The sequence below is a fragment of the Methanosaeta sp. UBA356 genome, from assembly GCF_002496465.1.
GTDB classification, from domain to species: domain Archaea; phylum Halobacteriota; class Methanosarcinia; order Methanotrichales; family Methanotrichaceae; genus Methanothrix; species Methanothrix soehngenii.
Genome location: NZ_DAKC01000029.1, coordinates 6178 through 62277 on the forward strand (window position 1 = coordinate 6178; position 56100 = coordinate 62277).

Annotated in this window: 63 protein-coding genes and 1 pseudogene (1 of these 64 only partly in view); 30 read left to right on the top strand and 34 right to left on the bottom strand. The window is 51.7% G+C overall.

Annotated features, from left to right (window positions below; translation table 11 throughout):
- Positions 1-329: 329 nt before the first annotated feature.
- Positions 330-1391 carry an Lrp/AsnC family transcriptional regulator gene (locus BP727_RS01765; RefSeq protein ID WP_276619864.1) on the bottom strand — a complete coding sequence of 354 codons (1062 nt, stop codon included), beginning with the start codon at positions 1389-1391 and terminating at the stop codon, positions 330-332.
- Positions 1392-1640: 249 nt separating this feature from the next.
- Positions 1641-2276, bottom strand: a complete 636-nt coding sequence (locus BP727_RS01770; protein ID WP_286857179.1) for a carbonic anhydrase — start codon at positions 2274-2276, stop codon at positions 1641-1643.
- 311 nt (positions 2277-2587) lie between these two features.
- Here BP727_RS01770 and thsA point away from each other — a divergent pair, with 311 nt between their 5' ends.
- Positions 2588-4243 (top strand): thermosome subunit alpha, encoded by a 1656-nt coding sequence (gene thsA, locus BP727_RS01775; protein WP_286857105.1) that lies wholly within the window; start codon positions 2588-2590, stop codon positions 4241-4243.
- 169 nt (positions 4244-4412) lie between these two features.
- Here the strand turns inward: thsA and BP727_RS01780 are convergent, their stop codons facing one another.
- The 3 genes from BP727_RS01780 to eno all read right to left on the bottom strand — a co-directional run bounded on the left by BP727_RS01780 (position 4413) and on the right by eno (position 7429).
- Positions 4413-5648, bottom strand: coding sequence for a proteasome-activating nucleotidase (locus tag BP727_RS01780; RefSeq protein ID WP_013718120.1), 1236 nt, complete (start codon positions 5646-5648; stop codon positions 4413-4415).
- An 81-nt stretch (positions 5649-5729) separates the two neighbouring features.
- Positions 5730-6050, bottom strand: a complete 321-nt coding sequence (locus BP727_RS01785; protein ID WP_013718121.1) for a DUF5611 family protein — start codon at positions 6048-6050, stop codon at positions 5730-5732.
- Positions 6051-6178: 128 nt separating this feature from the next.
- Positions 6179-7429 (bottom strand): phosphopyruvate hydratase, encoded by a 1251-nt coding sequence (gene eno, locus BP727_RS01790; RefSeq protein WP_273271600.1) that lies wholly within the window; start codon positions 7427-7429, stop codon positions 6179-6181.
- A 203-nt stretch (positions 7430-7632) separates the two neighbouring features.
- Between eno and BP727_RS01795 the strand changes: the two genes are divergently transcribed.
- From BP727_RS01795 to BP727_RS01820, 6 genes and pseudogenes are all read left to right on the top strand, one after another.
- Positions 7633-8661: a cation diffusion facilitator family transporter gene (locus BP727_RS01795; protein WP_286857108.1), complete on the top strand. Its 1029-nt coding sequence runs from the start codon at positions 7633-7635 to the stop codon at positions 8659-8661.
- 39 nt (positions 8662-8700) lie between these two features.
- Entirely contained in the window at positions 8701-9150 is a 450-nt protein-coding gene (locus BP727_RS01800; RefSeq protein ID WP_013718124.1) for a universal stress protein, read from the top strand.
- Positions 9151-9197: 47 nt separating this feature from the next.
- Positions 9198-10014: pseudogene (locus BP727_RS01805) on the top strand (RNA-guided endonuclease InsQ/TnpB family protein); the annotation flags it as partial.
- A gap of 243 nt (positions 10015-10257) precedes the next feature.
- On the top strand, positions 10258-11727 hold the full coding sequence (locus tag BP727_RS01810; protein WP_273278780.1) for a catalase: 1470 nt from the start codon (positions 10258-10260) through the stop codon (positions 11725-11727).
- A 47-nt stretch (positions 11728-11774) separates the two neighbouring features.
- Complete coding sequence (gene rbr / locus BP727_RS01815; RefSeq protein WP_013718127.1) at positions 11775-12350, top strand: rubrerythrin; 576 nt, start codon at positions 11775-11777, stop codon at positions 12348-12350.
- Positions 12351-12519: 169 nt separating this feature from the next.
- Positions 12520-12822, top strand: coding sequence for an amphi-Trp domain-containing protein (locus tag BP727_RS01820; protein WP_273278781.1), 303 nt, complete (start codon positions 12520-12522; stop codon positions 12820-12822).
- A 25-nt stretch (positions 12823-12847) separates the two neighbouring features.
- Here BP727_RS01820 and BP727_RS01825 read toward each other — a convergent pair whose 3' ends face one another.
- The 9 genes from BP727_RS01825 to BP727_RS01865 all read right to left on the bottom strand — a co-directional run bounded on the left by BP727_RS01825 (position 12848) and on the right by BP727_RS01865 (position 21473).
- Positions 12848-13570: a hypothetical protein gene (locus BP727_RS01825; protein ID WP_286857110.1), complete on the bottom strand. Its 723-nt coding sequence runs from the start codon at positions 13568-13570 to the stop codon at positions 12848-12850.
- Between the two features lie 361 nt (positions 13571-13931).
- Positions 13932-14663, bottom strand: coding sequence for a tetratricopeptide repeat protein (locus BP727_RS01830; protein ID WP_286857111.1), 732 nt, complete (start codon positions 14661-14663; stop codon positions 13932-13934).
- A 138-nt stretch (positions 14664-14801) separates the two neighbouring features.
- On the bottom strand, positions 14802-15491 hold the full coding sequence (locus tag BP727_RS01835) for a class II glutamine amidotransferase (protein WP_273278786.1): 690 nt from the start codon (positions 15489-15491) through the stop codon (positions 14802-14804).
- A 506-nt stretch (positions 15492-15997) separates the two neighbouring features.
- Entirely contained in the window at positions 15998-16405 is a 408-nt protein-coding gene (locus tag BP727_RS01840) for a DUF1699 family protein (protein WP_013718131.1), read from the bottom strand.
- A gap of 250 nt (positions 16406-16655) precedes the next feature.
- Positions 16656-17627: a 5-methyltetrahydropteroyltriglutamate--homocysteine methyltransferase gene (locus BP727_RS01845; RefSeq protein WP_273278787.1), complete on the bottom strand. Its 972-nt coding sequence runs from the start codon at positions 17625-17627 to the stop codon at positions 16656-16658.
- A gap of 21 nt (positions 17628-17648) precedes the next feature.
- On the bottom strand, positions 17649-18998 hold the full coding sequence (gene thrC / locus BP727_RS01850; protein WP_273278788.1) for a threonine synthase: 1350 nt from the start codon (positions 18996-18998) through the stop codon (positions 17649-17651).
- 58 nt (positions 18999-19056) lie between these two features.
- Complete coding sequence (locus BP727_RS01855; protein WP_013718134.1) at positions 19057-19917, bottom strand: CBS domain-containing protein; 861 nt, start codon at positions 19915-19917, stop codon at positions 19057-19059.
- Complete coding sequence (locus BP727_RS01860; RefSeq protein ID WP_013718135.1) at positions 19914-20351, bottom strand: universal stress protein; 438 nt, start codon at positions 20349-20351, stop codon at positions 19914-19916. Before BP727_RS01860 ends, BP727_RS01855 begins: the two co-directional genes overlap by 4 nt.
- Positions 20352-20372: 21 nt before the next feature.
- The gene (locus BP727_RS01865; RefSeq protein WP_273278789.1) at positions 20373-21473 is read right to left on the bottom strand and encodes an amidohydrolase family protein; all 1101 of its coding nucleotides are present in this window, start codon (positions 21471-21473) and stop codon (positions 20373-20375) included.
- A gap of 97 nt (positions 21474-21570) precedes the next feature.
- Here BP727_RS01865 and BP727_RS01870 point away from each other — a divergent pair, with 97 nt between their 5' ends.
- Positions 21571-22233 (top strand): 2,5-diamino-6-(ribosylamino)-4(3H)-pyrimidinone 5'-phosphate reductase, encoded by a 663-nt coding sequence (locus BP727_RS01870; RefSeq protein WP_273278791.1) that lies wholly within the window; start codon positions 21571-21573, stop codon positions 22231-22233.
- 389 nt (positions 22234-22622) lie between these two features.
- Here BP727_RS01870 and BP727_RS01875 read toward each other — a convergent pair whose 3' ends face one another.
- Together BP727_RS01875 and BP727_RS01880 are read right to left on the bottom strand one after the other, a co-directional pair.
- Positions 22623-23078, bottom strand: coding sequence for a PIN domain-containing protein (locus BP727_RS01875; RefSeq protein ID WP_273278793.1), 456 nt, complete (start codon positions 23076-23078; stop codon positions 22623-22625).
- Positions 23075-23266 carry an antitoxin family protein gene (locus BP727_RS01880; RefSeq protein ID WP_273278794.1) on the bottom strand — a complete coding sequence of 64 codons (192 nt, stop codon included), beginning with the start codon at positions 23264-23266 and terminating at the stop codon, positions 23075-23077. Before BP727_RS01880 ends, BP727_RS01875 begins: the two co-directional genes overlap by 4 nt.
- A gap of 507 nt (positions 23267-23773) precedes the next feature.
- On the opposite strand from BP727_RS01880, the gene BP727_RS01885 reads away from it, so the two are divergent.
- Both BP727_RS01885 and glpQ read left to right on the top strand, forming a co-directional pair.
- A complete protein-coding gene (locus BP727_RS01885; RefSeq protein WP_286857116.1) occupies positions 23774-24361 on the top strand; it encodes a metallophosphoesterase family protein in 588 nt (195 codons plus the stop codon).
- 86 nt (positions 24362-24447) lie between these two features.
- The gene (gene glpQ, locus BP727_RS01890) at positions 24448-25674 is read left to right on the top strand and encodes a glycerophosphodiester phosphodiesterase (RefSeq protein ID WP_286857119.1); all 1227 of its coding nucleotides are present in this window, start codon (positions 24448-24450) and stop codon (positions 25672-25674) included.
- Positions 25675-25794: 120 nt separating this feature from the next.
- On the opposite strand, the gene BP727_RS01895 is transcribed toward glpQ, so the two are convergent.
- Entirely contained in the window at positions 25795-26394 is a 600-nt protein-coding gene (locus BP727_RS01895) for a hypothetical protein (protein WP_286857121.1), read from the bottom strand.
- A gap of 16 nt (positions 26395-26410) precedes the next feature.
- Positions 26411-26926, bottom strand: coding sequence for a helix-turn-helix domain-containing protein (locus BP727_RS01900; RefSeq protein ID WP_286857123.1), 516 nt, complete (start codon positions 26924-26926; stop codon positions 26411-26413).
- 141 nt (positions 26927-27067) lie between these two features.
- Between BP727_RS01900 and BP727_RS01905 the strand changes: the two genes are divergently transcribed.
- From BP727_RS01905 to BP727_RS01935, 7 genes are all read left to right on the top strand, one after another.
- The gene (locus BP727_RS01905) at positions 27068-28291 is read left to right on the top strand and encodes a cysteate synthase (protein WP_013718157.1); all 1224 of its coding nucleotides are present in this window, start codon (positions 27068-27070) and stop codon (positions 28289-28291) included.
- Positions 28292-28380: 89 nt separating this feature from the next.
- Positions 28381-29166, top strand: coding sequence for an ATP-binding cassette domain-containing protein (locus tag BP727_RS01910; protein WP_048132734.1), 786 nt, complete (start codon positions 28381-28383; stop codon positions 29164-29166).
- A complete protein-coding gene (locus BP727_RS01915; RefSeq protein WP_013718159.1) occupies positions 29163-29861 on the top strand; it encodes a GTP-binding protein in 699 nt (232 codons plus the stop codon). Before BP727_RS01910 ends, BP727_RS01915 begins: the two co-directional genes overlap by 4 nt.
- Positions 29833-30513: a (Fe-S)-binding protein gene (locus BP727_RS01920; RefSeq protein WP_013718160.1), complete on the top strand. Its 681-nt coding sequence runs from the start codon at positions 29833-29835 to the stop codon at positions 30511-30513. Before BP727_RS01915 ends, BP727_RS01920 begins: the two co-directional genes overlap by 29 nt.
- 217 nt (positions 30514-30730) lie before the next feature.
- A complete protein-coding gene (locus BP727_RS01925) occupies positions 30731-31798 on the top strand; it encodes a hypothetical protein (protein ID WP_013718161.1) in 1068 nt (355 codons plus the stop codon).
- A gap of 124 nt (positions 31799-31922) precedes the next feature.
- Positions 31923-32087 (top strand): hypothetical protein, encoded by a 165-nt coding sequence (locus BP727_RS01930; protein ID WP_013718162.1) that lies wholly within the window; start codon positions 31923-31925, stop codon positions 32085-32087.
- Between the two features lie 100 nt (positions 32088-32187).
- Entirely contained in the window at positions 32188-33552 is a 1365-nt protein-coding gene (locus tag BP727_RS01935) for an NAD(P)/FAD-dependent oxidoreductase (RefSeq protein WP_286857129.1), read from the top strand.
- A 40-nt stretch (positions 33553-33592) separates the two neighbouring features.
- Here the strand turns inward: BP727_RS01935 and BP727_RS01940 are convergent, their stop codons facing one another.
- Positions 33593-34111 (bottom strand): tetratricopeptide repeat protein, encoded by a 519-nt coding sequence (locus BP727_RS01940; protein WP_013718164.1) that lies wholly within the window; start codon positions 34109-34111, stop codon positions 33593-33595.
- A gap of 137 nt (positions 34112-34248) precedes the next feature.
- Here BP727_RS01940 and BP727_RS01945 point away from each other — a divergent pair, with 137 nt between their 5' ends.
- Positions 34249-34404 carry a hypothetical protein gene (locus BP727_RS01945; RefSeq protein WP_157863604.1) on the top strand — a complete coding sequence of 52 codons (156 nt, stop codon included), beginning with the start codon at positions 34249-34251 and terminating at the stop codon, positions 34402-34404.
- Positions 34405-34516: 112 nt separating this feature from the next.
- On the opposite strand, the gene BP727_RS01950 is transcribed toward BP727_RS01945, so the two are convergent.
- Positions 34517-34771 carry a hypothetical protein gene (locus BP727_RS01950; RefSeq protein WP_048131610.1) on the bottom strand — a complete coding sequence of 85 codons (255 nt, stop codon included), beginning with the start codon at positions 34769-34771 and terminating at the stop codon, positions 34517-34519.
- 101 nt (positions 34772-34872) lie between these two features.
- Here BP727_RS01950 and BP727_RS01955 point away from each other — a divergent pair, with 101 nt between their 5' ends.
- Positions 34873-35805 (top strand): ribose 1,5-bisphosphate isomerase, encoded by a 933-nt coding sequence (locus BP727_RS01955; RefSeq protein WP_013718165.1) that lies wholly within the window; start codon positions 34873-34875, stop codon positions 35803-35805.
- 99 nt (positions 35806-35904) lie between these two features.
- On the opposite strand, the gene BP727_RS01960 is transcribed toward BP727_RS01955, so the two are convergent.
- The 5 genes from BP727_RS01960 to BP727_RS01980 form a co-directional block, all read right to left on the bottom strand.
- Positions 35905-36378: a phosphoribosylformylglycinamidine synthase subunit PurS gene (locus tag BP727_RS01960; RefSeq protein WP_013718166.1), complete on the bottom strand. Its 474-nt coding sequence runs from the start codon at positions 36376-36378 to the stop codon at positions 35905-35907.
- Positions 36372-37181, bottom strand: a complete 810-nt coding sequence (purQ, locus tag BP727_RS01965) for a phosphoribosylformylglycinamidine synthase I (protein ID WP_286857134.1) — start codon at positions 37179-37181, stop codon at positions 36372-36374. Before purQ ends, BP727_RS01960 begins: the two co-directional genes overlap by 7 nt.
- On the bottom strand, positions 37178-39511 hold the full coding sequence (purL, locus tag BP727_RS01970) for a phosphoribosylformylglycinamidine synthase subunit PurL (protein ID WP_286857136.1): 2334 nt from the start codon (positions 39509-39511) through the stop codon (positions 37178-37180). Before purL ends, purQ begins: the two co-directional genes overlap by 4 nt.
- Positions 39512-39667: 156 nt before the next feature.
- A complete protein-coding gene (locus BP727_RS01975; RefSeq protein WP_276620291.1) occupies positions 39668-39949 on the bottom strand; it encodes a 2TM domain-containing protein in 282 nt (93 codons plus the stop codon).
- Between the two features lie 123 nt (positions 39950-40072).
- Positions 40073-40711: a methyltransferase family protein gene (locus BP727_RS01980; RefSeq protein ID WP_273271005.1), complete on the bottom strand. Its 639-nt coding sequence runs from the start codon at positions 40709-40711 to the stop codon at positions 40073-40075.
- A gap of 249 nt (positions 40712-40960) precedes the next feature.
- On the opposite strand from BP727_RS01980, the gene BP727_RS01985 reads away from it, so the two are divergent.
- Complete coding sequence (locus tag BP727_RS01985) at positions 40961-41431, top strand: pyridoxamine 5'-phosphate oxidase family protein (RefSeq protein ID WP_232844310.1); 471 nt, start codon at positions 40961-40963, stop codon at positions 41429-41431.
- Here the strand turns inward: BP727_RS01985 and BP727_RS01990 are convergent.
- On the bottom strand, positions 41423-42760 hold the full coding sequence (locus BP727_RS01990) for a deoxyribodipyrimidine photo-lyase (RefSeq protein WP_013718172.1): 1338 nt from the start codon (positions 42758-42760) through the stop codon (positions 41423-41425). The genes BP727_RS01985 and BP727_RS01990 overlap by 9 nt on opposite strands.
- Before the next feature lie 283 nt (positions 42761-43043).
- Here BP727_RS01990 and BP727_RS01995 point away from each other — a divergent pair, with 283 nt between their 5' ends.
- Complete coding sequence (locus BP727_RS01995) at positions 43044-44063, top strand: Acg family FMN-binding oxidoreductase (RefSeq protein ID WP_013718174.1); 1020 nt, start codon at positions 43044-43046, stop codon at positions 44061-44063.
- Positions 44064-44288: 225 nt separating this feature from the next.
- On the opposite strand, the gene BP727_RS02000 is transcribed toward BP727_RS01995, so the two are convergent.
- Both BP727_RS02000 and BP727_RS02005 read right to left on the bottom strand, forming a co-directional pair.
- Positions 44289-44435: a hypothetical protein gene (locus tag BP727_RS02000; RefSeq protein WP_013718176.1), complete on the bottom strand. Its 147-nt coding sequence runs from the start codon at positions 44433-44435 to the stop codon at positions 44289-44291.
- The gene (locus tag BP727_RS02005; RefSeq protein ID WP_013718177.1) at positions 44432-44656 is read right to left on the bottom strand and encodes a hypothetical protein; all 225 of its coding nucleotides are present in this window, start codon (positions 44654-44656) and stop codon (positions 44432-44434) included. Before BP727_RS02005 ends, BP727_RS02000 begins: the two co-directional genes overlap by 4 nt.
- A 439-nt stretch (positions 44657-45095) precedes the next feature.
- Between BP727_RS02005 and BP727_RS02010 the strand changes: the two genes are divergently transcribed.
- Together BP727_RS02010 and BP727_RS02015 are read left to right on the top strand one after the other, a co-directional pair.
- Positions 45096-45512 (top strand): nitroreductase/quinone reductase family protein, encoded by a 417-nt coding sequence (locus tag BP727_RS02010; RefSeq protein WP_162144978.1) that lies wholly within the window; start codon positions 45096-45098, stop codon positions 45510-45512.
- A 143-nt stretch (positions 45513-45655) separates the two neighbouring features.
- Positions 45656-46054 carry a hypothetical protein gene (locus tag BP727_RS02015; RefSeq protein ID WP_286857144.1) on the top strand — a complete coding sequence of 133 codons (399 nt, stop codon included), beginning with the start codon at positions 45656-45658 and terminating at the stop codon, positions 46052-46054.
- Between the two features lie 3 nt (positions 46055-46057).
- Here BP727_RS02015 and BP727_RS02020 read toward each other — a convergent pair whose 3' ends face one another.
- On the bottom strand, positions 46058-46510 hold the full coding sequence (locus BP727_RS02020; RefSeq protein WP_013718180.1) for a PUA domain-containing protein: 453 nt from the start codon (positions 46508-46510) through the stop codon (positions 46058-46060).
- Positions 46511-46648: 138 nt separating this feature from the next.
- On the opposite strand from BP727_RS02020, the gene glyA reads away from it, so the two are divergent.
- The 4 genes from glyA to mobA are packed head-to-tail and all read left to right on the top strand — an operon-like array spanning position 46649 to position 50062.
- Positions 46649-47893: a serine hydroxymethyltransferase gene (gene glyA / locus BP727_RS02025; protein ID WP_286857146.1), complete on the top strand. Its 1245-nt coding sequence runs from the start codon at positions 46649-46651 to the stop codon at positions 47891-47893.
- Positions 47890-48753, top strand: a complete 864-nt coding sequence (locus BP727_RS02030) for a tetrahydrofolate dehydrogenase/cyclohydrolase catalytic domain-containing protein (RefSeq protein WP_286857148.1) — start codon at positions 47890-47892, stop codon at positions 48751-48753. The genes glyA and BP727_RS02030 overlap by 4 nt, the downstream gene beginning before the upstream one ends.
- Positions 48754-48809: 56 nt before the next feature.
- Complete coding sequence (locus BP727_RS02035; protein ID WP_286857150.1) at positions 48810-49406, top strand: DUF2121 domain-containing protein; 597 nt, start codon at positions 48810-48812, stop codon at positions 49404-49406.
- On the top strand, positions 49391-50062 hold the full coding sequence (mobA, locus tag BP727_RS02040; RefSeq protein ID WP_273271901.1) for a molybdenum cofactor guanylyltransferase: 672 nt from the start codon (positions 49391-49393) through the stop codon (positions 50060-50062). The genes BP727_RS02035 and mobA overlap by 16 nt, the downstream gene beginning before the upstream one ends.
- A gap of 1 nt (position 50063) precedes the next feature.
- Here mobA and BP727_RS02045 read toward each other — a convergent pair whose 3' ends face one another.
- On the bottom strand, positions 50064-50210 hold the full coding sequence (locus BP727_RS02045; RefSeq protein WP_273466592.1) for a hypothetical protein: 147 nt from the start codon (positions 50208-50210) through the stop codon (positions 50064-50066).
- A gap of 140 nt (positions 50211-50350) precedes the next feature.
- Between BP727_RS02045 and BP727_RS02050 the strand changes: the two genes are divergently transcribed.
- Positions 50351-51310, top strand: a complete 960-nt coding sequence (locus BP727_RS02050) for a tyrosine--tRNA ligase (protein ID WP_286857154.1) — start codon at positions 50351-50353, stop codon at positions 51308-51310.
- Positions 51311-51413: 103 nt separating this feature from the next.
- Entirely contained in the window at positions 51414-53039 is a 1626-nt protein-coding gene (gene pckA / locus BP727_RS02055) for a phosphoenolpyruvate carboxykinase (ATP) (RefSeq protein ID WP_276620259.1), read from the top strand.
- A gap of 139 nt (positions 53040-53178) precedes the next feature.
- Here pckA and aroA read toward each other — a convergent pair whose 3' ends face one another.
- The 4 genes from aroA to BP727_RS02075 form a co-directional block, all read right to left on the bottom strand.
- Complete coding sequence (gene aroA / locus BP727_RS02060; RefSeq protein ID WP_286857156.1) at positions 53179-54450, bottom strand: 3-phosphoshikimate 1-carboxyvinyltransferase; 1272 nt, start codon at positions 54448-54450, stop codon at positions 53179-53181.
- Positions 54447-54575: a hypothetical protein gene (locus BP727_RS02065; RefSeq protein WP_273278872.1), complete on the bottom strand. Its 129-nt coding sequence runs from the start codon at positions 54573-54575 to the stop codon at positions 54447-54449. Before BP727_RS02065 ends, aroA begins: the two co-directional genes overlap by 4 nt.
- 76 nt (positions 54576-54651) lie before the next feature.
- Positions 54652-55035 (bottom strand): type II toxin-antitoxin system VapC family toxin, encoded by a 384-nt coding sequence (locus BP727_RS02070; protein ID WP_013718187.1) that lies wholly within the window; start codon positions 55033-55035, stop codon positions 54652-54654.
- A complete protein-coding gene (locus BP727_RS02075; RefSeq protein WP_013718188.1) occupies positions 55032-55250 on the bottom strand; it encodes an antitoxin VapB family protein in 219 nt (72 codons plus the stop codon). Before BP727_RS02075 ends, BP727_RS02070 begins: the two co-directional genes overlap by 4 nt.
- Before the next feature lie 113 nt (positions 55251-55363).
- Between BP727_RS02075 and BP727_RS02080 the strand changes: the two genes are divergently transcribed.
- A protein-coding gene (locus BP727_RS02080) for an ADP-dependent glucokinase/phosphofructokinase (protein WP_286857158.1) crosses the window boundary here: on the top strand, positions 55364-56100 show its 5' portion. The gene runs 601 nt beyond the window's last position; the window shows 737 of its 1338 coding nt (coding positions 1-737); the start codon lies at positions 55364-55366; its stop codon lies beyond the right edge, outside the window.

A 56100-nucleotide genomic window follows, 5' to 3' on the forward strand; every position in this document is an offset into this window, starting at 1 on the left:
GGGAGCGGCAGCGGAAAGACGGCTCTTGCCCTCTCCCACCTCCAAAATGCCAGTAAAATGCCCTCCGAACCAGGGTAATGCTGCCTTGGCCTCATGCCTGCAGGGGAGAACGATCATATCTGGATAAAGATCCAGATCCGCCAGACGATCGTCCAGACCAATAAGGGCGGTCTGCTTATCATCATGAACCAGGAGACGGAAGTTTCCGCTGGATCGGTATCCTTTGCACTCCTGCCAAGCCTGCAGCTCAAGCAGACGTCCAAAGATATTGAAACTTGCCGGATCTGCCCGAGAGCAGACTACAGCAATCTGACCAGGCTGCTGAATTCTCAGATCTCCCTGCCGATCCCCAGCATGTCCGCTACCATTGGCGCATAGTCTATCTTGGTAGACTTTATCTCATTAAGAGGCATGATGACCACCATCGGCCTTTCAGTGATCAGCCCCTGGGAAGAGAGGTTGCGCAGCTCCTGATCCAGGCGGCTCTTGAGCTCCGGATAGCCAGTGGAGAGGAACGCCCCGAATATCTCGCCAGGCTGCATATAGGTGAAGAGCGGCGCTCCAACCCGGCGGAAGGCCTGATAGACCTTGGCCAGATCTTCCCGGTCATGGCCGTGCCTGATGGGTACGTGATAGAAGGACATCAGCTCGCAGCAGATCTTCTGCCAGTCGATATAGGCTTCCCGGGTCAAGAGGCCGCTCTGAAAGAACTTGGTCCGCTTTCCGGAGATCGTAGGCCTGGATATGCCCGTCCTTCTGGAGAGCTCAAGGTCGGAGAGCATGGGATACTTCACAAAGGCATATAGGGTCAGCTTATCCTTCTCCGTCAGCCGTGAGTCCTCAGTCAGTGCGGGACGGGGAGGAATCATCCCGCTGGGAAGATCAGCTCTTTCCAGATCGAAGAGGCCGTCAACTGCCAGGGCGGCATCAGATGAGTAGCCGGAAACCTGGAAGGGATAGTGATAATAATGAATATCCTCAACGAAATCGTTCCTATAGTACTCATCGATGATTGGATCGAAGTTAACCCGAAAATCCGTCAGGCTCCGGGAGTAAAATGTTGAGACGGAATCGGTGTCTGTTGCAGTATGGGATACGCAGTTAGGATAGTTTATCCATCTCTTGTGGGAATCAGACTCCTTCCTCACTTCGTATGGCGCAGTCGGATTGTACTTGACGAACACTGAGGTCAGGATTTCGGCACCCACAGCTTCTCCGGAAGGCACATTCAATAGCTTAATGAGTTTCCAGTCTCTGAACTTCCTTTTGCTCTTGAATATGGTTGATCGATCCACGCCTATGTTGGAGGCGAGATCAATATCGCTAAATCCCGGATATCTGGCAAGACCGTAAAGAACTAACCTCTCCTTTGATGTTAATTTTAGCTGCATTCGCATATCATATACATTTCATAAGTATTTATAGATTGCTTATTCTTAGAGTATAGAATACATACGTCCTTCATTTTACATGGTATCAGCAGGTCAATTTTGCCATAATTTAATCTGCAGGCTCATGGTCTGCACTTTGATCCATTCGCGGAGCCAGAGCTGGATGATTGATTTGAATCCCTCTAAAAAAAATAGGAATCGATTGCGCCAAGAGCGATCTATTCCATTTCTATCGTTGCAGTCAGAAGACTATCCTATGATACGAACCACTCCCGTATCCATATGATAACGTGCGGCTACAATAGCCAGCTCTCCCTTCTGAATCCCTTCCGACAGGATACAGTTGGTGCCTTCAAGCTCTTTCTTTATGTTCATGATATTGTTGTTGATGGCGTTGTCCAGCAGTTCGCTATCATTTCCCATTTTGATGGCTTCGTCCACCGCCGGCCGAATGCTCTCAACCAGGCACTTCATATGGCAGGGAGCCTCCCCTCCTTCAACAGCGGCAGTTACTGCACCGCAGTCATCATGGCCGAGGACGACCACCAGTGGCACCTCCAGATGTTCAACGGCATATTCTATGCTCCCCAATGAAGCATTATCCAGAACCTGGCCCGCAGTTCTGACCACAAAGATATCGCCCAAACCCTGATCAAAGATGATCTCCGGAGGAATTCGGGAGTCGGAGCATCCTACAACGACTGCAAATGGATGCTGGCCTGCGATGAGCTCAGAACGTCGATCTACCAGGTTCTGACCACTATGGGTGATATTTCCGGAGACATAACGAAGATTGCCCTCCAGGAGTAATCGTAGAGCCTCTTTGCCTGAAATATCCTCGTTCTCATCGGCGGATGCAAATAGTGCTGCCAGTGCAAACATCATTAGTGCCAAGCATAAAAGACCGATAAAGCCTGTTTTCCTCATGTTAAATCCTCCATAAAGAAATTGAGGAAGATATGAATAAAAAGTCTTTCGCCATAAAAATATAAAATATGAATATTATGACAACTCCTGAATCCTGTTGATCGCGATCAGCCATAATCATCAGCTCTCCCTTTGTTTCATAAAAGATCTGCTATCCTGGCATTGATAATTGATTATACTGCTTCTTGCCCAGAGCAATAACCTCATAACATGGTTTATATAGAACCTCAAACAACGCTTAATCAGTAAATCCTTATTGAGGTATTAAATTGGCAGGACAATTCAGCGGGACCCCTATATTCGTCCTTAGGGAAGGCAGCCAGAGGACTGCGGGAAGAGAAGCGCAGAGATCGAACATCATGGCGGCGAAGGCTGTAGCCGGCGCAGTGAGGACCACTCTTGGCCCCAAGGGCATGGACAAGATGATGGTGGACACCATGGGAGATGTGGTCATCACCAATGATGGCGTCACTATCCTCAAGGAAATGGATATCGAGCATCCGGCAGCTAAGATGATGGTGGAGATCGCCAAGACCCAGGACACCGAAGTCGGAGACGGCACAACCACTGCCGTGATCCTGGCAGGAGAGCTTCTCAAGCAGTCTGAGGAGCTACTGGAGCAGGATATCCATCCCACAGTTATCGCAGCAGGCTACAGAGCGGCGGCAGATAAATGCATGGAGATCCTCCAGAGCCTGGCCAAAAATGTCACCGCCAATGACCAGGAGCTTCTAAGAAACATCGCCATCACCGCCATGACCGGCAAAGGCTCTCAGGCCGCCAGGGAGAAGCTGGCCGATATTGCCGTAAGAGCTGTCCAGGCGGTTGTGGATGAGGACGGATCGGTGGACACCGATAACATTACAGTAGAAAAGAAAGTAGGCGGCAGCATATCCGACTCGAAGATCGTGCAGGGTGTGGTCATAGACAAGGATCGTCTCCATCCCAGCATGCCCAAGAAGGTCACAGATGCGAAAATTGCATTGCTGAACGCTGCGGTGGAGATCGAGAAGACTGAGGTCGATGCCAAGATCCAGATAACCTCTCCCGCCCAGTTGCAGTCGTTCTTAGATCAGGAAGAGAGCATGCTAAAGGGCATGGTCGACAGGATCGCCGCCACCGGGGCTAATGTGCTCTTCGTCCAGAAAGGGATTGACGACCTGGCCCAGCATTATCTCGCCAAGGCCGGAATCTACACTGTACGCCGGGTCAAGAAGAGCGACATGGAGAAGCTGGCTCGGGCCACGGGTGGAAGGGTCGTCACCAGCCTCCATGAGATCTCAGCAGATGACCTGGGCAAGGCGGGCCTGGTGGAGGAGAGAAAGGTCAGCGATGAGAAGATGACCTTTGTTGAGGACTGCAACAATCCCAAGTCCGTCTCCATCATCCTTCATGGCGGGACAGAGCACGTGGTCGACGAGCTGGACAGAGCGATGGAGGATGCCCTCCGAGTGGTTGGTGTGGCAATTGAGGATAAAATGCTGGTTGCCGGCGGCGGAGCGCCAGAGGTGGAACTTGCCTCAAGGCTCAGGTCTTATGCCTCTACTGTGGGCGGCCGTGAGCAACTGGCCATAGAGTCCTTTGCCAATGCCATGGAGATCATACCCAAGACCCTGGCCGAGAATGCGGGCCTGGATCAGATCGATACTCTAGTGGCACTGCGCAGCCAGCATGAGAAGGGCGTTATGACCGCAGGCCTGGACATGGATTCCGGCAAGCCGGTGGATATGATGCAGATCGGTGTGGTCGAGCCCCTGAGGGTTAAGAGCCAGGCCATTAGCTCTGCCGCTGAGGCAGCGGTGATGATCCTGAGGATCGATGATGTCATCGCCTCCAAGTCCGGTGGGCAAGGCGGAATGCCTGGCGGAATGCCCGGTGGAATGCCCGGAGGCATGCCGGGCGGTATGGGCGGGGACTTCGATTAAGCCCTCAACCTCTCTCTTTTTTTTATTCTGCAGTCACCTTGAAAAAATCTTAAGGCATACTGGTTTTTCATGCTTTATGAATGAGGTGCTTTGGAAGCTTGCAGCTCCCCCTTCGCGACAGCACCAGAAAAATTTAAAAAAAAGCGGCGAAATGCCGCTCAGTGGTTACCTACGAGAACATGCGCAGAGATTCCTCAGATCCATCGATCTCGTCTCCCAGAACCTTTTTGATCCCTTTATCAAAGTCATCTTTGCTGACGATGGTCGCATTTCTGCGCAGAGCGTTCATGCCTGCCTCTACCGCGATGGATTTAAGGTCTGCGCCGCTCGCCTCATCCGTAACTGTGGCGATCTCGGCCAGGTTGACATCCTCTGCCTTCCTCATCTTCCGGGTATGGATCTCCAGTATCTTGAGGCGGCCCACAAGGGATGGCATGGGTATCTCGATGATCCTGTCGAAGCGTCCCGGTCTGAGCAGGGCAGGGTCAAGGATATCTATCCTGTTCGTGGCGGCAATGATCCTGATATCTCCCCTGGTTCTGAAGCCGTCCATCTCCGCCAGAAGCTGCATCATGGTCCTGTTGACCTCTGCGCTTCCAGTGGTCCCATCATGGGTCCTGATGCTTCCCACCGCATCGATCTCATCGATGAATATGATGCTTGGCGCCTTTTCCCGGGCCATCTGGAATATATCGCGAACCAGCTGTGCACCTTCGCCGATGAACTTATGCACCAGTTCCGATCCGGACATGTGAATGAATGTGGCCTTGGATTCGTGGGCCACGGCCTTGGCAAGCATCGTCTTGCCCGTCCCGGGAAGACCGTAGAGTAGCACTCCTCTTGGAGGTTCAATTCCTATGTCCTGGAAGATCTCGGGATTGGTTAGGGGAAGCTCGACCGTCTCCCTTACCTCCTGGATCTGAGCCTCCAGGCCTCCAACCTGATCATAGGATACATCCGGAAGCTCAACCAGCTCCATTACCTTGGCGCGGACATCAACCGAGCGCTCAAGAATGCGAACTACAGTCAGGGAGTTGTTGATTGCCACCCGGGAGTTGGGCTGGAGTTGTTCCATCATCTCTGGAGCAACCGTTGTGATGAATTCCTGATTGTTTCCGTGCTGTCTCAGCAGGACATAGTCCGGTCCCATCTCAACAACAGTTGCCAGGAACAGAGGCATCCTCTTGAGAAGAAGATTCTCTTTCTTAAGCCGCTCAACCTCACGCAGATACTTTTTGTTGGCGATTAGGGATTCGAAGAGCTTTGCCCTTACCTCTTCCCGCTCCATCCGGGTGGTTTCCAGCTCTTCTGCGAGGCTCTTTGTATCTGATTCCAGAGCGGCTATCCTCTTTAGGAATGATTCCTGTATTGTGTCTTGACCAGAGAATGCTGTTGATTCACTCATATAATCAGGGACTGAGTTTTCAAGGCTTATAAATTCATCTCTGAAGGAGGCTAGGGGATTATTGAAAATCGCTGCGCCTTTTTAAGATCCTTTGCTTTCCTTTGAGACCTCTTTTTTGGCCATCTGCAGCCGCTGTTTTGCAGTATATCCGGTCGCTTTTTCCAAAAAATTTCGGAAGCGCTTGTTGGTGTCCAGGATCTGATCGTCTTTTGCGTCCGAATACGATTCAGTGGTGACATTGAGCTTCTTATTATTGATCGATACCTGGATGCTTTTCAGGGCGCCAAAGGAGAGCGAGAGCATTCCGTCCAACTCTTTTATCTCTGCGGGGAACTCCTCTTCCAGAACCTTTCTGATTCTCTCCATGTCGGGCTTGAATCCGCGCTTGAATGAGTAATCCATGTGAGAAGGTGAATTCTGATCGAGTAATAATGTTTCGAGCCGTTTTGCCCAATGCCCCTTAAAAAAGAGCGCTCATCCTCCCATCTCAGGAGGAAAAGCGGGTGATGTTCTCACTGATGCATCCATATTTAGATGCAAGCGTATCTTGCTGCCTCGCCCAGATCTTCCTGGATTCTGAGGAGCTGGTTGTACTTGGCCGTCCTCTCGGAACGGGCAGGAGCGCCAGTCTTCAGCAGCTCGCAGCCTAAGGCCACTGCCACATCTGCCAGAGCGGAGTCCTCGGTCTCTGCAGAGCGATGGGATGCCATGACCTTCCATCCAGAGCGGAAGGACATCCGAGCAGCGTCAAAGGCCTCGGATACCGTTCCGATCTGGTTAAGCTTGAGAAGCAGTGCATTGCCGGCACACATCTTGATTCCCTTCTCCAGGCGCTTGATGTTGGTGACGTACAGGTCATCTCCCACTATGATCGTTCCCGGAAGCTTGGCAGTGAGGCGGGCGAAGTCATCATAAGCCTCTTCCTCGAAGGGATCCTCCAGCAAAATGATGGGATAGGTATTGACCAGATCCACGTAATAATCTATGAGCTCGCCAGGTGAGAGCCTGTTTCCGTCCACAGAGTAGCCGCCCTCCATATAGAAGCTTGAGGCAGCAGCATCGAGGCCGATCTTGATCTCATCTCCGTAACCTGATACGTCAAAGGCGCTCATGATGGCGTCCAGGGCATCTCGGGTCTTGATGAGAGGTGGTGCATAGCCTCCCTCGTATCCTACGTTCGTCGCCCCCACGCCGTATTTCCCTTGCAGGATCTTTCCCAGAGCATGGTAGGTCTCGGCGGCCATGCGCAGGCCCTCGCTGAAGGTCTTGGCCCCGGTGGGTTGGATCATGAACTCCTGGATGGATAGCTCGTTTCCGGCATGCTTGCCTCCGTTGAGGACGTTGAAAGAGGGGATGGGAAGAGTCACGGTATTCACCCCGCCCAGGTATTTGTAGAGCGGCACCCCAGAGGACATTGCCGCCGCCTTTGCCATAGCTATTGAGACTCCCAAGATGGAATTGGCGCCCAGATTGGCCTTGTTCGCGGTTCCGTCCATATCTATCATGAGATCATCGATCTCCCTTTGGCAGGAGGCATCCATACCCAAAAGCTCAGGAGCGATCACCTCATTCACATTCTTGACCGCCTTCAGGACGCCTTTTCCGTCGTACCTGTCGCCGCCATCCCTGAGCTCCAGGGCCTCGTGAGTGCCTGTAGATGCGCCCGAAGGCACAGCCGCCCGTCCAAAGCCACAGCAGGTGTAGACATCGACCTCGACAGTCGGATTGCCTCGTGAATCAAGTATCTCACGAGCATGAATCTTCTCGATCTCGAATGACATCGTATACCACAACCGGTAGTTTGCAGATCTATTTATTAAAGTTAGCGTGCCCTGAATCAGCAGCCGAGGTTCCTTGCCTGATCGGCTGCCATTTGCTACATTCTCCAGAATTTTCCATAATGAGATACTCATAAAGGCCCACAAGATACTCTTATATAACATCGGAAAGGATGAACGGTCAGCTACAATTCGTGGAAGCAATCATGGGAAACGGTATTGAAGACAGAGACAGACGCAAGAAGAACGTGGCTCTTCTTTCTGTCTTTTCCAACACGAGCTTGGTTTTTCTCAAGATCATCGTCGGGATGATGATCGGCTCCGTTTCCGTCATCTCTGAGGCGGTCCACTCCGGTGTGGACTTGATCGCTGCAGTTATCGCTTTCTTTGCCGTCAAGACATCCGCCAAGCCAGCTGATGAGGATCATCCCTTTGGGCACGGAAAGGTCGAGAATATCTCCGGGACAGTGGAGGCATTGCTGATTCTCATTGCTGCCGGCTGGATAATCTATGAGGCCATTGGCAGGCTGAGAAATCCTGTGCCTCTGGATGAGCCGGCATTGGGGTTGGCAGTGATGCTGGTCTCGGTAGCGGCCAACATATTCGTATCTCGCAAGCTCTTCATTGTTGGCGAGGAGACCGACTCCGTCGCCCTGAAGGCCGACGCCTGGCACTTGAGAACCGATGTCTATACCTCATTAGGAGTACTGACAGGGCTCTTGATTATCGTTCTTGGAGGTTACATCTCACCGAGCACAAATCTGCAATGGGTAGATCCCATAGCAGCGATAGTAGTAGCATTGCACATCGCCCGTACCTCATATCATCTGATCCTCGAATCGGCCCGGGACCTCATAGACTTCGGCCTCCCAAATGATGAGATAGAGGAAGTGAGAAGGCATATAGCTGCCTTTGCCCCAACGGTGAGAGGAGTCCACAGGCTTCGTACGAGAAAGGCAGGCGGAAACCGGTTCGTTGAATTTCATCTGCGGGTGGATTCATCCATGTCCGTAGATGAGTCGCATCGTATTACCGACATGATCGCATGTGCAATCAAGCAGCATTACCCGGGAACCACAGTCACCATCCACATCGAGCCCTGCAATTGCGCCAAAGCGACCGCGGGATCATGTGGCTGTCTGCTCTCAGAAGAGGCAAGGCGAGAGCTCAATTCCAAAGGACTGGTAAAGATAACAGCACCCAAATTGGAGACCAGTGATGCAGATAGAGATTGAATCATCTATGCGGGAGAAAAGCAGCAGAGGGTTCATGGCATGTTCAAGAAGATAATGGTAGCAACTGATGGATCCCAGACCAGCATACGGACCGCTGAGCTTGCGGTTGACCTGGCCAGGCTCTCTGGGGGATCGATCATCGCCATTTATGTGGTGGATATTTATCGTCTGGCCCATCTTCCCGGTTATGCCGCCTTTCCCAGCCTGAGCAGCAGGCTGATGGAGCTTATGCAGAGAGAGGGAGAGCTGGCCATTTCTGAGGTAGAGAATATGGCATGCGATGCAGGCGTGCCTTTCAGCAGTATCATTGCGGAGGGAGATCCCAGCCAGGAGATTGTCAAGAGATCGCATAAGTCCGGCGCAGATCTGCTGGTTTTAGGCAGAATTGGACGGAGCGATCTGGAGAAGATTCTGCTTGGCTGCGTTGCAGAAAAGGTGGTGCGTCATTCTAAAATTCCCGTTCTCATAGTACCGGCAGTCCGCAAGTGATCGAATCGTCAATGTGGGAAGATCGCTTAAGCCATTCAAGGAACTATTTCAAGGGCAGAGGTCGATATGACTCGTTCACCTATCCTCAGAAAGGGTTCAAGGTCGATTCTGGAAAGGATGTATCTTTCCAAGATCGGGGATATCAAGATCAAGCTCCACCGGCCCATTGAAGGCAAGATCAAACGGCTAACTGTTCGCTGGGCAGCAACTGGGAAATGGTATGCGTGTTTCTCAGTAGGCCAGGAAGATCTACCCAAACCACCCTGGAAAGACGGCTCTCTGGTGGGCGTAGATGTCGGTTTAGAGTCCTTTGCCACCCTCTCCAATGGCGAGAAGATAGCTAATCCTCGATTCTTCCGAGAAGAAGAGCACGATTTAGCCAGAGTTCAAAGAATACTATCTAGAGCTCCTAAAGGCACGCCAGAGCGCAAGAAAGCCCTTGAGATTGTTGAGCGAGTCCATGAGCGAATAGCAAATAAGCGATATGAATTTGCTCATCAGATCAGCAACCAGTTAGTCAATCGATATGGCCTAATCGCATTTGAAGATCTCAATATAAAAGGCATGATGCAAAACCACAACCTAGCCAAAAGCATTGGAGATGTGGCTTGGAATATGCTTGTGACTCTGACCTCGTACAAGGCTGCAAGTGCTGGTTCGATGGTAGTCCTGGTAGATCCAAGAAATACGTCAAAGATGTGTTCTAGGTGTGGCATTCTGGTTCAAAAAGATCTATCTGAGCGAGTCCATAATTGTACTCAATGCGGGCTTTCGATAGATGGAGACTGGAACGCGGCGATCAACATACACAGATTGGGACTACAATCTGTCGGTATTCAATCCGTCCAAGCCCGTCCCCTTTAGGGGCGGGAGGAGTCACGATTATTAGGTGATAGCAATTCTTAAATAACCTTCGCACCTTATTTATGGCAATGGTTAGGGAAATCTCATAACCGGGGAAAAAACCGAATAAAAAAGATTGCTAGCTGATTTTCATCAAAATCGCTGATCCCCGGAGCAGATCAATCATGAACTTCTTGGCTGTGGGCCAATGCTTCCTGCTATCTGCTCAGGCGCAAAGGGATTGAACCTCAGGAGAGAATAGTTATGCCAGATAAAAAAAAGGATAAGAAGCTGACCACAAATGTCGGTGCACCAGTGGCCGACAACCAGAATGTATTGACGGCAGGACAACGCGGACCGATGCTTCTTCAGGATGTATGGTACCTGGAAAAGCTCGCCCATTTCGACCGGGAGGTAATTCCTGAGAGAAGGATGCATGCCAAGGGCTCAGGTGCCTATGGAACATTCACTGTTACCCATGACATAACCAGGTTTACCAGAGCTATGATCTTCTCGAAGATCGGCAAGAAGACCGATCTGTTTGCACGCTTTTCCACAGTAGCCGGTGAGAGGGGGGCAGCAGATGCCGAGAGAGACATCCGCGGCTTTGCCGTCAAGTTCTACACCGAGGAGGGCAACTGGGACCTGGTGGGAAATAACACCCCTGTCTTCTTCCTGAGAGATCCTCTCAAGTTCCCTGACCTGAACCACGCCATTAAGCGCGACCCGAAGACGGGCATGCGCAGCGCCAAGAACAACTGGGACTTCTGGACCTCTCTTCCTGAGGCTCTGCACCAGGTGACAATCACCATGAGCGATCGGGGTATCCCTTACTCCTTCCGCCACATGCATGGATTTGGCAGCCATACCTTCAGCATGATCAATACCAAGAACGAGAGGGTCTGGGTGAAGTTCCACTGGGTAACCCAGCAGGGAATCAAGAACCTGACCGATGCCGAGGCGGAGGCGATCATAGCCAAGGATCGGGAGAGCCATCAACGCGATCTATTCGATAGCATTGAGAAGGGAGACTATCCTCGCTGGAAGCTGTTCATCCAGGTAATGCCCGAGAAGGAGGCACAGACCGTTCCCTATCACCCCTTCGACCTGACCAAAGTCTGGTACCATGGAGACTATCCGCTTATCGAGGTGGGGGTAATGGAGCTCAACCGCAATCCCGAGAACTTCTTTGCCGAGGTAGAGCAGGCGGCATTCAATCCGACCAATATAGTTCCCGGCATAGGCTTCTCTCCGGACAGGATGTTGCAGGGCAGGCTGTTCTCCTATGGCGATGCCCAGCGCTACCGCCTGGGTGTGAACCACCATCTGATTCCAGTCAACCGGGCCCGCTGTCCCACCAATATATACCACCGCGATGGGATGATGAGGGTGGATGACAATCAGGGAGGCACCCTGGCTTATGAGCCCAACAGCTATGGAGAGTGGCAGGAGCAGCCGGAGTATCGTGAGCCGCCTTTAGAGCTGAATGGAGTTGCATATCACTGGGATTTCCGGAAAGACGATGACGATTACTACACCCAGCCCGGCAAGCTCTTCCGCCTGATGAAGCCGGAGCAGCAGCAGGCCTTGTTTGAGAACACCGCTCGCGCCATGGGAGATGCTCCTAAAATGATCAAGATCCGCCATATAGGCAATTGCTATAAGGCCGATCCAGCCTACGGCGAAGGCGTGGCCAGGGCTCTTGGCATATCCCTGAGCGAGGTTCATAAGTAGATCGAATTGAATAAAAATTGATATCGAGATAATTCGGAGATGAGAGATTGAAGAGTCTTAAAGGCACACAGACAGAGAAGAATTTGTTGCTCTCCTTTGCAGGAGAATCGCAGGCCAGGAACAGATACTCCTATTTTGGATCCCAGGCCAAGAAGGAAGGCTACGAGCAGATTGCGGCAATATTCCTTGATACGGCAGACAATGAGAAGGAGCACGCCAAGGTCTTCTTCAAGCTGCTGGAAGGAGGTGAGCTGGAGATTAACGGCTCATTCCCGGCTGGCGTGATCGGGGATACCAAGGCCAACCTTATGGAGGCGGCCGAGGGAGAGAAGTTCGAGAACACCAAGATGTATCCCCAGTTTGCCGCCACGGCAGACAAAGAGGGCTTCCCGGAGATAGCTGAGAAGTTCAGAAATGTCTGCAAGGTGGAAAAAGGCCATGAGGACAGATACCGGGCTCTGCTGAAGAATGTAGAAGAGGGCAAGGTCTTCAAGAAGGATACCAAAGTGGCCTGGAGATGCCGAAACTGCGGATACATCCATGAAGGCACCGAGGCTCCAGATGAGTGCCCGGCATGCGCTCATGAGCAGGCTTACTTCGAGCTGATGGCCAAGAACTATTGAGAAATCGAGCTGGACAAGCGGAAATTCTGATGAATGGGCTTGAAACACCGCCCTTTCATCATCACATCTCTTTTGCTGCGAGAATTGCTCAAATCATATCCAGCAAGCCGAAGATCCTTCCAGAACCAAAGCGATTTATAGATCGAGCCCTAAAAGAACAGCGATTGTTATGGCTGAATTAACAGGTGTTCCGGGAAAGATTGAGCTCAAATTCCGCTCAGGCAAAGGGGTTGAGGAGTTCGAGCAGAAGTACGCCCTCACCAACTCCGAGACGGCCTCCTTTCTAAGAGGTCTTGCTGGAGAGATCGAGGCTGGCGGAGAGGTCTCAGTGAAATATGGCTGCATCAATATTTCCATCAATCCCGAGCCTCCAATCAAGGTCGAGGTGGAGTGCGAGAAGGATGAGCTTGAGATTGAGATAAAACTCAAGGCAAAAAAGGATAAATCAGCCCCTGAAGAGGCTGAGGAATAATCTTTTTTTTCTTTTGAGCCTTATCCTAAACCGGCCCTATCTTCACCTCATTCATTCCATATTGAGCAGCCTTAGAACCCCTTCCGGCTTTGGCCTTCATATTCATGCTCTGGCCAAACTGGTTGCCATTCGGATCCATGGCTTGGCCGATGTTGCTTCCCATCTGGTTCACCGGAGCATTGCTCCTCCCCATGAGCACCATTCCAGCAATCTGCTGGTTTGCCTGATTATATGAGCCAGAGATGTAGGCGGTGTTGCTCATCGTCTGATTGGTATCCGCATAGGTCTGAGCAAAAGATAAAAGGCCCTGCATCAGAGTATTGCCGTCTCCAGTGACGGATCCGGTATTCCATCCGTTCTGAAATATGTTCTGTCCGAAAGCGGCCTGGGAGACCTGCTGGCTGGCAGAGTTGTCATCTCCCAAGACCGCCAGGGCATTGGCCCCGCTCTGGGTGATGGATGATCCGCAGGCCTGCTGGGCTACTCCCTGACGGACGACATTGTTGTCCCCGACCACTACCACGGCATTGGCTCCGCTCTGAGTGATCTGGCTGCCGTATGCGCTCTGGCTCACGCCCTGACTGATGTAATTATTATTGCCTTTCACTACAGCGGCATTGGCTGCGCTCTGGCTGATCTGGCCGCCGCTGGATGTCATGCTTATTGCCTGCTTTACAGTGTTTCCTGCAGATGCTGCTGATACCATCAAGAGCAACACCGCGATAGTTGCCACTAGCTTTCTCATCATAGTCTACCCCGCTCATACTTCCTAGCTATCTATCCGGATCAAGCAAAGGCCAAAGAGTTCGGGCCCAAGCCCTATCCATGCGGCATATATCACTCACCTTGCCGCAAAATTCACCTCTCACCGAAAAGATAAAGCTCTATTTTTCATGTTAGCCTGATATCAGATCTATCTAAAACATGCTTTGACATATATGAGGCCAATCTGGCCCTTAAATGAAGCGAAAAGAGAGAATCATAATCCCTTGATCCGGAGATGAACAGGCCCTCTGCATGGATGGGAAGTGCGCAGGGATATAAATGGTGCAACAGATATAAAATATTTAAAAAATAAATATCGGAGCCCGCGAACGCGGGCTTCTGATCTAGATCAACATCCCAAAAGCTTCTCTTGGCTTATTCATTGCCAATAGGGCATGCATCCTGCTGATCTTGGCGTAAGAATAACCGGGATCGATCTCCAGGGCCTTATCATACTCCTGCTGGGCCTCCACAAGCTTTCCATCTGCATGCAGGGCCAATCCCTTGCCCAAATAAGCCTGCTTATAATTGGGATCGACCACCAGTGCCTGATCGAAGAGAGCTTTGGCATCCTCATAATTGCCCAGGGCCATTTGGGTTATTCCCTTCTGGTAGAGGGCCTCTTTGTAATTCGGATCCAGAGCAATGGCACCATCGAATTTTGCCACTGATTCCTCATACATCCCCTGCAGCTGAAGCAAATAGCCCTCCCGATACCAGTAGTTTTTGCTTTGGTTATTCAGCTCTGTAGCCTTTGAGGCAGCGATGGTGGCATTGGAATAGCTCTTTACTGCCATATATGAATCCGCAATGCCTGACCAGGCAGCTGCATTGTTGACATCTATCTGCAGAGCGTTGTAATAGGACTGGATCGATACATTGTAGTCTTTCAGAACCCTCTCTGCATTCCCTTTATGGACCCAGGCATTTACGTAGTTTGGGTCCTGAGCCACTGCCTGATTGAAATAGGCGAGAGCATCAGTATAATTTTTCGCTGCGTAGAGCTGTGACCCCTTCCAGTCGAAGTATTCAGTCTCCTCCGCTGCGCATATGCCGATAAAAATAATTATACACATCAAAATGCCTAACAACTTCATGATTTTGTCCTCCGTGATTCGCCAATTCTGATCATCAGATCGGCGTTGTCCTCTATAGAAGGCTGGCACCATAATAAAAAAGTATTGCGGTTGTAAAGAGAATATTTTTTAACAAGCCTATTCCTCCTCGCCGTCGATAAGATTGCGCAACACCAGCTCCTTTTTGCAGGCTACGGCCACATCGTTGTTCTGCAGATAGATCATCTTGGGAGTCCATTGAAGGAGGACTGATGCATCTGATGCGAATATGATTCCTCCTTCCGCCACGCCGACAACGAGAGGCAGATCCTTTCTGAAGGCCACCAGCCTGCGGGCGTCCGGAGAGATCACCAGCAATGCATAGCAGCCCTGCAGCCTTTTGAATGCATCCATACAGGCAGCGATAAAGCTACGACCTGCCTTTAGGCCCTCTTCTATGAGATGGGCGATCACCTCGGAATCAGTGCTACTGGTGAAGATATGGCCCCGGGAGAGGAGCTCCTCTTTTAGCTCCCTATAGTTATCAATTACGCCATTGTGAACAATGGCTATCCTGTTCTTGCAGTCTGTATGAGGGTGAGCGTTGGCCACGCATATATGCCCGTGTGTGGCTCTTCTGGCATGGGCTATGCCGATGTTTCCCTCAAGCTCCTTTGAAAGCTCATCAAGAACTCCATCCAGTTTCCCTACAGATTTTGCGATAAACAGCCGGTCAGATAAGGTAGCTAAGCCCATAGAATCATAATCCATTGACTCCAGGTTCTTAAGTCCTTGGAGCAAGATGGGCTTGGCCTCTTCCTTTCCGATGTAACCAATGATCCCGACCATTCCCAGCCATCCAAGATTAATAAATTATATTAATATTTTTATATATAATTATTATTAACTTTTCAAGAGGCCATTGACCAGCTATAGAGCGAATCATACCATCACCGAATTTCCTCGCTAGACGAGATTTAATTCCTTCGCCTCAATCATGATATGAATTTAAATTTTTCCTGCGCAGCATATGCCAAGTCGATCTATCTATTTCAATTATTTAATTTTGTTGCTTGTTTCTGACATATATTTGCCGTTGCGCCTTCGCTCGTGCTCATCCGATCCCTGCCATGGTGACTGGGACACACAATTTATCTGCGAACTGCGATGGAGAATATGCCTGAAAACGTGCATGTAGAATGCACGCATCATCCTTTAGGCTCTGCATGAGAAAGCCTGTGCCCTCATATCCCTGTTCTTCCTCGGAGCCTCTGCTTTTTCTGGCAGGCAGAGATAATTGAAAAAGAGTTATGCTTCGAGCTGGGGGTTTTTAGATCCCGTCAGCCTGGATGAGATTAGGCCATCACCTGCTCTTTTAAGATATAGCGAATGAGATCCTCAGAGAGCTTGGTCTCTCTTTGCAGCTTCCTCACAGTTTCTTCAATGCTGTTTCCTTCGGACATGAGGGTGGAGATCCGGTTGACTATCTGCTCTCCAATGGCATAATACTCGTCGATGTCCTTACGGTGGCCCCATACATCTCCCTTCAGGAGCTGAACTCCCTGAATCTCCAGGAACTGCTGAGCGGCCCGGGACATGGTCTCATGGTAAGATGGTGGTATCTGAACGGCGCGCAGACGGGGGCATGACTGCACCAGATTCATCACATCCATGTTAGAGGCCCTGAAAGCCAGATGAACCAACTGCTCATTCCTGTTCAGATCTGTGATCTCCTTTTTTGAACTTACTACCCTCAGCTTCATGATACATACCAATGCTCTTAAAATATTTATAGATAATGGTAATCATAGTACTCCATAATTAGATATACTGAGATCAGAAATTGAATTAGGAAAATATTTATGCTCCGGCCTTTACCATAGCAAAAGCGGTCAAATAAATGTTAAATAATCCCATATGTTTTTATGATAAGAAACAATTTATATTTTCACAACAGCAATTGCCTGGCAAATACTGAAGGTCCAATGCCTCAATCAAAGATTATTTGAATGATCAGGGATGCTCAGAGCGAAAAGAAGCAATAGCTGCTGCGCAGTTGCCCAGAATGCTTCTAGCCAGCTCCTGGCTTGGCCATGACCCCAATCCGCAGTCCGGGCCAGTGGCAATTAGCCTATCGCCAAACTGGGCATAGGCCTGATCCAGCCTGCCCTTCATGATAAGAGGCGATTCCAAGCTGATGATCTCCCTTTCCAGACGGGGCAGATCTTCCCATAGATTTACTTTATATCTATCATTAAGCTGGGCAGACAGAGAGAAGATATCGGTGCGAGCGATTCCCGCCCTCAGATATGTCCCAGTCTCCTCCAGGACCTCCCTCTCGATCAGCTTCAGGTAATCAGGATGAGCCGCTGACTCGACTCCTAAGATATCTATCCCCGAGACGTGCGCGCACAGCTCGGCATAGAGAGGTGAGTGCAGGTGCACCTCGCAGTGCATTCCCCGACAGGGGCGGCTGGCGATCTCCAGAGCCTCCTGAATCTCCTCCTCAGAGAAGATGATATTGGAGTTCAGGCCCAAGCTCGGCTCGTCCAGTGAGGCGACGGCCATCTTTCCCTCATCCTTTGCCCATTGCAGGAACCTGGAAACGCTCTCTGCCAGGGTATAAAGAATATCAGTGTAATGCGTCGCCGCAAAAGCGGATATGTATAACTCAACCGGTCCCGTGACGCAGACCCGCACCTTCTGACCGGGAGGGACGGCCTGTAGCTCCAGTATCTCCGCCTTTTCTCTCCGGATCAGAAAGGGGCTTTCAGTCATATCCGGATCCTTGATGGGGTCCATGAACATGCGAATCATATCCCGGAGCTGAGGATAGGTAGGAATCTCCACCCCGGCACGGATCTTCTCGGCCAGAACCTGGCCTACGAGTTGCAGATACCGATCCCTGGAAAGGCCATCCAGCCTAACTCCCCTGGGCAGGGGATAGCTGCCGATATCATCGAAGAATATTCTCTCCTGCTCCATCCTATTGCCTCCAGTAATCGATCAGAAAAAGCCCTTCAGATAATTCTTCAGTGAAGCGTAGCTGCCATCCATCTCCAGGTAGTGCTCCTCCTTCTCATCAAGACTGGCCATGGCTGGAGGAAGAGAGGGATTCACCCCTGTAAGGCGCACAATCTCATCCGGGAACTTGGCAGGATCTGCCGTCTCCAGGGAGACGGCGGGGCTCCAGTCTCCGAATTCATCCAGATACCTCACCAGCCCCGCCCATCCAACTGCACCGTGGGGCTCGAGGAGGACTTTGTACTGAGAGTAAGCCTCTCTGATGGTCTGGCGGGTCTCCTCATCGCTGATAGATACGGCATAGATCTCCTCGCGCATGGCGGAGAGGTCCGGCTGCCTGGCTACCTGTCCGGTCTCATCCATCTGGCCGCCGTAAAGGGAGAAGAGCCGGGCAAGGTTGCTGGGATGGCCGACGTTCATGGCATTGGAGATGCAGTTCTTGCTCGGCCGGATTGGCTCATAGACGCCGGTCTGCATGAAGCGAGGAAACTCGTCGTTCTCATTGGTGGCCGCCACGAACTTTTTCACAGGAAGCCCCATCTTCAGAGCGATAAGCCCGCCCATCAGGTCGCCGAAGTTTCCGCTGGGAACAGAGAAGACCACCTCCTCTCCTCCGGGTGCAACCCGGGAATGAGCATAGAAGTAATAGACCGCCTGGGGCAGCAGCCGGCCGACATTTATGGAGTTGGCTGAGGAGAGCTCGAGTCCCTTGAGCTCCGGATCGACAAATGCCTGCTTGACCAGGGCCTGACAGTCATCGAACTTGCCGGATACGGCCAGAGGATAGATGTTCTCGCCAAGTGTGGTCATCTGCCGGCGCTGCCTTTCCGTAACCTCACTCTCCGGAAAGAGCACTATCACCTTTATATTCTCCAGGCCATAAAATGCATGCGCTACCGCAGAGCCGGTGTCCCCAGAAGTGGCAGTTAAAATAATCATGCTCCTTCCCTCCTCTTTGAGGAAGTACTGCATCAGCCTGCCCATCAGCCTGGCGGCAAAGTCCTTGAATGAGCAGGTAGGACCCCGATCCAGCCGCAGCAGGTACTTGCCGTCATAGACCCGCTCCAGGGGAACCTCATAGCTGTAGGCGTCTTTTAGCATATCCTCTAGAGCCGATTCTTCCACCAGGTCGCCAAGATATGGCTTGATGACCTGGTATGCGATCTGATGATAGCTCATCTGAGGAAAATTCCGGATGGTTTCCGGGGAGAGAGAAGGGAACATCTCGGGCATATAGAGCCCCTTATCCGGGGCCTGGCCAGCCAGGAGAGCCCCTTTAAAGTCCACCCTATCCAGGTGGCCGTTGGTGCTGAAGAACTTGATTAGAGACATAGTCCTTTGTGGTTGAGATGGCCTGATCTTTAAATCTTCGCCATTTGACCGATTGAATTCAAGCGCTTGATCTTTCGCAATAGTCCACCAGAGCTCTCAGGATATCGGTATCCTTGAGCATTCCCATCAGCTTGCGGCTCGTTTTAACCACCGGCATCTGATCGATCCGGTTCTTGCGCATTACAGCAGCGCAGTCGCTCACCTTGTCCGTCTTGAATGCCGTCTTTGGCGGGACCATTGCCTCGCGTACGGGTATATCGCGCAGCCTTATCCTGGAGACGGTGTAATACTTATTGATGGTTCGCATCACCCGGTCCCACATCCAGGCATCCTCCCCACCGTCTGCGGACATGTCCGTCTTCTCCACCGAATCCTCGATGACGCTGGCCTTGATTAGATCCCTGTCAGAGATCATGCCCACCAGCTTCAGGTCGGTATCTATAACCGGACAGGCCTCGACAGCCGCAAACTCCATGATCGATCCTGCTACCGGCAGGGGCATCTCGCTCCAGAGTACAACCGTTTCCTTCTCCAGGTACGGCTCTATGCTCTCCTCTATGTTCATGCCCTCTGCCACCCGGACGATGTCCGCCACTGTGACCAGCCCCACCAGCTCTTTGCCCTCAACCACAGGAAGGCGCCTTATCTTATGCTGGATAAGAAGCTTTGAAGCCTCAACTATGCTCCTGTCCGGGCTTATCACAACCGGATCGCGGGTCATGAGCAGAGCAGTCTGGTCCTCCTCCCGATTGCGGAGCAGATCGGATCGGGTTATGATCCCCACCACCTCTCCTTTCTTCACCACCGGCAGGCCGGATACCTTCCGGTCCTGAAGGGTCTTCAAGACATCGTCCCTGTTTCCGGGGATCTCGGCATAGGCGACCTCCCGAACCATCACATCTCTGACAAGAATCTTCAAGACTCTTCCCTCGGAACAGTCAAAACGGGAATCCTGGAGTTGCGTACCACCTTCTCAGCCACGCTTCCCAGGAGGAATTTGTCAAGCCCAGTGCGTCCCACAGCGCCGACGATGATTACATTTGCCCCCTTTTTCTTAGCATAGCTAATGATCTCATCGCTGGGATTGCCTTCCACAACTGCTCCATCGAAGTCGACGCCATTCTTCTCTGCCAGCTCCTGGACCTGTTTTATCGCTTCCTTTCCCTCTTTGAGCAGAAGCTCTTTGATGCTGAACAGCAGCATATCATCGGGCAGATGAGCTGTCCTTTGCGTGTCCGCTACATAGACGGCATAGACCTTTCCTCCTGAGATCTTTCCCAGTTCCACTGCTACTTTTGCCGCTCTCAATCCGTGCTCCGATCCATCGGTTGCCGCTAGAATCTTCTCGAACATGATCCACCCCAATAATTAAAGCTAGAAGATCGCTAATATATCAGTTGGCTCGGCCCTCCGCACAATGCTGCGGAGAGGATGAGTCGATCCCCAAAGGTTGTCTGAGCTTCCGTTGATGACCATCACCTTTGCCTCTTTTCCTTCCCTTATGGACCCGAGCTTCTGATCAAGCCCCATTATTTCAGCGCCATTTAGAGTGCACATCTTAAATACCTGTCTATCGTCATGCAGCAAAGCCCTGCTGATCAGATGCATCTCCATGAACATATTCGGGGAGTTGAGCATCACATTGTCCGTCCCCACTCCAACAGTTATCCCCAGTTCAATCATCCTCTTCACATTTGGAAGGCCTGAGCCAGTGATCAGATTCGACCGAGGGCAGATCACCAGGGGAGTGCCCTTCTGGGCCACAGATCTGAGGTCAGACTCCTCTGCTCGGCTCATATGCACCATATGATCGGGCAGAAGTGAGAAGGCATCCGGTATATCGTCTCTGGCTGACTCGCCCGCATGGATGGCCACCGCCTTGCCCGCCCGGCGCGCCTCCAAGATCATTCTCTGGATAAGGCTGGGATCGAAATCCCTGGTGCTGCTTATTCCCAGGCCATAGCAGCCTTCCGGCGTCTCCGTCTCTCCCTGCGCTGGCCGGCCAAAGATGCGCACGAGGAGGGGCATATCCTTCGCCGCCTCCTGCAGCATCCTGACTCCTGCCTCGCCCCCCTCGCGAAAGTCAGCAAAGGCATAGGTGCCAGAGTCCACCATCTGGGCCAGGCTTCTTCTCATGCCCTCAATGAGACGCTCACGCGGCGTCTCACTCAGCAGGCTTATTTTCAGGCCTTTTGGGCCGACGAGCTCGGAGAGGGGGAGGAATGGAGGATCTTTGAATGCCGAGTCGCCCAGATGAATGTGAGAATTGACAAAACGAGGGCAGACTATCCCCTCAAGATCGGCGTCCACTTGACCGGTGCCCGCTTCTTTTATGCTTCCATCCCGGATGCTGATGTAGCCCTCAATGGGCTGGAAATCATCGCCATAGATTATGGTTCCCTGCAGAATGAGCTCATCCTGTTTGAGCCTGGCTGCACCAGGCGGAGCTACTTTGGGCTTGGCGATATTTGACATGGCTATGGTTATAAGACGAGGCAATGTATTTAGCTTCTCATAGTAGAACAAAAGGATCCTAATAAGAATACGGCGAGAATATGACGGCGGAGATCATTTGAACAGGCCATTTGTTTTCATAAACAGCGCCATGAGCGCGGACGGCAAGATCAGCTCAAGAGACCGCAGACAGATAAGGATCTCGGGCAAAGAGGATCTAATGAGGGTAGATGAGCTGCGGGCTGCAAGCGATGCCATCATGGTGGGGGTGGGGACGGTTCTGGCAGACGATCCCGGGCTGAGGGTCAAATCCAGGATCCTGCGGGAGAAGAGAAAGGATATGGGGCAGCTGAAAGAGCCCTTCCGAATTGTGACGGACAGCAACGCTCGAACTCCGGCCAATGCAAAGATCCTCGGGCCGGGATGCATGATCGCAGTATCCTATTCTGCCCCTGAGGAGAGGCTGGATAGGCTTCGATCTGGCTGTGAGATAATCAAATGCGGCACCGAGATGGTGGACCTGCCAGGGCTCATGGAAGAGCTGCATAACCGGGGGGTAAGGCGCCTTATGGTAGAAGGCGGCGCCCGCCTCAACTGGTCATTGATAGAGCTTGGTCTGGTCGATGAGATTTACATCTACATAGGAGGGCTGATAATAGGGGGAGAGAGAGCTCCCAGCCTGGTAGATGGCCCTGGATTTCGGAATTCCTTTCCCAGGCTCAGCCTCCAGTCTGTTCAGAGGCTGGATGAGGGCCTCCTGCTTCAGTGGGAGCTTCATTAAAGGATTCACCGAAAGCAGCTCTGATATTATGAAGACGATTTCGCAGGGTTGGTAGTTCTTCTCCAGGTCCTGGAAAATGTTGGTTGCGGCCTGTTGGAGCTGGCTGCGGGATTTGACTTTCATCAGGCCACCGCCTTCTGTTCTGCAAACCGGGTCCTCCAGCTCCGGCAGATTCTGGAGCCGTTGTGGGAGAATGGAATTTATCGGTGTTCAATCTCCAGCCCGAGAGAATTTGTGAAATGACCTGTATTTCCATAGGCAGAACAGGAAACTCTCAAGAGTGTTAGCAGCTTTTGAATGACCTCTGCTTTCGAGCTCTAGAACTGGGTCCTGGAGTTCGAGCAGAGCTTTTGGCTACAGTCATCTTTCGATCAGGAAGAATACAGATGTCATTGCTTCTTACCGATTATCTTCAGCCAATCAACTCTTGAGAAGTCACTATCAAATGTGGCAATCTTGGAGATCTCATGCTTAAGACAGGTGGAAGCGATCAATGCATCATTGGGCAATAAATTGTATCTGATCATGATACCCTTCCACTCATTCAGGTCATCATTAATAGGAAGAATTGAGACCTCCCGCTCTTCAATAAGCCTGAACAAGAGATCCAAATCCTCCTTAAAGGGACCATAACCTCTTTGAACAATGGCCTTGCGAAATTCTGAGTAGTTCTTGGTCCCATATCGTTCTTTGCAGAGCTTGCGAAGGGATATGAAGACTAGTTCGCTCAAAACCGTTGATGATGTCGCCAGATCGGATGGCATCAAAATGATCTCTTGGGCGGATTTGCTGAATTTCGTTTGCACTAAAACGCTGTATAGCACATTTGTATCTAGAAAGATCACATCTGGGCCTCTTCTTCAAACTCTTCAAACTCTTCTATAGAGCCTTCGCCAAATGCCCCGAGAAAATCGGAGATATTGAATCTCTTTATCGTGAGCTTCAGCCTCTCTCCCTCCTTAAAATCTACCTCGTGGAGCGGCTTTAGGACGCCACGTTCATAGATGCATTCGATGGTCTTGGATGTGCTCATAATTTGCCCATGGATCTATTTAGCTTGCCGGCTTAAATACTCTTCTCGCTCAAGGCTTCGTGAGATACCCCAGGCACATAGGCCATAACTAATTCTCGCTTCCATCACTCTTATAACATTGCTGGTATCAATTCATGGATTCAGAGCCATTCACGACATATTTTCCCAGATAAATTGACAGTGCTTCATCCATCAGGGAGTTTTCTCTCCTCCCCCCACATAGCCTCGCTAGCCTATGCACTTTACCTGGTGATTAGATTTTCTTCTAAATTGGATATGCGCATTATCGTGGATGATATTTTTGAGAGCTTTATCCACTGTATTACAGGCTATCGGAGCGCTTGGATTCCGTCGGAACTTTTTGATTTAGTCAAGTTCATTGGTCAGGACTATACATTATGAAGGATATTGTGCTATAATGTTAATATATGTTCTATTTAGCCTAACTTTTTATCGATCCAAGATGAATCGAAAGTCAAAAGATACAACTTGGTGATATGAATGAAAATGAATCGTCCAGTCGCGGCGTTTTTGTATGCTCACGTAATCCTTTTCGTCCTGCTATCATCTACAGGGCTGGGTAACGAAAACGTCACAGATTCTGTGAAGTTCGTGGTGATCAGCGACCTTCATTTGGGGCTCAATGAGACAGAGAACACCTACAAAATGTTCCACTATAACGATCAGATCCTGGGAGATATTATAGATGATATCAATTCCATGGGAGATGTGGACTTCGTTATCGTCTCCGGTGATCTGACTAAAGACTCAGAACCTTACAACCATCAGAGGGTTCTGGAGCAGCTGAACGGCCTCAATATACCCTACTATATAGTTCCTGGAAACCACGATGTGTTCAAGGAAGGTCTGCCTGCAGAGAACTGGCCTATCGAAAAGATAGTTGAGTATTACCCCATGCCTTGGCATGAAGGCAATTTCTGGTACAGTGTGGACCCTGTGCAAGGCGTTCACCTTGTTGCACTGGACTCCTCCTCTAATGAAAACCATTCTGCTGACTGGGGTGGCGTTATATCTCAGGAACAGTTGGACTGGTTTGAACAGGACCTGGCAGATAACGAGGAAAAACCACGATAGTAGTCGTGCATCACGCTTTAAATCAGCATGAAGGTGTATCCGATCCTCTCTACTACTGTGATAATGCTGAAGCTGTTAAAGAAATCATGAAATCTCATGATGCCAAGCTGGCCATCTCTGGTCATATTCACATCACAGACATTGCTGAAGAGGATGGGTTATACGAGGTAAGCTGTCCCGCCACTTGCAGTTACCCCTGTGCATACACCGTATGCGAGCTATCAGGGTCTGAATTTACAGTCGAAGTCATTTGGTATGATAACGAGACTGTGAGAGACGTGGCCAAACAGGAATTCATCGATGCGGGAAAGGACGTGGCTCAGGCTGAGGGCGAGCCATCTGACAGAAACGCGGTGTTGAATATAGGAGCCATTATGATCTCACCAGCCATTACCGAGGAGAAGCTAGTGATAGCCCACCGGGGTGCCAGCGGCTACCTGCCCGAGCACACTCTGGAGGCCTATGCCTTGGCCTATGGAATGGGAGCCGATTACATAGAGCCCGACCTGGTGCTGACCAAGGATGGAGTATTCATATGTCTGCACGACATCCATCTGGAGAGCACCACCAATGTGGAAGAGGTCTTCCCCGACAGGGCGAGAGAAGATGGACGCTGGTATGCTGCCGACTTCACCCTCTCAGAGATAAAGCAGCTCAAGGTCCACGAGAGGACCAACACAGACAGCACGGCGGTCTTTGCCGGTAGGTTCCCCCAGAACAACTCCGATTTTGAGGTACCCACCTTCGCAGAGATACTCGAGCTCATTCAGGGCCTCAACAAGGCTACCGGCAGGAACGTGGGGATCTATCCGGAGATCAAGAGCCCCACATGGCACGCTGCCGAGGGGCTCCCCATGGAGGAGAAGCTGCTGGATCTCCTGGCCCAGTATGGTTACGAGGGCCCAAACGCCAGAATATACGTCCAGTCTTCTGAGAACCACTCTTTGAGAATGATGAGAGACGATCTGGGCACCAAGCTTCCTTTGGTACAGCTGGTGGACACCGGAAACAACAGCGATACCGGTGAGAATTACAGCTCCATGATAACTCAGGAAGGCTTGAAGGAGATCGCCACCTTTGCCGATGGCGTTGGCCCGTATAAGATGTACATCGAGGCCAACCCCGAGCTGGTTCAGTGGGCCCACGACGATGGTCTCCAGGTCCACACCTGGACGATGCGCGCCGACAGCCTGCCTGAGAAATATTCGGACTTCACCGAAGAGCTGAACCAGTTCTACTTTGTATACGGAGTGGATGGGCTCTTCACCGACTTCACAGACAGGGCGGTTGCGTTCCTGCAGTCAGCAAATTGATCCTGGATTGGATCATCTTCGGCTTGGCTGAGGCCAATGCTTGAGATAATCCCAGCCAACTCTTTTTCCGGCACCTATCATTCGGCATCGGCCAAAAGCTTTCTACAAAAGCCGCCCTGGTCAGGACGGCAAAATCCGATGACGATGACTGGTTATTGTTCGATCTGCCAGGCCGGCGATCAGGTCATACAATATATCCATGGGAGGCTCATCGGAATAGACTGCTTCCCCTGTCAGGGGATCGATATAGGAATATGCCGTCCTTCCCGTTTTATCATCCTGATAGCTGTAGTAGGTGAATATAGGATGCTGGGTGTCTGGATTCAGGTAGGTGTAGGTCTTCTTGCCGGTGAATGGATCCAGATATTCCAGCAAAGGCAAGCCTGTATCTGGATCGGTATAAGCATCATCCAGCCATTCGCTGAGGTTAAGCTTCCCCTGAATATAGTTGGGATCGGCAATCAATTTGCCGTCCTCTATCCTGCTCCCTCGGGGGACGCCTCCCCAGTTCCATAGATTGCTGCTGTTGTTCTCGACTTTGCTAACGCTGCTTTCCTGAACTGGCTGAGGATTCTCGGCCTTGAAGCTCTCAATCCAGTCCCTGGCAAATTCGCCGCTCACGCTCTGGAATTCGGGTGCGTTCTGGGAGCTGCAAGTGACTGCAAGGAAAAACAGCAGTGAAGTGATCAATATTGCCGCTACAGCAGGGATATTTTTCATTTCAATCCATCCTATCCTATTCGATCTTCCTGGCGGCAACCTCAATCGCCCGGACGACGCTCTCTTGCGGTATTATGGTAGCCACAGGAATGGTGAGCAGCTTTTCCACCGTAGGGCTGACGATAGGAGCGCAGACCAGAGCCGAGGCTCCATCCCTCTCCGCCCTCACCGCGGCAATTATGGCCTCCTCGATGTTGGTTGCCGAATACTCTCTCAATGTCAGCAACCGGTCTCCTATCTTCATCTTCTTCTCGCTGATCTTGTCCAGGACTGGCCGGGCGGCGATGATGGCGATGAAGTCTCCTCCCGAACCCTCCAGCTGGCGGATGGTCTTCACAATCTGGCGCAAAGTGGTGATATTCGGCTCCCGGTGGCCGGAAAGGATCTTATAAAGAGTGCTCTGGGGTATCTCAGAGATCCGGGAGAACTCACGCGCAGAGAGCCCCAGCTCCCCGATAACCTCTTTTAAGGTGTCACGCAGGCTCTCATCCGACTGGAAGGCAGATCTCATAACCCTTTCCACATTTGGCATACTATTGGGTATGCAACAGCTAATATTTGTACTTTTGGGATATAACCTAAACGTGCTCGCCGGATATAATTCTTGTACAAAAAGGATAAAATTTGGTCGCAAATAGAAAATGTTATATTCCCTTTGGTTAAGGTATCTCTCATGGGAGAATATCTGCTCAGATGCGTGAGCGATGGATCGGTTCGGCCTCCATATTCACTTAGCTGCCCTCATGATAGCTCGCTGTTGCGCGCGGAGTACAAATCCAGACAGCTGGAGATAAAGGACCTTCCCGGTATCTGGCGATTCATTGACTGGCTTCCTGTCAAGGGGATTATTGAGAAAGCAACCGGAAGGTCGGTGACCTACAAAAGCCAGGGGCTGGCAAGGGAGCTGGATCTAGAGAACCTTTATATCAGCTTCAATGGCTACTGGCCGGAGAAGCATGCAAGTTTGCCCACCTGTAGCTTCAAGGACCTGGAAGCTGCGCCAACCATGCAGATGCTCCTGGATAAGGGGGAAAGGTCATCACTGGTGGTGGCCTCAGCAGGAAACACCGCCCGCGCATTTGCCCATATAGCATCTCTGACTGGCCAGGAGCTGGTCTTATTTGTTCCGGAAAAAGCTCTGGAAAGAATGTGGACGATTGTACCACCAGGGAGAATAACTCTGATCGCAGTCAAAGGCGATTACCTTGATGCCATTCAGATGGCAGAGAAGGTGCAATCCCGAAAGGGTTTCACCCCCGAGGGAGGGGCGAGGAATATCGCCCGCCGGGATGGAATGGGAACGGTGATGCTGGATGCAGCGGTAACAATTGGACGCACGCCCGATCACTATTTCCAGGCGGTGGGAAGCGGCACTGGAGGCATATCCGCCTGGGAGGCCAGCCTGCGGCTGAAAAACGATGGCCGGTTCCACCCGGAACTTCCTTTGCCCAGGCTGCATCTGGCCCAGAATATACCCAATGCCCCCATCTACTATGCCTGGAAAGCTCTGGAGCCCGAGCCGTACCAGGAGGAGATGTTCGATGATGTCCTGTTCAATCGCAAGCCTCCATTGGACATGCCCGGCGGAGTCAGAGACGCCCTGAAGGCCACGGAGGGCATGGTTTACGGAATCACAGACAGAGAGGCCAGCAAAGCCAGGGACCTATTCGAGCAGTCTGAGGAGATAGATATTCTCAATGCCCCTGCCGTTGCTGTGGCCGCGCTGCAAAAGGCGATAGAAGCGAAGAGCGTCTCCTCAAAGGATATCATACTTCTCAATATAACCGGCGGCGGCATGGCAAGGATGAAAGAGGATCATTCCCGCCATATGCTGCAGCCGGATGTTGCAGTCTCCTCTTGGGAGGATGCAGCCCTATTTCTGGAGGAAGGATCGTGAGCCAGACTATTAGCAATACAATGAGCCGGATAAAGATAGCTGATATAGCTGATATAGCTGATATAGCTGATAAGCCGATGGGCACTGCAATGAGCCAGGCAGCGGTCCGCGATAAGACCAACAGTCAGCCCTTGACGCTCACCGTTCAGGGTGGAGTGGACAAGTGCGGCCACCAGGATCTTGTCCATGAGATAGAGATCTCCCGGGGAGAGATAATAGGAATCGTAGGGCCCACGGGCTCAGGCAAGAGCACTCTTATCTCCGATATAGAGCAGTTTGCTCTAGGAGATACCCCCACTGGGCGCAGCATTCTGATCAATGGCCAGGTGCCGAAAAACGAGCAGCGTTATGACCCGAGAAAGAAGCTGGTCGCCCAGCTCTCCCAGAATATGCACTTCCTGGCGGACATGCAGGTGGGAGAATTCCTGCGGATGCATGCCAAGTCTCGGGGCAAAGATCCTAATCAGGCGGACAAAGTCATCGAGCTGGCCAATACCCTGACCGGTGAGCCCATAAGCCCCGAGTTTCAGCTCACCATTCTCAGCGGCGGCCAATCCCGGGCCCTGATGGTGGCGGACATTGCTGTTATCAGCGACTCGCCAATAGTATTGATAGACGAGATCGAGAACGCGGGAATAAAAAAGCAGGAGGCATTGCGCCTCCTTTCCGGCGAGGGAAAGATAGTGGTGGTGGTAACTCACGATCCTATGCTGGCCCTGATGGCCACCCGCAGGATTGTGATGAAAAACGGGGGCATGACCAAGGTCATCAGCACCAGTAACGAGGAGCAGAGGATCTTTCTGGATATCGAGAGGGTAGACGGCTGGCTCACCGGCCTGCGTGAGACCATCCGTCAGGGCGAGGTAGTAGCTTGAAGATGGTGGTGGTGGCGGGGACGCCGGGATCGGGCAAGACATCAGTTCTCATGCATGCGGTAAAGGATCTGATCAAGGCAGGAGCTGCTCCTGCTCTGGTGAAGATCGACTGCATGTGGACCGAGGACGACCTCCGCTTCAAAAGGCTCGGCCTGCCCGTAGCCGTGGGCCTGTCAAAGGATATGTGTCCCGATCACTATGCCATCTACAATGTGGATGAGATGCTCGGCTGGGCAAAGGAGCAGGGGGCGGGAATCCTGCTAAACGAGACTGCCGGCCTCTGCTTGCGCTGCGCTCCTTATCCGGATCAAGCTCTGGCCATCTGCGTGATCGATGTCACCACCGGCCCCAACAGTCCGCTGAAGGTGGGGCCGCTCCTCACTACCGCCGATGCTGCGGTCATGACCAAGGGCGACCTCGTCTCCCAGGCGGAGAGGGAGGTCTTCAGAGAGCGCATCCTGGAAGCAAATCCCGGTTGCCGGATCATCGAGGCAAACGGCCTGACCGGCAAGGGCTCCTCTGAATTCGCCGAGCTGATCTTGAGCTGGCCGGAGATCTCGGGAGTGATGACCTTGCGGCATAATCCTCCTTTAGCCATCTGCACCTTATGTACCGGCGAGTTGCGCGTCTCCAAGGAGCACCACAGGGGAATGCTCCGTCATCTGGATGGATTCATGGAGTACACCGGCGAATGATGAGGTTGATGAGGTTTGGAGGATCGTGAAGCGGATTGAGAAGCTCCTGCCGGGGTACAACTGCGGGGAGTGCGGATTTTCCAGTTGCCGGGAGTTTGCCGGAAAGCTGGTGGATGTGGCAGGCCTTGTGAGGTGTCCCATCCTCAAGCAGGAGAGGTTCAGTGGCAGGGCGGAGGAGATTGCCGGCCTCCTCGGCTCTTCGGAGAGGACAGAGGAGATAGTAGGCGTTTTGGATGGTCTTATGGCTGACTTCTCTCTATCACCCCTTCCAGGGGAGCCATCCTGCCGGGAGGACCTGCATCCCTTCAATCCCGAGGCCCGGCTTGAGGAGGGCGACATCTTCCGCTACCGGCCGCTGGGCTGTCCCATCACTCATTTTGCCAAAGTGCTCAAATCCAGCCAGGGCGTCGTTACCGTCCATCTGATCGGGCCGGTTCATCTGCTCCTGGGATTGCCTGCGCCCGAGGACATTGGCATATGCCTGGTTTTGGCCTTCGAGGGCACAATATGCCGGGGCAGGAGGCCGGAGGTGGGGGAGACGGTGCGATTTCTGCCCGAGCACTGCATGATGCAGAAGGTGCACTCGGGAGTGGTGGTGCACTCGGAGGGGGAGAGGTTGAGGATAGAAGGGATTGATTTGAAGGTGTGGTAGATAGAGAGCCTCCCGCAAGGAAGCCTAAGAAATAGAGTCGATGCAACTTGACAAAATAATGATTCTTTGCATAGCTTCTAATCCGTCTGCAATAATAGTAAAGGACGGCCTTAATTTTTAGCTCGAACTAACTGAATGTGGGTTTATACGGCAAATCAACTTCCAACATGGCAAAATAGTTATATATCTAATCAGTACCATAATTATTAATGGTGATATGATGGGCATTCTGAGTCAAAAATATTACATAAATTGTTTTTTATTTTTAATAGTTATATCTTCAACGATAGTGTTTTGTGAAGCCATAGATGATAGGATCTACGATGACGATGAGAACTCTCGCTCTGAGGCTGTGGATTTCGGCACGAATTGCATGCGAGGACCAGTAACAAGTATGACCCCCCCAATAACTCAGAATTTCATTATGAAAATAGGCGCTACTATAGAGCAGAGGAATGCAAGAGATGTATACATCAAAGGCTTCGGAAATATGACATTATTGTTTGAGCCAACAGCTAATCCAGATAAGCTTAATGTTAAACTTACAGATATACGTCTGGAGATCTATCCTTTTAATCTACCATTGCCACCAGGTAGTCCACAGAAGATTATTAGATCTAATCGAATTGCATTGGATGGAAGTAACTTCGATATCAAGGCTTTCAATGGAACTTTAGATCGGAGAACAAAGAAGGTGGCCTTGAAATTTGTCATCATTCTGGATCCTGATAAGATCCCAGAAATGAAGGCGCTTGGAATTAGAGAACCTTTAAAGGCGATAGCCATTGAGGAAGGCACTATGGATATCGAAAAAGGTCTTATTGCTACTTATTCAGAGCCATTTAATCTGGGCTCCGGTCCCCAATACATAACCGTGTCAGGAGATCAATTCAGTAGCTGTAAACCCGCCTTTTCAGATTGCTCTTCAGATCCTCTCAGTTGCTGTTCCGGGAGTTGCGTTTTTGGCATATGTGATTGTATTGAGGTTGGAGAAAGAATACCATCTGGATCTTCCGAGGATGTCTGTTGCTCAGGAGATGCAAAGGCGAATTTATGCTGCGCTAAAGATGGGATGGAGACTGATGAATCATATAATTGCTGCGAAGGTCTTACTTATTCAAGAAGATCCGGGCGTTGTCTCACTCCAACCGATGCATGTATAGAAGATGGCTGCCAATGGACAAGATCATCTTGTTCTTGTGAAGAAAGAGATTGTTTGCGGAATCCTTATTGTGTATGGACTGGACGAGATTGTTATTGTGAAGACATGCCTGAGACGGGGTAAGTGAACGAATCAGGTAGAGCCTACTTATTTTATTTTTTCCCTGATAACCAATGGCGTGGATTCTGGCAAGGGCTATTCGGAGCTGGCGGATTTGATAACGAGTTAGCCAGATCTATGCCTGGTTTTGGCCTTTGAGGGAACTGTCTGCCGGGGCAGGAGGCCGGAGGTGGGGGAGACGGTGCGATTTCTGTCCGAGCACTACATGATGCAGAAGGTGCACTCGGGAGCGGTGGTGCACTCCGAAGGGATGCGAGGGAGGATCGAGGGAATCGATTTGAAGGTGCATTGATATAATCTAAAATTTTTTATTTAAATTCCGTTTGCCAAGCCTTCTGGGTTAAGCTTTTCTCCTTCTTGATCCCTGCCACAGACAGGAATTCAATGAGAGAATGACATTGATGCGGGCTGTATTCATGCGGCAAGAAGTTGAAGACCAGAGTGAATTGGAGCAGAAAGGGCTTCTTGATGATTGCCCTGGCAGGAGATATGATCTGATCGTCATAGGCGCAGGTCCCGCAGGCCTATTTTGCGCCATAAACTGCCGGCAGAACGCCAGAAATGATGATCATCGAAGAGATAACAGGCGTATCCTCATCCTTGAAAAGAAAGGATCCCCCGGAAGGAAGCTTCTCCTATCCGGCTCCGGCCAATGCAACATAACCCATGAGGGAGAAATCCGCAACTTCCTCAATCACTACGGAGAGCATGGCCGATTTCTTCGGCCGGCCATCATGGGCTTCACAAACCAGGATCTCATCTATTACTTTAAGGCAAAAGGGCTCGAAATGGCAAGCGAGCCCAGTGGCAAGATATTTCCCCAGACCCGCAGGTCAAAGGATGTGCTCGACATCCTGATCGAGGACTGCAAGAAGGCTGATATTGAAATCCAATGCCGGAAGGATGTCAGGACTGTCAACAGAATAGAGGACGGATTCGCTCTCTTGGGTGACGGCTTTAGTTATCGATCCTCCATTCTGGTCATTGCCACCGGCGGATGCTCCTATCCTGCCACAGGTTCCTCTGGAGACGGCTATAGATTCGCTCGCTCCCTCGGCCACAGGCTGACAGAGATCGGGCCAGCTCTGACCCCAGTTATCATAAAAGACTATCCATTCCATGATCTAGCAGGTATATCGTTAGACAATATAAAAATTTCTTTAAATAATCTCAAGAAGACCAGGGAAGGACAGGGCGACATTCTGCTCACTCACGAAGGGCTTTCCGGTCCTGCTATTCTTGACCTGTCCCGGTATATCCAGCCAGAAGATATCTTGAAGCTCTCTTTTGTCCCTAAAGAGAAGCGTGCAGATCTGGAAGGATGGTTTCTAGAGTTATCTGGAAAGGAGGGTAGCCGCACGGTAAAGTCGCTCCTATCCAGTATTCCCTGCTCCGTCCCTCTGCCATCCAGGCTGATTGGGCGAATTATTGAGATCTGTGGGATCGATCCAGATCTCGGCCTCTCTCAACTGAGAAGAAGGGAACGAATGCATCTGGTAGATATTCTGGTCGGCCTGCCGCTTACCGTATCAAGGCCGGACGGCTTTGAAGCGGCCATGGTCACAAGGGGAGGAGTGGACTGGAGAGAGGTCAATCCCAAGACGATGCAATCAAGACTGGTAAAGGGGTTATATCTGGCAGGAGAGGTGCTCGATGTGGATGGCGATACAGGAGGATACAACTTGCAGTCCTGTTTTTCCACAGCAATGCTGGCTGCCAGAAGCATAAGAAAGAGCTGGGATGGCAAAATGAATTAGCCTCTCAAATGAAGAGCATTGCGACCTGGGAAAATGAATATTAGCCTTTAAAGCCTAATTCTCTGGCTTTGGCGAGGGCCACATCCGCTTCTGCTTTACGATTAAGATCATTGAGTGCCAGATGCTTCTGGTACCATGCATCTACATAATGAGGATCTAGTTCAATGGCTCTATCCAGATATACCAAGGCATCCTTGTGCTTATTCTGGCAATTAAATGCCCAGCCCTTTATGGTCCAGCAGGAGACATGTCTTGGATTGATTCGCAAAGCCTCATCCAGACATGCATGAGATTCTTTGTACTTCTTCAATTTAATAAGGGCATAGCCTTTTGAACACCAAGCTCTCGGCAAGTTGGGATTTAGCTTTAGGGCCTCATTGTAGCAATTGATTGCATCTTTATAGGACCCTTTTTTAACAAGCTCATGTCCCTTATTTACCCACTGATTAGGAATATCAGGCTCAAATGGATCTGTTTCATGCCCGCTCGGTCCTGTAGAAAATGGATCAGTTCCAGTCCAACTACCCGCATTTTGGTCGTATGGGTCAGTATTTTTCATGCGGATAAGCCCATGTTCTTGCTGTATAGCTTTTGTGCCTGAAGAAGAGGTGCAGTTTTATCCGAAGTCACAGGCCTGGCAGTCTCTTGCCATTTCCCTCGAAACAGCTATATCATAACACGGCATATTGGATGGACATGGCAAACGACAATACCATCAAGAACCTGATCATTCTGGCCCTGGCAGTCATAATCGTCATCGCCATCTGGAGAGCCATCTGGTACCTGGCAGGAGTGGCAGTATTCATCCTCCTGGTCTACTTCGTCTACCAGCTTCTCAAGGGCAAGCTGTGATTGCTGCGCTGCTACCAGCAAAATGCCGCAGGAGACCGCAGAAGCGATCCTGCCTCCCAACCCGGCGGCAAAAGATCGACCGGTCCATAATGTCATTTGGGCTGTAATTGCCCTACCATCTCGGCCCTGATAAAGCCCTCTTACCAAGACTTGTCAGCCCTGCGGCAGTTATGCCGTTAGGGAGACTGGAGCCCTCCATATCTGCTTCGCTCAGGGTCTTGACAAACCCCTGCATCTCCAGTCCTCCCAGTCGCGCGCCGAGCTCCTCTGGATCTATATTTGCCATGGAGAGAATCCTATCCGCTTTGGGATAGGGCACCTTGAGGCTGGCAATTGCTTTTATGATATCGAAGTCTGTTGTATCCATCGTTTGTCAACCGAGGACAATTAAAGAGATGCAAAGTTATAGTTATTGTTCTTCTCAGGGCAGGAAATAGATTTAACTCTAGCAGGCGAAAACAACCCCGAATGAAGCCAATAGATCGGGTTACGGAGACTGCAGAGAAGATCAGCAGCATGGAGATCAGAGGTGCAGGGAGAATTGCCACTGCCGCAGCTGCCTCTCTGAAGGAATATGCTCTGGCCGTCCAGGCGGAGAGCTTCGAGGACTTCAACCAGAAGACCGCGGTTGCCGCAGACCTGCTCCTCAAGACCAGGCCCACGGCAGTCTCCCTTTCCAATGCCATAAGAATGGTGATGAAGTATAAGGCAGATGACATCGATGGCGCCCGCCAGGCCATAGCCACCAATGCAGATCGCTTCATCGAGAACTCCCAGAAAGCGGTGGAGAAGATCGGCCAGATCGGCAGTAAGAGGATCAGAGAAGGGGATACTGTCCTCACCCACTGCAACTCAAATGCCGCCATCTCCGTGATCAGTGCTGCCCATAAATCCGGAAAGAATATCAAGGTGATAGCCACCGAATCCCGCCCCAGATTCCAGGGAATCACCACCATCGGCATGCTCGACCAGATGGGCATAGAGACGGAGCTGATCGTGGACTCGGCGGTGCGGAGCGTTATGAACGACGTGGACCTGGTGGTGGTGGGAGCGGATGTGATAACCGCCAACGGCACCCTGGTCAATAAGATCGGCACCGCCCAGATCGCCCTGTGCGCCCGCGAGGCCAGGACCAGCTTCATGGTGGCTGCCGAGACCTATAAGTTCAGCCCGGAGACGATTTTAGGGGAGCTGGTCACCATCGAGGAGCGTGAGGCCACAGAAGTACTGGCCGATATCTCCAAATACAAACACGTCAGGGTGCGCAACCCCGCCTTCGATGTCACCCCCCATCAGTACATCGACCTGATCTGCACTGAGGCAGGGGCCATATCGCCGGAGATGAGCTACTTGATCATCCGGGAACGGCTGGGCTGGGAGATGAAAGTGGAGAGCAGCTGAGTGAGATGAAGATGAATTGAAGGTCATGATCGATGATCAATAAAAGGTGATGGAGACCAGATCATCTCCTGCCCCCAACCAAATCCTCGCATTATTGTTTCACAGCATTATCTCATAGCTGTCCTTATGCGGATTTATGAGCAGCTTTTCTGCAATCTCCCGGGCAGTGATCTCCGCCTCCGGCCGGAGGAGCCTGAAGTACAGCTTCCAGACGGTCGCCTTCTTCACGTCCACCACATTCTGGTAGCCTAACCTCTTTCTGAGCCTGTCCCTGATGGCAATTGCCTCGCCATCCTCTATATGCAGGGCAACCTTAACCGGCACATAGCCCTCCTCGAACTCCAGCCGGTCAATCAGGATCTTATGGCTCTCTTTGTTCTCATTGACCAGCTCCCGGGCAAAAGCCCTGGCCAGTTCCTCAGGATCCCCGGAATCGACCTGGATGGAAATGAGCCGCTCCTTTTTCACATCCTCTAAAACCTTTCCATAGCTCAGTCGCCGGACAAGGGTGTTCTTCACCGTGGCCGCTTCTGCATCCGGTATCTTCAGCCAGACGCGCAGATTGATCAACATGACTCCACCTCTATGTAGCGCTTCATCGACTCAAAGATCCTCCTTCCAGGACCCGGCTCATTGGGCCTGTGCTTTCTCGGATCGAAGGAGGGAAGCTGCCAGGCAAAGAACGCCCTCTCCGGATGGGGCATCATTCCCAGGACGTTTCCTTCTGGATTGCAGATGGCAGCAATGCTCTCTGTGCTGCCGTTAACATTCACCGGGAACTCGTCTATCACCCGGCCGTTGCGGTCGCAGTAGCGGAAGACCACCTGCTCCTGATCATTGAGCTTCTTGATCAGGCCAGGCGATGCAGTTACCAGGTTTCCTTCTCCATGGGCTATCGGTATCTTCAGGAGAGCGCCCATCTCAATCTGGTACGAGCCGCTGCACCTTCTGGATGAGGCATCGTGCCGCAGGTACACCCAGTCGCAGTAGTAGCCCCGGCGGACGATCTCTCCTTTGGAGACCATCACATTCTGGGCCAGAGCCATCTGTACCTTTCCCGTGCCAGGGACCAGACCAGGCAACAGGCCAGTCTCGACCAGGATCTGAAAGCCATTGCAGATTCCCAGAATCGGCTTACCTAATGCCGCCTCCTCTTTCAGAGCCTTCAAGACCGGCTCCTTGGAGGCGACGGCTCCCGCCCTAACCCTATCCTGATAGGAGAATCCTCCCGGAATGATGAATCCATCAAAGCCGGACAGCTCCTCCTCTGGCCGGTTCCAGCGGAAGATCTCGCCCTCCATGCCCACCTCTTTGACTGCCACCAGGGTTTCGAACTCGCAGTTCGTCCCGGGGAACTGCATCACTGCGATCTTCATCTCATCGCCTCCGCGAGGCCACGGGTCCATGCATTCCTCGCCAGATCCAGGTCCAGGTCGGCCACCGTCTCCCCCTTTCTGGTTATCCTGATCCTTCTTTTCGCCGTCACCCTGCCGATCTTTGCCGGCAGGAGGTCGTAGCTTTTCAGTAGCTCCTCCAGCCTCTTCTCCTTTCCTGCTTTTGCTTCCAGAAGGAATCCCGAAGACTCTGAGAAAAGCAGCTTATCGGTTCTCAGATCCAAGTCGCCGCACACCACACAATCCAGGTCCAGCTCCAGGCCGAACTTAGCCGGCCGGGTTACGGCCATCTCCATTGCCGTCGCCGCCAGCCCGCCATTGGATATGTCATGGGCTGCAGCAATCAAGCCCTCATCAATGGCATCGATGACGGCATAGATCATGCTCCTCTCCAGGTCAAATCGAACCCGAGGAACATTCGCTCCCATCACTCCGAGGATGGTCTGATAATACTCCGAGCCTCCCAGCTCATCAAACCGGGGGCCGATGAGATAAAGCTCCTCGCCCGCCGCCTTCAGATCCATAGTGATCGCTTTATCGAAATCCCTTATGATTCCCACACAGGCGATCACAGGCGAGGGGTCCACAGAACCCTGGGGAGACTCATTGTAGAAGCTCACATTTCCTGAGACTATGGGCACGGGAATTCTCTCATCCTTATAGTCCTTCAGCCAGAGGTTCTTGCAGGACTCGGCCAATCCCTTCACCCCTTCCCGAAACTCCCAGAAGGCCTCGGGCTTCTCCGGATTGCCGTAGTTCAGGCAGTCGGTGAGAGTGGCTGGCGTCGCGCCTATGGCAGCCACATTTCTCATCGCCTCAGCCACTGAGGTCGCTCCCCCCCAATAGGGGCTGATCCGGCCGTAAAAGGGATTGGAGTCCACGGCCAGTGCCACGCCGAACCTCTCCCCCCGCACTGGTGCGATGAGCCCTGCATCCGCCTCGCCCGGCCTGATCACCGCATTGCCCATGACCTCGGTATCGTAGTATCGGTAGATATGCTCCCTTGAGGCGATGTTCGGCGAATTCAGGATCTTGAGCAGAACCTCATTGTAGTCCTCAGGCTCTTGGGTTTCGGGCTCAGATTCGCTATAGATCCTCTCGGATTCAGCCCTTTGGTAGCGGATGCCCGCTGTGAGGTGCTGGATGGGCACATCGCATACCGTCTCTCCCTTATGCCGGACGACAAACCTGTCGCCGGTATTGATCTTGCCCACAACACTCGCCCTTGCCCCCTCGTAGACGTTGGGCAGATCCCAGTCCTCATTGTAGATATTCAGGATCTTCTCTCTCAGCTCTTCAGGGGCGATGATCAAGAAACGCTCCTGGGTCTCGGCTATGCTCAGCACCTCAGAAGGAAAGTCTGCTGCTTTGTGCATTTCGTCCAGGTCGATCTCCATGCCAAAGCCTCCCGCAGCCCCCATCTCCGATGTGGCACAGGTGAAGCCCCCGCCACCAAGGTCTTTGAACCCGATCTCGATTCCCGATTCCCGCACCATGCGGAATAGATCGCTGTTCGCCTTAAAGAGGACGTTCTTCAGGAAAGGATCAGGGATCTGCACTGCTCCCCGGTTGGTCTCCTCGTCCTCCTCTCGCAGAGCCTCAGAGGCAAAGGTGACCCCGCCCAACCCACTTGCGTCTGTGGGCTTGCCCACCAGGATAACGTCATAGCTTTTCTCCCCCGCCAGCGGCGGAGCGCGGGATCGGATAATCTGGTCGCGCCGGACTATTCCCAGGGACACCACGTTCACCAGGCAGTTATCGTCGAAGCTCTCACTAAAGACCACATCCCCGGCTATGTTCGGCACGCCCAGGGCATTGCCGTACTGCCAGATTCCGTCCACCACCCCCTCTGCCACCCAGCGAACCTTGCTGGCCTTGGGGCCGAAAGGATCTCCGAAGCGCAGAGGGTCCGCGGTGGCAACCACAGTTGCCCCCATGCAGTTCACATCGCGGACGATTCCCCCGATGCCCGTTGCTGCCCCCTCATTTGGCAGGATCTGACTGGGATGGTTGTGGCTCTCATGGGATATGACCACGCACCATTTGTCATCTATGGCCACTATTCCCGAGTCCTCGACCGGGCCCATTACTACATTGGGGGCATCTGAGGGCAGGAATTCCTTTAAAGTGGCGCGGGAGCTCTTGTAAGAGCAATGCTCCGACCACATGGCATCGTAGCAGAATAGCTCGGTGAGGGTTGGATCGCGGCCCAGAACCTGGGCGATGGAACGCGCTTCATCGACGGACATGCCTATGCCCGCCCCGCGGAGACTTGATTCTACTTCAGGATCGGCAAGACCGATTATCTTCAATTGGGTACACCTCTGGTAGCTAATCTTATGCATACGAGGAACGTTATGAATTTATCGATTCGGGTGGATGTTGGAGGAATTAATCAATACAAAAATAGAGGGATTAATTGCAGCTATAATCCCCATTGCTTTACTCGATTGAGCACTTCCAGGGTCTTATCCTATCTTGGCCTCCACCATCTCTTCCCTGAGCATGCACAGGTTTTCTGCTCCCCGGATGTAGAACCAGTAGTGCACAATCACCAGGATGCCCCATCCGACTGGCGAGTACCACATCGCCAGGGCAGGATCAATTTTTATATAGCCCATCATGTTCAATATCAGCCAAATTACGTTCACTACCAGATATATAGCGATGTGGAGTTTGAAGAGCTTCATCTGGTCAGCAACCGTGGCTTCTCGGAAGAGCTTTTTATACTCATCAATTTTTCCCGCCATTCTTTCACCTACCCTTGATTTGATTAGTATCTATATTGCACTTATGATTATTTAAAGATGTTGAATATGATTGTTAACTGGAATAAAAATTATAACCGTCTGGATTTTTGCAGACTCTAGATCTTATCTATCCAGGCTTTTGCATCCCTTCCATCTTTTTTTAAGGGTAGGAATCATTCTTCGAACCTCTTTTTGGTAATTAATATATTCCTGGCCAAACTGTTTGATGAGCCTGCTCTCCCAGTGAACTGATCCCATGAAAAGATAAGCCGTAGTCAGGAGATATACCAGCAATAGGTTCTCAGTCATGAAGGGGGTGAGCCATATGAGCAGAAAGCCAGAGAGAAGAAATGGATCGCGAATCCAGCAATATATCCCTCGAATTCCCAGGGCAAATTCGCCCGAGCTGTGCCCTTCGCCAAGCTGAGCGCGTATCAGGAAACGGTGTGGGGCATCCAGAAAAGCCCTCAAAGAAGCCAGTCCAACCACAATCTGGGCGGCAAATGCCAGCCAGATCCATGGACTGGGCAGGATATAGATCAACTGGCCGGGAAAGAAGAACAGAATCACAGCCAGAGGGAGAATGGTGATAGCAGCCACCGCAGAGAAAAAGATCGGATACCAGGGGTCGACCTTAGAGCCGAAATGAGCCTTTGCAATCCTTTTGGCGGGCAAGCTGGCAAGAAAGCTATGCAGTGCTGCAAAGCCAATTAGATAAATGACCGGATAAAGCGATGTGCTATCGATAGGCATGACCTCCATTTGCTTTGAATATTTATGCTCATACCAATCGCTCAAGTGATTAATTGCTCTATCGGTCAGCGTCATTAGAGGGCTGCGCTATAGTAGCAAGCCAATCGATTACCACCCTATTCGTAATTGTCCAATTGCCGATTGGCCTGTTGTTGCGGCAGGGATTTATATCTTGAAAAATGATACACGAAAGATACAATAAAGCAATGAACTCAGTAAATTGAGAAAAGGCTCTTTATGATTTTTAAAATGCCCTCGATGAAAAAGCAGGAGTACGACCGGCTGATAGAAGAGGAGTTTATCTGTCGCATAGCCTTTAATGGGGAGAGCCATCCCCATGTAGCCCCGTTCCTGTACGTATTCGATGGCAAGTTCATGTATTTCCTGTCCACAAAATATGGCAAGAAAGTCCTTCACTTCAGGAAGAATCCCGCGGTTACAGTGGAGGTTGAGAGATACAGCCCGGACCTCTCCAGCTTTTCATTCGTCGCCCTGCCCGGAAGGCTGGTGGAGGTAGAGGACCCTGAAACCAAGTCCCTTGTGAGAGAGAGGTTTGTGGAGCTGATCCAGAAGAAAAACCTCTCCTCCAATGTGCTATCAGCCCTGGGGCATTCTCCAGATGAACCTGTAGAGGCATTGCTCACCGAGGGTCGCAACAGCGTCTGGAAGCTGGTTGGTGTTAAAATGGGAAATATCTCTGGTTTGAAGCACTCGGATGGATCAAAATGAATTGATCTTCTCGATGTAGGCCTTGATATCGAACTTGGTTTTTGCTCCATTGTAGCTCATGTAGCGCACCTTGCCGAAGATCGGCCTCTCCTTCCAGGCACGATCGTGCACTCCCCCAATAGACCAGGCGATCCCAGTATATCCGTTGGGGTCCCTTCCGTCCAGCTCGTATCTATTGTTAAGGTATATGGCAATATCCATGGCCTCTGCAGGAGAAGAAGTCCACTCCAAGATCTTCTTCGCCCAGTACATCCTCATGTATCCGTGCATCTTCCCCCGGCAGACCATCTCCGTCTGGGCCGCATTCCATAATTCGTCATTGGTCTTTGCTTCCTCCAGCTCCTTGATGCTGTACAGGTATTCGCGCGGATCGTTCTCATGCTGCCTTAAGGTCTCCTGCGCCCAGTTGGGAAAGCCCTGCACAGAGTCGTAGTGAGGATTATAGTAGCAGAAGTTATCTGCCAGCTCGCGTCGCACCACCAGCTCCTCCAGGAACGGGCTGGAATCGGTCATGCCAGACAGCGCCATCAGGGCCACCCTCTGAGCGGATATCTGGCCGAAATGAAGGTAGAATGAGAGGCCTGACTGGCCGTTTTTCACTGGATTGTTCCGATCAGAGTCATAGAGAACAAGCCCCTGATCGATGAACTCATTCAGATGCTTCTTCGCCGCCCTCTCCCCAGGCTGTGCCCAACTCATATCGGAGATATGATCCGCTCTGATCGCCATCTCTGCTCCCCTCCAATCGTTGTCCACTGCCTCCGGCCAGGGGAAGGGGTGAGCTTTGAGCGCAGGAAAGTCCGTCAAGTACTCATCCAGGAGACGGTGGATCTTCGGCCGGAAGCTGTATGCCGCCCACTCCTGCTTTAGAGAAGCCTGCCAGCAGGGGACGATGTTGTGGCCATCAACCTCATAGCATGGAATATTGACCTCTTTAGCTATTGATCTTTGCCAGATCATCTTTATTCGCAGAGGAGAGAAGTCCGAGACCAGGATTCCTGCTTCATGAGATTGGAGAAACTGCGGGATCTCTTTTGCTGGATCTCCAGAGAGCAGATAGAGTGGGATATTCAATTCAGCAAGATCAGTCTCCACCTCTTCCAGCCCTTTAAGCATGAACTTATATTGAGAGCTTGTTGCCTCCAGGAACTGGGGCGAGATGCAGAAGAGCACCGCCAGGGGAGACTTTTCTCTTATGGCCAGTTCCTGAGCAAATAGCAAAGGCCAGTTATCAGCCACCCGCTGCTCTCTGCTCATCCAGTAAAATACAGCACCTTTTCTCTCTTTAGCCCAGACCAGCACTCTGGCTCTCTTAGGATTTACTGGCATTGTCCATATCCTCCATCTCCTTGATGATGACTTCTCTGCTGTATGATGATCTCTCCTTCAAGTATGATGATCTTTCTCTTCTTTTATTCACTATAGCTGCCGGTCTTATCTTGCTGCCGGCCGGGTCTTGCGCCGCATGGCATATTATATTCTCTAACCAGATAACAATCTCGAAATCTAGTTAAACTAAGCTGCCCATATTCCGAAGCATAATTGAAACTTGGATTCGGAATGCATGTTTAAAAGAGCGATATTAGTTAAGAAAAACAAGGAGATGGCTTAAGTGACCGATGTATTAGCAGCCTGGAACGTTAGAGAAGAGGACTTCCCCGTGAATGGCGACCTCTGCGATCAGATAAAGGGCCTGCTCAAGTATGCTGTTTTAGCTCCATCCGGGCCCAACACTCAGCCCTGGAAGCTGGCAATTGATGGAAACGAGGTATCAGTAATTGCGGACTTTGACCGTGCTTTGCCCAACGTTGACCCCTCCAACAGGACTCTTTATCTCAGCCACGGCTGCCTTCTGGCTAATATCCTCATGGCAGCGGAACACTTCGGCTTTGGATATGATGTTTCATGCCTTCCTGATGGCCCTTCAGGCGAGAGGACCGCGGCTATAAAGCTGAAAGGATCGGCCGGCAAAAAAAAGCTTCCCGATCTGTTCAGTCAGATAACCAGACGTCATACAAACAGAAAGGAGTTTGAGAAGAGAGCAATAGAGGATGCAAAGCTCAGGGAATTGAAGGCTTGCGTGAAAAGGGATGGATTTGATCTGAATATCCTGATCGATGAAGCCGGCAAGTCGGCGATGTCCGAGATCCTCGCCCAGTCTCATAAGATCCAGCTGGGGAATAAAGCCTTCAGAAAGGAGCTGGCAAGCTGGGTGAGGTCCAATACGGGAGGAGAAAAGGACGGTCTGCCAGGCTATTCGTTTGGCTATTCGGATTTCCAGTCCTACTTCGGAGCATTCGTCTTCGGGACCTTTGATATGTCTACATCCCGGGCGAGGGTTGAGACCGCTTATATGAAGGCCTCGCCAGCGGTAGGAGTTCTATCAACCGATCAGGACGATATGATGACCTGGCTTAAAGCAGGATTCCTCTTTGAGATCCTGTTTCTTAAGGCCACGGAGATGGATGTCAGGTTTGATCTATTCAGCCAGCCCATAGCCATTCCCGAGCTTAGGGAGGATATGGCAAGGATATTGAAGGTGAAATATCCTCAGCTGCTCATCCGCATGGGTTATGCAGAGCCGAGCAAGCACACGCCCAGAAGGCCGCTGGAAGAGGTTTTATTACCCTGACTGGTAATAGCCAGCCGGATATGCAGGATCAAATCCCGCCTGCTATCATTTTCCAGGGATGATTTGCTTCAAATCGATTTGAGCTGCTCATCTATTTTTTTAATCTGATTGGCGCATTCCGCCAGCTTCATCAGCAGAAAGCGGCGCTCGGCCATCAGCTTATTCTTCTGAAACAGCAGCGAGTATGATGCTTTTTTCCGGCCATTTGCTTCCATTTTTCCCGTCCTACCATCCAGCCCTTAGCATAACAGCCGCAAGACCTATGCCGATGAATGCTCCCAGGCTGAGGAATATCTCAACCAGATGGGTATTTTTCGATCCATAATTCTGGTTGACAAGGACATCATAAAGGTCCCTAAAGTATCTCTTCATTGGAATGCCCCCATTCTGGCCATTATATCCATGGAGAGGACGGATCCAAATATCAATACAGTCAAGGCCAGTGCGAATAAGATCTCATCTGCTTGCCGGATGCTGTCTGCCTGAGCTCTCACGTAGCCTGCTTTAGGGCCAAACAGCCTGGCCCCAATTCCAGAGAACTCATAATGCTCATTAGGCCTATAGTTTTTGCTTATTTCATCTCTTCCGATCATTTTCTACTTCCCGAAAGGATTTGACGCCGCGCTTTTAGCCTTCAATCCGTCAGAATATTCGATTCTCCATCGATGGAGAAGCAGGGACTCCAACGCGGCCAATATCATTAAGAGACCGGCAATCTCTTATGCGGCCCATCCTTCCAATTCAGGTTGTTTTTATAAGTCTATTCCATCCAATTCGATAACGCTATGCAGCGATCGAACATTCAACACCCAACCCAGATCAAACAGGATTGGGTCTTACAGTCCCGGTTTACTTATAGATGCATCTAAGGACGCATCGCTGCCGTGCTCTCTACTAAAAATGGAACTGCTGAGCTTCGACATGTTATTCAGTCTCAGCACAACCTATATTAATTTTGCTGTCGAAAGCCAGGTGTGCATGCTTAAATCAATTCAAAGAGCTTTATTCAGAATATTCAATAGCTATATAATTGTGCCCGCTTTTCAGAGGAACCTTGGCAAATACATTTCAAATCCCATTATAGGCAATATCATGGTCATCAAAACGAGAGGCAGGAAGACCGGGAAGACTCGCTTCACCCCTGTGTACCACGCTCTGATCGGCGAGAGCATTTACTGCTACCAGGGCAAGCATCTAAAGGGCCAATGGTATCTGAATGTTCTGGCGAATCCTGATGTAGAGGTTCTCCTGCCAAGCGGCACTCTGAAAGGAATTGCAGAAGAGGTGAGCGATCCAAAAGAGGCTGCCTATGCCATCCGGCAGATATTGAAGAGCAGTGGAGTCTGGGCATTTCTGTATGGATTCAATCCATTCACCATCGAGGATGCAGTTTTGGAAAAGAAGGTGCAAAAAATGCCCGTGATCAGGATCAAGAGGGCGATAAAATAATTTGCAGCGACCATTTTGCCGTTTCTCTATAATTTTCTCGCTTATGTAATACCATCATAATACAATCATAAGACTCATCACATGCCTTATTCCAGATAAGCTTTTAATAAGATTGACACCATTTATTGATAGGTGTTTTTGATATGTCCAATAATGATAAGATATCTATAGACACGAACGGAGATGTGCCGCCTTTCTTGACCCCAGCAATCAAAGGCCTCGCTGCAATCATTCTGCTTCTCATTCTGTCAATTCCAGTCCTCGCTCACTCCCCCTCCCAGGTCCTCCTAGCTTATGATGATATGAATCAAACATTGAATGTGACCATAACCCATACCTCAACAAATCCCAGCCACTATGTCCGAGAGGTAGTGATACAGAAAAATGGCGATGATGTCCTGAGAAAAGAATACGCTAACCAGACTGCTGCCAACACCTTCAGCTATTACTATCTGATTAATGCCACTGCAGGAGACATCCTTAAGGCAACGGCCTATTGCAGCATCTCCGGCAGCAGATCAGCCCAGATAGAAGTGCAGTGAAAATCAATTCTCTGCCGCCTTTCTCGCCTGGACCGCCAGCCCCCTTTTAATCTGCATCATCTCCTCAGGCGCGAGGACGGCTGTGCCCGTGGCTAAAAGCCGATCCTGCGAGTCAACAACCAAAACCTCCTCACCGGATCGAATCTCCGGGTCGACGGCAATGACGTGCCTGGCGAATAGATTGCCACCTTTGGCGATGAATGGCGCAGCATCATCCGAGGCCACCACTCGAAGCCTAGGGCTGCAGAACAGATCATGCAGCCTCTTTGCGCCGATCATGCTCAGGGTCAGGAGGTTGTCCCTTGCTCGGACAGTGGCCACCCTCTCCTCTTCCCAGTAGAGATATCTCAGCCGGCGAGTCTTGGAGAGGCTGTATGTCGTGCCATCGGGAAAGAGGGCACTGCCCGAGCCCCTGCCAAATTGGTAGTCAGCGATAGTCCTCGCTCTTATAAGCATCCAGATTACCTTTGCAGGAGGCAATAAAAGAGTTATGGTGCCAGTGCCAGAGCTTCATATCTCGGGCTCATACCATAATCTATTTTGCCCTCCTCAGTAAACACCACCCATCTCGCTAATTAGCACCGGTGATTCGATTTGAAATCCCTAGATATTGTAGATCCCGAAATCGCAGCCGCGATCCAGTCTGAGCTGGAGAGGCAGCGAAATAATATCATCCTGATTGCATCAGAGAACTTCACCAGTAGAGCGGTCATGGAGGCGCAGAGCTGTGTCATGACCAATAAGTATGCCGAAGGCTATCCCGGCAAACGCTACTATCGCGGCACAGGCTGCGTGGACCTGGCCGAGAATCTGGCAAGAGAGCGCTGCATTAAGCTCTTTGGCGCAGAGCATGTTAACGTCCAGCCCCATAGCGGCACCCAGGCCAACATGGCTGCCTACTTCGCCGTACTCAACGCGGGCGATACCATCATGGGCATGAACCTCGCTCACGGCGGCCACCTCTCCCACGGCAGTCCGGTCAACTTCTCAGGCAAGATGTACAAGATCGTCCCTTATAATGTCTCCCGAGAGACGGAGATGCTCGACTACTCCGAGATGGCAGACATCGCCCGAAAGTCCCGCCCCCAGCTCATTGTGGTGGGCGCATCCAGCTATCCCCGGACCATCGACTTCAAGGCGGTGAGGGAGATCGCCGATGATGTGGGGGCTCTGGTTATGGCGGATATCGCCCATATCGCCGGCATGTGTGCGGTGGGCGCTCATCCCTCTCCCGTGCCCTATGCGGATATCGTCACCACCACCACTCATAAGACCCTGCGGGGACCGAGGGGTGCAATAATCCTCTGCAAAGAGGAGCTTGCATCGGCCATTGACCGCTCTGTTTTTCCCGGGACCCAGGGGGGGCCGTTCATGAACTCCATAGCAGCAAAAGCGGTGGCATTCAAGGAGGCCTTGACCCCGGAGTTCAAGGAATATCAGTTCCAGGTGATCAGGAATGCCCGGGCTTTGGCTGAGCGTCTGCTGAAGAACGACTTCGATCTGGTCAGCGGTGGGACGGATAACCATTTGCTCCTGGTCAAGCTGCTGAAAGAGGGGATCACCGGAAAGGTGGCTGACGAGACTTTAGAGAGAGCGGGAATCACCCTGAACAAGAACATGATACCCTTCGACCCGGCCACGCCATTCATCACCAGCGGCATTCGGATTGGCACCCCGGCCATGACCACCAGAGGCATGAAGGAGAAGCAGATGGCCCAGATCGCCGATATGATCACCATGGTGCTCCGCGACATCAACAATGAGAAGACCATAGCTAGGGTTCGCTCTGAGGCCAAGGCCCTCTGCGACCAGTTCCCCCTGTATCCAGATATGGTGTGATCGAACTGACAACTATAATAGATGGAAAGGCTCTGGCCGGTGAGGTGGAAGCGGAGACGCTCCTGAGGGCGAAGAAGCTTGCTAATAAGGGTATAGTCCCCGGCCTGGCTACAGTTTTGGTGGGAGAGAACCCGGCCTCGCAGATGTACATCCGTCTCAAGCACTCCGCCTGCTCCCGGGCAGGAATAAGATCCGAGAACGTGCTTTTGCCGGAAAGCAGCACAGAAGAGGAGATCATCGCCAAAATAGAGGAGCTTAGTCTTCGAGAGGATATCAACGGCATACTGCTTCAGCTGCCCCTCCCTGGGGGACTGAATCCTCAGAGGGCGATGATGAGCATTCTGCCCGAGAAGGATGTGGATGGATTCCATCCTCGGAATATGGGGGCATTGCTCTTGGGAGCGGAGAGACTGGTGCCCTGCACACCTCTGGGGATCATCTATGCCTTAGAGAGGCTTGATAAGAAGCTGGAGGGGACGGAGGTGGTCATTGTCGGCCACAGCAATGTGGTGGGCAAGCCCCTGGCGGCCATGATGCTCAACCGCAATGCTACGGTGCAGGTATGCCATGTCTTTACCCGCGACCTGGCCGAGCACACTCGCGATGCAGATATACTGGTGGTGGCCGCCGGAGTTCCAGGCCTCATCAAAAAGGAGATGGTCCGGCCTGGAGCCTATATTTTTGATGTGGGCATAAACCGGGTAGGAGACAAGACGGTGGGAGATGTGGACTATGAGGAGGTATCCCAGATCGCTGGAGCGATAACACCGGTTCCAGGCGGGGTTGGGCCGCTCACCGTGGCCATGCTCCTTCGGCAGACCCTGAATGCCACAGAGGATCAGACAAAAGACCAACAGTAACGGAATAGGATCAAAAGGAATAGGCATAGAGAAAAGGCTTAGGAAAGGATCAGAAGATGTCACTGGTAGTCGCCCTGGCTAAGAGCAAGGAAGCGGTGATAGGAGGCGATAGGCGTTCCATCACCTTCCTGGGCAGCTGGCCCGAGCTCGAGGAGGAGCTCTATTGTGGCCGGATCTCGGATGATGAGGCTCTTTTGGCCAAAGCTATGGAGATTGGGGCCACTCTGCAGGTAACAGACGGCAGGGACAAGGTCTGGAGGCGGGGCGACCTTTTGGTGGGAGAGGTAACAGAGATCACCCCCCAGCTGGAGAGGCGCAGAAGGATCTACCTCGCCCCTGGGAGCCAGCTGCAGGTCGACATCACCGGGAAGGAGGTCAGGATCCGAGATCGCGGAGCTATGGGATGCATCATTTATGGAAATCGGTTCACCCAGCAGATTGCTGTATCTATTGTCGTTCAGGCCGACGGCCGGGTGGATGAGGCTCTGATCCGGAAGATCTTCCAGGAGGCAGCAGAGAGAACGGCTTCTGTCAGCCAGGAGCATGTGATATTAAAGAGCGAGAGGATGCTCTCCAACCCCCAAAAGGCTCTGGAGAAAGCCCTGGAGGAGGACTGCCAGGAGAATGGCTGGAAGCTATGCGATCCGCTATAATCCTGGCAGGAGGGGACAGCCATCGTCTGGGTGTAGAGAAAGCGCTCTTAGAGTTTGATGGAAGGCCGCTCATCTGCTGGATGGCCAAGACTCTCCTCTCTGCTGCCGATGAGCTTGTGGTGGTGGCCAGAGATCAAAAGCATGCGAAGAGGCTAGCAGAGATCGTATCGGACAGAACTCTCTTGGATCAGACCCATTCAGATCGAGTCCGGATTCATTTCACCTGGGACAGAGTCAGCGGATTCGGGCCAGTGGCGGGGCTTGAAGCGGGATTGGGGATGGCCAGGGGCAGGTTCGCCTTTGCGGCAGCATGCGATCTTCCTTTTCTGAACGGGATGGTAATCCAGAGGCTTTTTGAGCTGGCGGACCCAGGAAGGGGCTATGAGGCGGCTGTTCCTGTGCAGCCTAATGGATATTTCGAGCCCCTCCATTCCGTCTATGAGAGGGAGAAGATGCAAGCATCCTGCCAGAGGGCTTTGGAGAGCGGGGAGAGAAGGATTCATGTTCCCCTGCAGGAGCTGGTCGTCAATAGGGTCTCAAAAGAGCATCTGCTGCCGATGGACCCCGAGCTTCTCTCTTTTTTCAACCTCAATACCAGTGAGGATCTGGAAAAGGCAAGAGCTCTATGGCAGGAGAAAGGTAAAAAGGCTGATTAATTTAGAAATACCGCTTCAGAGCGTAATAGATCATGTAGACTATCGCTATGAAGAGAGCTAATTTAGCCAGAGACCAGAAGCTGTTCCAGAGGATTAGGGCCACTATGACGGCCAGCAGTATCAGCACTAGATTCTTCTCGCGGCTCATTGATGGCTGCTGAAGTTTGTACATCCGCCTTGGCATGACAGGTCATCGTCGGAATTAGTATTAATCATTTTTCCCAAGCTCAACCTCAGAACCAAAAGCATTATACATCCTTATTCCTTTCCTGGGCTGGTGAATCTGATTTGGACAAGCTCGAGCTGGTGATGAGGAATACAGAAGAGATCGTGACCGTAGATGAATTGAAAGGACTGCTGGAGAAGCCCAGCCGCCCGCGGGCTTATGTGGGCTATGAGACCAGCGGCAAGGTCCATTTGGGCCATATGCTGACCGCCAACAAGCTTCTCGACCTGCAGAGGGCGGGCTTCGATGTGGTCGTTCTTTTAGCCGATCTGCATGCCTTTCTCAATGAGAAGGGATCTCTTGAGGAGGTGCGCCAGATCGCCGACTACAACCGGGACTGCTTTATGGCTTTGGGCCTCGACCCGGAGAGGACGGAGTTCGTCTATGGCACAGATTATCAGCTTCAGCCGGATTTCATGCTCAAGATCCTGCAGATGGCCAGAAATACCTCACTCAACCGGGCCAGGCGCAGCATGGATGAGGTCAGCCGGAATGCAGAGAACCCCATGGTTTCTCAGATGATATATCCCCTGATGCAGGCGGTCGACATCGCCGACCTGAAGATCGATCTGGCGGTGGGAGGCATAGACCAGCGGAAGATCCACATGCTGGCCCGCGAGGAGCTGCCCCGCCTGGGACTGCCCGCGCCCGTATGCCTGCATACGCCCCTGATTCCAGGACTGAACGGGGAGAAGATGTCCTCCTCTAAGGGGAATAATATCGCGGTGGACGAGCCGGCTCAAGATGTGGAGAAAAAGATCAAGAGCGCCTTCTGCCCGGCAAAAGTGGTGGAGAACAATCCGGTGCTGGCGATATGCAAGTATCACGTCTTCCCCCGGATGGAGGCGGGGATGACCATCAGCAGGCCCGAGAAGTTCGGCGGTGATGTGCACTACGATAATTACGAGCAGCTGGAGGCGGACTTTGTCAGCGGGGCCATGCACCCCATGGACCTGAAGAAGGCCTGCGCAGATTGCATGATCGAGATCCTGGCGCCGGTGCGGGAGAAGATGAAGGTGTGAATAGCAAGTTCAAGAAAACCCCTGGACTAGATTATCTTTTTATTTGCCGTTGTTCTTTTAACATTTGACTATTATAGTTGATGTTAAAGGAAGGCTGATTTGCATGGTTGAAGGAAAGCAGATTTACATGATTGAATCCCATCACAGCAGTTACGGTCTTGAGAATCACGGCTTCAGGAATCTGGAACAGGAGCACTGGAACCTGAATGTCCCCGCCCTGTATGAGCAGGCCATCCGGCGGCATGAAGGCGTTCTGGCCTATCCGGGCGCATTAGTGGTTCGTACTGGTGACTATACCGGTCGTTCTCCAGATGATAAATTCACCGTCTGCGAACCATCCACTGAAAAGGAGATCTGGTGGGGGACGATAAATCGAGAGACCACTCAGGCTGAGTTCAACAAGATGCACCAGCGGATCTCAGGCTACTTCGAAAACCGCGATATCTTCGTGCAGGACTGCTATGCTGGTGCAGATCCACTATACCGCCTCCCAATCCGCATCATCACCGAGCATGCCTGGCAGAGCCTATTCGCCAGAAACATGTTTGTGACCATTACCGATTCTCAAAGCCTGAACCGCCATGTTCCCGAGTTCACCGTAATCTCTGCCCCGGGGGTGACTGCCGTTCCCGGCCTGGACCCGACAAGCTCGGGAGCCTTCATTCTGGTCAACTTTGCCAGGAAAATGGCCCTCATTGGTGGCACACTGTACGCCGGTGAAATCAAGAAATCCATCTTCACCGTCATGAATTACCTCATGCCCAAGCGCAGCGTTATGGCCATGCACTGCTCCGCCAACTATGGCCGTGATCCCGATGATGTGGCCATCTTCTTTGGACTGAGCGGAACCGGCAAGACCACACTCTCCAATGATGCCACACGCACCCTTATCGGCGATGATGAACATGGCTGGTCAGACAAGGGCATCTTCAATTTTGAAGGAGGCTGTTATGCTAAGGTGATCCGGCTATCCGAGGAGGGTGAGCCCGAAATATACCGGGCAACCCGCAAGTTCGGCACGGTTATTGAGAACGTCAAGCTCGACGCACACAGCCGGCGCATAGACTTTGACGATGACGACTTCACTGAAAACACCCGGGCCGCTTATCCCCTCACCCATGTGGAAAAAGCAGATTATGATGGAATCGGCGGGCATCCTAGGCATATCATCTTCCTGACTGCAGATGCCTTCGGGGTCATTCCACCCATCGCCAGCCTGACCCCCGCCCATGCCCAGTACCACTTTCTGGCCGGCTACACCGCCAAAGTTGCGGGAACAGAAGAGGGGGTCCGAGAGCCTACTGCTACCTTCAGTACCTGCTTTGGAGCGCCTTTCATGCCTCTGCATCCCACAGTCTATGCCACATTGCTTGCGGAAAGGATCAATATGCATAATGCGAAGATTTGGATGGTGAATACCGGCTGGACCGGGGGACCTTATGGCAAAGGAGAACGCATGAAATTATCCTTCACCCGGGCGATGGTGCGCGCTGCCCTGGAAGACAAGCTGGACAACGTCAAAAAAGTGATCGATCCTGTATTCGGCTTCAAGGTGCCCACCGAGGTTCCAGGGGTACCCGCCAAGGTACTGGTCCCACGCAACACCTGGGATGATCCCAGCAGTTATGATACCATGGCCAAGGATCTTGCGGCCCGCTTCCAGGATTATATGGTTCAGTTCGAGGATAAGATGACTGATGAGGTCAAGGCAGCAGCACCCAGAGCTTAAAACCCTCCTTTAAGGATTATTTGGATCTCTATGAGACGTGCAAGGATCGTCCTGAATCCCAAATCAGGCTTCAACAATCCTTGCTCAGCCACATTTATATAAAATGATGGTTAGATCGCCCTTAATCTTCCCATCTCCTTCACTCCACTCTCACCCTCGCCCCCAGCCTCTCCATCTCCCTGAAGAATCCCGGATAGCTCACATCCACTGCCTCAGCGGTATCGATCCTCGTCTCGCCGGCCACAAGGCCTGCCACTGTCAGCGCCATGACGATCCTGTGGTCGTGATAGCCGTGAACGCTCGCCCCGTGCAGCTTTCCGCCCGTTATCTCCAGGCCGTCCGGCCGCTCTTTGATCTTCGCCCCCATCTTCGTTAATTCAACTGCCATGGCATGAAGCCTGTCCGTCTCCTTGTGGCGGACATGCTCCGCATTCACCACCGTCGTCTTGCCTTTTGCCACTGCACCCAGGACGGCAATTGTAGGAACAAGGTCCGGCGTCCGGCTGGCGTTGATCTCTACTCCCTCAAGATCACCGCCTTTGATCTTCAGGTCTCCGGACTCCGTGTTCCAGGAAACCTGGGCCCCCATGCGGGTCAGTATATCGATGATAGCCGAATCCCCCTGCCGGGAGGGCAGGATCCCTTTCACGGTCACCTCCGATCCCGTGACCGCAGCCGCCGCCAGGGGATAAGAGGCGGAGGAGAAGTCGCCGGGGATGGTGTATTCCTTGAGAGCGAAGCTCTGGCCACCAGGTACAATGAACTCCTGCCCCTCTTCCTCGATCTTTATCCCTGCATCAAAAAGCATGTCCAGAGTGATCTCTGCATAGGGGCGCGACTTCAATTCGCCCTCGATCACAATCCTGGTGTCGTTCTCTGCCAGGGGGCAGGCAATGAAAAGGGCGGAGAGAAACTGGCTGCTCAGCCCGCCTTGCAGGTGCGCTGTGCCGCCCAACATCTTCCCTCTGATGACCAGGGGGGCTTTACCGTTATTCTTAATGGAGAAGGCGTCCGCTCCCAGCTCTCTAAGGGAGTCAAGCAACGGTCCATTGGGCCGGGTGCGAATGGAGGAGTCGCCCGTGAGAACAGCTCCTGCGGTGAGCGCGGCCACCGCTGAGCAGAAGCGCAATGTGGTGCCCGAGTTCAGCACGTCTATCACATTCTCTGGGGTCTGGGGCAGATCTCCTACCCCATCGATGAAGAGGTCGTCCTTTTTCTCTTCTTTCCCTATCTTGGCCCCGAAGGCCTCGCTGGCAGATACCGTGGCCAGGGTATCGGCAGAGAGCAATGGCCGCAGGACTCTCCCTCCCGGGCCAAGAGAGGTTATCAGAATAGCGCGGTGGGTGTAGCTCTTCGAGGGAGGGGCATAGACCTCGCCGGATACACTAGAGCACTCGACTGAGGCGATCATGAACGGGAGATGAATGAGGATGTATAAGAAATGAGTGCCATGATATAGCCTGACACGATGGCCTGAAAAGGAAGAGAGAGAAGCCCCCACTCCTCTACCTCCTCTGCCGCTATTACGGCATTCAACGTAGTACGACATAAGTCGAATATAAGCCTTGCGGCCTGTACTGGATCGTGCTCGAGGACGAGTGAGAATCGTTCTTCAGTAAACCTTAATGTTCAGCTCAGTCACTTTGGCAATGGACAGGAAATCTCTATCCTTCGTCATCAAGGTCTCACCACCGCTTGCCACTGCAATGCCGGAGATGAGTATATCGAAGGCATTGATGGAAATCCCCAGATCCATGAGCCTGGCCATGATCTCGCTCGACCTTTCCGCAGCGGTTAAATTAAAATCCAATATTCTAATATCGGAAAAGAATCTTCGAAAGAATTTCTCCTCTGTTTTTGATCTATAACGTCTTATGCCAACAAATATTTCATAATAATTTATTATAGTAGTTGTGACATCACCACCTATCACACCTTTAACCTCCTCGCCACCTCGAAACAGGTCAATAAGAGCGCTGGTATCCAGGACGATCAAACTCTCGACCTCGCCATCTCTCTTATCCTCTTAGAATCTGCTTCCAGCCGGTCTAAAATCGGATCTTCCTTAAGAGCTCCAAAGTATTCAGATAGATTCACTTTATCCTTCTTGAGCAGCCTTTCTATTGCATCGCTAAAGCTCTCTTCTTCTCTCTTTGCATCTTTAAGCAGTTTATATACATCGTCTCTAATGGAAATAGTCTTGGATGCCATGCATCTGTGTATGTATGCACAGATATATACGGTTTGGGATTTTGAACTGGAAGCAGCAGAATGGTGCCTCAAAGGATAATTTATAAAGACATATCTCAATGGTGATTCCCGGTATGAAAATCATCTGCGCCTACCCGGTAAATCTCGATGCGGTATACGACTTCGGTGAAGAGAGGGTATCCCGTTTCATCCAATCAGCCGATCCTTCAGGGATAAAAAGCGAGATAAAGGGCTCAATCAGGAGCCGGGAGGATCTCATATCCTCACTCCTATACTGCATGCAGCAGGGATCGGGTGCGGAGATCCTGGTCGAGAGCCTGCAGCTGGCAGAAGAGATTGAGGCCTCCTTTCCCTGGAGCTTCCGCCTGGGGGGTAACGCCGGAATCATGGCCAACCTACTGGCCGAACTGGGGGCCAAGCCGATTCTGAATGCACCAGCCCTCGAACCCAGGCTGGCAGCGCTACTTCATCCCGGTGTGGGAATTCCAGTCTCTGGACGCCTTATGCAGCCATCCCTGGCGGCGGAAAGGCCGGATCTAAGCTCAGAGGTGCTGCATTTCGTCTTCCAGTTCAAAGAAAGCGATCGCATCCCCTCACCTCAAGGGCCGATATCTGCAGCCAAAGACAATCGCTTCATAGCCACCTACGATCCGGTGAACACCAGAATGGTATCGAACCAGGACTTCGACGCCTACTGTCGGGATTTTATCCAGGAAATCGATGGTGCCATCTTATCCGGCTTTCACCTCGTTCCCCTGGATCGGTACCGAGAGATCTTCCCCCCCAGGATCGAGCAGATCAGGAGCTGGAAAGAGGCGAACCCCAATATCTACATCCATGTGGAGATGGG

What these genes read in the sequence shown, in the direction of transcription:
- BP727_RS01765 (WP_276619864.1), bottom strand. Translation starts at nt 1,391, where the DNA reads ATGCAGCTAAAATTAACATCAAAGGAGAGGTTAGTTCTTTACGGTCTT.
- BP727_RS01770 (WP_286857179.1), bottom strand. Translation starts at nt 2,276, where the DNA reads ATGATGTTTGCACTGGCAGCACTATTTGCATCCGCCGATGAGAACGAG.
- BP727_RS01780 (WP_013718120.1), bottom strand. Translation starts at nt 5,648, where the DNA reads ATGAGTGAATCAACAGCATTCTCTGGTCAAGACACAATACAGGAATCA.
- BP727_RS01785 (WP_013718121.1), bottom strand. Translation starts at nt 6,050, where the DNA reads ATGGATTACTCATTCAAGCGCGGATTCAAGCCCGACATGGAGAGAATC.
- eno (WP_273271600.1), bottom strand. Translation starts at nt 7,429, where the DNA reads ATGTCATTCGAGATCGAGAAGATTCATGCTCGTGAGATACTTGATTCA.
- BP727_RS01795 (WP_286857108.1), top strand. Translation starts at nt 7,633, where the DNA reads ATGGGAAACGGTATTGAAGACAGAGACAGACGCAAGAAGAACGTGGCT.
- BP727_RS01800 (WP_013718124.1), top strand. Translation starts at nt 8,701, where the DNA reads ATGTTCAAGAAGATAATGGTAGCAACTGATGGATCCCAGACCAGCATA.
- BP727_RS01810 (WP_273278780.1), top strand. Translation starts at nt 10,258, where the DNA reads ATGCCAGATAAAAAAAAGGATAAGAAGCTGACCACAAATGTCGGTGCA.
- BP727_RS01820 (WP_273278781.1), top strand. Translation starts at nt 12,520, where the DNA reads ATGGCTGAATTAACAGGTGTTCCGGGAAAGATTGAGCTCAAATTCCGC.
- BP727_RS01825 (WP_286857110.1), bottom strand. Translation starts at nt 13,570, where the DNA reads ATGATGAGAAAGCTAGTGGCAACTATCGCGGTGTTGCTCTTGATGGTA.
- BP727_RS01830 (WP_286857111.1), bottom strand. Translation starts at nt 14,663, where the DNA reads ATGTGTATAATTATTTTTATCGGCATATGCGCAGCGGAGGAGACTGAA.
- BP727_RS01835 (WP_273278786.1), bottom strand. Translation starts at nt 15,491, where the DNA reads ATGGTCGGGATCATTGGTTACATCGGAAAGGAAGAGGCCAAGCCCATC.
- BP727_RS01840 (WP_013718131.1), bottom strand. Translation starts at nt 16,405, where the DNA reads ATGAAGCTGAGGGTAGTAAGTTCAAAAAAGGAGATCACAGATCTGAAC.
- BP727_RS01845 (WP_273278787.1), bottom strand. Translation starts at nt 17,627, where the DNA reads ATGGAGCAGGAGAGAATATTCTTCGATGATATCGGCAGCTATCCCCTG.
- thrC (WP_273278788.1), bottom strand. Translation starts at nt 18,998, where the DNA reads ATGTCTCTAATCAAGTTCTTCAGCACCAACGGCCACCTGGATAGGGTG.
- BP727_RS01860 (WP_013718135.1), bottom strand. Translation starts at nt 20,351, where the DNA reads ATGTTCGAGAAGATTCTAGCGGCAACCGATGGATCGGAGCACGGATTG.
- BP727_RS01865 (WP_273278789.1), bottom strand. Translation starts at nt 21,473, where the DNA reads ATGTCAAATATCGCCAAGCCCAAAGTAGCTCCGCCTGGTGCAGCCAGG.
- BP727_RS01880 (WP_273278794.1), bottom strand. Translation starts at nt 23,266, where the DNA reads ATGAGCACATCCAAGACCATCGAATGCATCTATGAACGTGGCGTCCTA.
- BP727_RS01885 (WP_286857116.1), top strand. Translation starts at nt 23,774, where the DNA reads ATGAATCGTCCAGTCGCGGCGTTTTTGTATGCTCACGTAATCCTTTTC.
- glpQ (WP_286857119.1), top strand. Translation starts at nt 24,448, where the DNA reads ATGAAATCTCATGATGCCAAGCTGGCCATCTCTGGTCATATTCACATC.
- BP727_RS01895 (WP_286857121.1), bottom strand. Translation starts at nt 26,394, where the DNA reads ATGAAAAATATCCCTGCTGTAGCGGCAATATTGATCACTTCACTGCTG.
- BP727_RS01900 (WP_286857123.1), bottom strand. Translation starts at nt 26,926, where the DNA reads ATGCCAAATGTGGAAAGGGTTATGAGATCTGCCTTCCAGTCGGATGAG.
- BP727_RS01905 (WP_013718157.1), top strand. Translation starts at nt 27,068, where the DNA reads ATGGGAGAATATCTGCTCAGATGCGTGAGCGATGGATCGGTTCGGCCT.
- BP727_RS01910 (WP_048132734.1), top strand. Translation starts at nt 28,381, where the DNA reads ATGAGCCAGGCAGCGGTCCGCGATAAGACCAACAGTCAGCCCTTGACG.
- BP727_RS01920 (WP_013718160.1), top strand. Translation starts at nt 29,833, where the DNA reads ATGGATTCATGGAGTACACCGGCGAATGATGAGGTTGATGAGGTTTGG.
- BP727_RS01925 (WP_013718161.1), top strand. Translation starts at nt 30,731, where the DNA reads ATGATGGGCATTCTGAGTCAAAAATATTACATAAATTGTTTTTTATTT.
- BP727_RS01935 (WP_286857129.1), top strand. Translation starts at nt 32,188, where the DNA reads ATGACATTGATGCGGGCTGTATTCATGCGGCAAGAAGTTGAAGACCAG.
- BP727_RS01940 (WP_013718164.1), bottom strand. Translation starts at nt 34,111, where the DNA reads ATGAAAAATACTGACCCATACGACCAAAATGCGGGTAGTTGGACTGGA.
- BP727_RS01945 (WP_157863604.1), top strand. Translation starts at nt 34,249, where the DNA reads ATGGCAAACGACAATACCATCAAGAACCTGATCATTCTGGCCCTGGCA.
- BP727_RS01950 (WP_048131610.1), bottom strand. Translation starts at nt 34,771, where the DNA reads ATGGATACAACAGACTTCGATATCATAAAAGCAATTGCCAGCCTCAAG.
- BP727_RS01955 (WP_013718165.1), top strand. Translation starts at nt 34,873, where the DNA reads ATGAAGCCAATAGATCGGGTTACGGAGACTGCAGAGAAGATCAGCAGC.
- BP727_RS01960 (WP_013718166.1), bottom strand. Translation starts at nt 36,378, where the DNA reads ATGTTGATCAATCTGCGCGTCTGGCTGAAGATACCGGATGCAGAAGCG.
- purQ (WP_286857134.1), bottom strand. Translation starts at nt 37,181, where the DNA reads ATGAAGATCGCAGTGATGCAGTTCCCCGGGACGAACTGCGAGTTCGAA.
- BP727_RS01975 (WP_276620291.1), bottom strand. Translation starts at nt 39,949, where the DNA reads ATGGCGGGAAAAATTGATGAGTATAAAAAGCTCTTCCGAGAAGCCACG.
- BP727_RS01980 (WP_273271005.1), bottom strand. Translation starts at nt 40,711, where the DNA reads ATGGAGGTCATGCCTATCGATAGCACATCGCTTTATCCGGTCATTTAT.
- BP727_RS01985 (WP_232844310.1), top strand. Translation starts at nt 40,961, where the DNA reads ATGAAAAAGCAGGAGTACGACCGGCTGATAGAAGAGGAGTTTATCTGT.
- BP727_RS01990 (WP_013718172.1), bottom strand. Translation starts at nt 42,760, where the DNA reads ATGCCAGTAAATCCTAAGAGAGCCAGAGTGCTGGTCTGGGCTAAAGAG.
- BP727_RS02000 (WP_013718176.1), bottom strand. Translation starts at nt 44,435, where the DNA reads ATGAAGAGATACTTTAGGGACCTTTATGATGTCCTTGTCAACCAGAAT.
- BP727_RS02005 (WP_013718177.1), bottom strand. Translation starts at nt 44,656, where the DNA reads ATGATCGGAAGAGATGAAATAAGCAAAAACTATAGGCCTAATGAGCAT.
- BP727_RS02015 (WP_286857144.1), top strand. Translation starts at nt 45,656, where the DNA reads ATGTCCAATAATGATAAGATATCTATAGACACGAACGGAGATGTGCCG.
- BP727_RS02020 (WP_013718180.1), bottom strand. Translation starts at nt 46,510, where the DNA reads ATGCTTATAAGAGCGAGGACTATCGCTGACTACCAATTTGGCAGGGGC.
- BP727_RS02035 (WP_286857150.1), top strand. Translation starts at nt 48,810, where the DNA reads ATGTCACTGGTAGTCGCCCTGGCTAAGAGCAAGGAAGCGGTGATAGGA.
- mobA (WP_273271901.1), top strand. Translation starts at nt 49,391, where the DNA reads ATGCGATCCGCTATAATCCTGGCAGGAGGGGACAGCCATCGTCTGGGT.
- BP727_RS02045 (WP_273466592.1), bottom strand. Translation starts at nt 50,210, where the DNA reads ATGAGCCGCGAGAAGAATCTAGTGCTGATACTGCTGGCCGTCATAGTG.
- pckA (WP_276620259.1), top strand. Translation starts at nt 51,414, where the DNA reads ATGGTTGAAGGAAAGCAGATTTACATGATTGAATCCCATCACAGCAGT.
- aroA (WP_286857156.1), bottom strand. Translation starts at nt 54,450, where the DNA reads ATGATCGCCTCAGTCGAGTGCTCTAGTGTATCCGGCGAGGTCTATGCC.
- BP727_RS02075 (WP_013718188.1), bottom strand. Translation starts at nt 55,250, where the DNA reads ATGGCATCCAAGACTATTTCCATTAGAGACGATGTATATAAACTGCTT.